Source organism: Vagococcus bubulae, assembly GCF_003950315.1.
In the GTDB taxonomy this organism is placed as follows: Bacteria; Bacillota; Bacilli; order Lactobacillales; family Vagococcaceae; genus Vagococcus; species Vagococcus bubulae.
Window position 1 is genome coordinate 57672 of record NZ_NGJT01000005.1, and the last position, 57671, is coordinate 115342.

A 57671-nucleotide genomic window follows, 5' to 3' on the forward strand; every position below is an offset into this window, starting at 1 on the left:
TATCATCAACGTCTCAGGACGTGGTGACAAAGATGTCGAACAAGTAGCAGAGTATTTAAATATAACCATTTAAATCTTTTAGGTTAAACTATCAATTAAAAAAAACAAAAATCCTGTAAAATCCGTTTACTAGACAACGAATTTTACAGGATTTTTCATTTTAGAACACGCTTAATCCATTTTAAATGGTTAGTTGTATAAGGTGGATAAATAAACGGAGTCTCTATTTTAGGTGAGGATAATACGGCTCGTTTATGTGAAAAAGTATCAAAGCTATATTTCCCATGATAGTTTCCTATACCAGATTCTCCTACCCCACCAAAAGGCAAATGACCAGAGACAAGATGGAAAATGGTGTTATTAATACTAACACCACCTGATGAAGTATGTGATACTATTTTTTCTTGTTCCTTCTTATCTTGACTAAACAAATAGAGTGCTAGTGGTTTAGGTCGGTCATTTATATGATGAATCACTTCATCTAACGATCGATAAGAAATAATAGGTAAAAGTGGCCCAAAAATTTCATCGGTCATTAATGGGGATTCCCATGTAGAATCATATAATGTCGGTTCAATATAACAAGAAGCAGCATCATACATCCCACCACTAATTAACTCCGTTTTTGATTCTTCCATTAAATGAATCAATCGTTTGGTATGTCGTTCATTAACAATTCGTGAAAAACTATTACTCTGTTTAATATTCGTGCCATAAAATTGTGTCACGGTTTTTTGACACTCATGAGTAAATTGATTTTTAACAGAATCATGCACCACCACATAATCAGGGGCGACACACGTTTGTCCTGCATTCATCATTTTTCCATAGATAATTCGTCTTGCCGCTAACGAAACATCGGCTTTTTCTGTGACAATGGTTGGACTTTTTCCTCCAAGTTCTAACGTTATAGGAGTTAAATGATTTGATGCAGCTTTCATCACACTTTTTCCAACTGTGGTACTACCTGTAAAAAAGATGTAGTCAAATGGTTGGGCTAATAGCTCAATAGTGGTTTCTTTTTCACCTAAAAAAATATCCACATAAGACGAAGGAAACACTTGATGTATCATCTTTTCTATCACCATTGAAAAATTTGGAACCAGTTCTGATGGTTTTAAAATAGCCGTATTTCCCGCAGCTATCGCTCCTACCAATGGTTCGATTAATAATTGAAACGGATAATTGAATGGCCCAATAATCAATACAACACCATAAGGCTCACTAATAACTCGGCTTTTAGAAGGAAGTAAGAATAAAGGCGTTGGCTTTTTTTCCTCTTTCATCCATTTTTTTAATGACTTTTGAGTTGTACGAATACTATTTAAAACAAATCCTATTTCTGTCGCATAAGTTTCTAATGGATGTTTCCCTAAATCTTGTTGTAGCGCTTCAATCATTTCTGTTTCATAAGATAATATAGCCAATCTTAATTTTTCTAATTGTTCTAGTCGAAAACTTAATTCTTTGGTTTGCTGTGAGTAAAAAAAAGTACGTTGGTTTTGCAAGACTGTTTGAACCGTTTTAGTCATCATTCTCATTCTCCTTATTTTAGGATGATTACTTACAGTGTAGCAAATAAAAAAGAAAAAAACCGATATCAGCTTTTTTCTTTAATGTTATTTATATCCAACCATTTCTCTTTAAGCTATTAGCAATACCATCATCGTCTGCACTATCAGTGATTTCTGAAGCTATTTTTTTCAAATTATCTGTAGCATTATCCATAGCTATCCCATAATCCACTGCTTCAAACATAACAATATCATTGTCACCATCACCAAACGCAATTGTTTGTTCTTTTGTCATACCTAATTTTTCTAATACAAACTCAATAGCATTTTTCTTATCAACACCTTTTACTGCAATTTCTCCACTTTGTGGACCAAATAATTCGACAGTTGAATGATACATGTAACATTCGTCTCCAAATTTTTCAGCAATATCAGAAAAAGGAACGGTATTGTTGATAAATGATATTTTATTGACTGTTGTATAGTCAACCTCATCATGTTTATGTGATTCCAATACTTCTTCAAACCAAGCCATTTTATTGATTAAATCATCAAATGGCTCACCCGTATTTTCAGAGATTGTTTTCATCTCTTCTCTGATTTTTCGAACACAATTGTCACTACCAAATAATCCATCATTTGTTTCTAAATAATACCCAATGTCATTTTCTTTAAAATAAGTCAAGATATGGTGAACCACTGTCTCATCCATTGTTTGATGTTTAACAACTTCATCATCTATTACGATGTAGCCCCCACCTGCACCAATGATACCATCAAAGCCTACTTCCAAAATGCTGTCTAGAATTTCTGGTTTTGATCGTCCTGTACAAATGTAAGTCAAATTCCCTTTATCTCTAAAAGCTTGAATACTTTCTTTACTTGAAGCTAACACCTGACCACTACTATCACAAAGTGTGCCGTCTATATCAAAAAAAGCAATTTTCTTCATATTTATCTCCCCTTATTTATTTATTTTTTTGAAAAAATCAAGTCTAGATAAATTATCTAGACTTGTTTCATTTATTATACCATTTTATAGGTTTTCGCCATTAGATTCAATCACTTCTTTATACCAATAGAATGAATCTTTACGATATCTTTCTAAACTACCATTTCCTTCGTCGTCTTGATCAACATAGATAAAGCCATAACGTTTACTCATTTGAGATGTTCCACAACTGATTAAGTCAATACATCCCCATGTTGTATACCCCATTAAATCAACGCCATCTTTGATTGCCTCTTTCATTTGTTCCACATGTTGACGAATGTAATCAATACGATAATCATCATGAATTTTACCATCTTCTGTTAGTTCATCTTTTGCTCCCAATCCATTTTCACAAACAAATAATGGTTTTTCATATCGGTCATATAATTTCATTAAAGAAATACGTAACCCGATTGGATCAATTGGCCAATCCCATTGTGATAATTCTAAATACTCATTTTTAATTGGGCTATCAAATGATCCTGCCAACTTAGCTGCATCTTCTCTGGCTTCTGTTACGTGAGACATATAGTAACTAATGGCAACATAATCAACTGTTCCTTCTCTTAAAATCTCCTCATCGCCTTCTTCCATTACAACATGAATGTCGTTGTCAGCGAAGTATCTTGCCATGTAGCTTGGGTATTCCCCTCTAGCTTGAACGTCAGGATAAAACATATTTAATTGATTTGATTTTAATGCTTGTAATTGATCTTCAGGTTTTGTTGTTAACGCATAAGATTCAATTTGATTAATCATACACCCAATCTTAGCATCTGGAATAATTTCTTTACATGCTTTAACGGCTAAAGCACTTGCTAAAAATTGATGATGTGATGCTTGATAAGTCGCTTGTAATTTTTGTCCAGGAGCGATTAAATCTTCTAGTACACCTGCTCCTGTGTATAGACTATTTAAATTCATATTCATTTCGTTAAATGTAATCCAATATTTTACTTTTGATTTGTAACGAGTTAAGATAACACGAGCAAATTTTTCAAATAATGGAATCAATTCACGGCTAACCCATCCATTATATTTTTCTGTTAAAGTAATTGGCATTTCATAATGTGACATCGTAACCAGTGGCTCAATTCCGTATTTCGCACATTCATCAAACACTTTATCATAGAATGCTAATCCTTCTTCATTTGGTTCAGCTTCTAAACCAGTTGGGAAAATTCGTGCCCATGAAATAGATACGCGGAATGTTTTGAATCCCATTTCTGCCATTAGCGCGATATCTTCTTTGTAACGGTGATAAAAATCAATTCCCCAACGTTTTGGGAATAAATATTTTTCTGGATGTTCTTTATATTCTGCTAATTCCTTAGATGTCACGTCAAATGTAAAGTTATCTACTTTACCAGTTGCATAAGGATCTTTGTATGCTGCATAATCTGAAGTTGATAATCCTTTTCCTCCTTCGTCATATGCTCCTTCAATTTGGTTAGCAGCTGTTGCGCCACCCCATAAAAATCCTTGTGGAAATCCTGATTGTAATTGTTTCATGTTAAATTCCTCCTATTATTCTATCTATATATTATTTATTTAGCTAACAACAATTAATACTTCTTCTTCACCAGCAGTCACATTCTCTCCTTCACCAACTGCTTGGACAACATCTAAAAAGTTTGGTGTGTTTGTCACAATGACTGGTGTGTATAAACTTAAACCTGCTTCAGTAATTTCTTGACGATTAAATGATAATAATTTATCACCACGCGCTACGACATCGCCTTCTTTAACAAAGTATTCAAATCCTTTTCCATTTAACTCCACTGTATCTAATCCAACATGTATTAATAACTCCACCCCATCATTTGAAACAAGGCCGATTGCATGTTTAGTTGGTGTTGTCATGGTAACTGTTCCATCAAAAGGTGCATAAACAAAATCACCTGCTGGGATAACACCTAACCCTTTTCCAACAATTCCTGAAGCAAACGTTTCATCTGGACATGTTGCTAATTCTTTTATTTCACCAGTAAGTGGTGCGATGACTTTATGAGATTTATTTTCTACAATAGATGACTGATCTTCTGTAGTTGTTGACTCTTTATTTTCTACAGCGAATTCTTCTCCGGTATCAAAAGGCATAACAAGCGTCACGATTAGACCTACAACAAAACTTGCCAACACTCCAATAACCGCCCATAAGAAATTGTTAGTTCCTTTTTCGATATAAGTCGGTAAAGCTAATAGTCCAGGAACAGCAAAACTAAATGTTTTTACCACAAATGTTCCATAAATTGCTCCACCAACAGCCCCACCAACCATACTAGCGTAAAACGGTTTTTTTAATTTCATCGTTACACCATAAATAGCTGGTTCAGTTATTCCAAATAAGGCTGGGATAAAAGCTGATACGGCAATTTGTTTCATTTTTGTATCTTTTGTTTTAATTAACACGCCTAATGTTGCCCCAGCTTGAGCCAAGTTAGCAACTAAGTTAAGTGGTAACAACATAATGTCATAACCTAATTTGCCAAGACTTGCAAATGTTCCTGGGAAAAAAGCATAATGCATCCCAGTCACAACAATTAATGGCATCAGACCACCCATTAATGCTCCAGCAACCGGTCCAGCAATTCCAAATAGTTTAGTAAAGAACATTTCAAGGTATGTTCCTATAAATGTACCAAGTGGTGCTATAAAGGCTAAAACAAGTGGTGCTGTGATTAACAAGGTTAACAATGGAACAAAGATAATGGTTAAAGACTTAGGCACAATTTTTTTCGCGTATTTTTCAACATAACTCATCAACCATACACCCAAAATAATTGGTAACACAGACGAAGCATAATTATTCATTGGGATATTTAAAAATCCTAAAAATGTCACACTACTTACTTCTCCGGCATCAGCTAAAGTCATAATCTGTGGATACATTAAAATACCGGCTAACGCTCCTGCCAAAGATGGGTTCGTCTTAAATTTATTTGCTGCAGAGAACGCAACTAAGAATGGTAAAAAGTGGAACGTTGCATTCGATATGGCATCTAATATCATATACGTTGAGCCTTCTGCGTTTAGCATATTAGCCCAAACTAAGATAGCCATAATTCCTTTTAATAACCCACTACCTGTAATCGCTGCTAAAATTGGTGTGAAAATACCTGATATCACATCAAATATTTTATCTAACACATTTCCAGAAGATGATGGTTGGGCAGCTTCTTCACTGATACTTCCGTGAGTGATTTGATCCACTTCTTGGAATACATTTGCCACTTCACTACCAATAATGACTTGGAACTGTCCACTTTGAAATTGCGCTCCCATCACACCATCTAATTGTTTGATTGCTTCAATATTAATTTTTTTACTATCTGCTACGTTAAATCTTAGTCTAGTAATACAATGCCAATTTTGGGTAATATTTTCTTTGCCACCCATTTCTCTAACAATATTTTCTGCTAACTCACGATTATTCATCGTTTTCTCCTCCTAGGATAACTCGTTAAGTTTTATTTTTTTTCAAACAAAAAACCTAAACAAACAAACGCAACACAACACTTGTGTTTACGAAATGCTTGTTTAGGTTTATGCCAATAACTGTTGCACGCCTAATCCAATGCTTGAGTATCAGAAACTACTCGTTCAATATGTATAATTAAATAAACTAACTCATCATTACTCACTTCTAACCCATAATCCGATTGCAACATTTCTTTGATAACTAAACTACATGCGTAACTCTTAGGGTATTGTTCTTTTATAATGTCAAATAATTTCTCATTTTCATTACTTTGTTGCGTTTGATTATGTAACTGTCGATTCATAAAATAACGTATATGGGTAACAAATCGTGAATAATTTAAACTGTCTTTTTTTAGCGAGACATTAAATAATGTCTGGATACTCTTTACTATACTTTTTAAAATTTTGGTAATAAAAATGGTTTCATCCATTGTTTCCACACCGTCTTGAGCATTCACAAAGTGAAGGGCCATAAACGCTGCTTCAGATGGTGGTAATAGTACGTCTAACTCTAATTGAATTTTCTCTAACGCACTTTTTCCTAATTCATATTCTTTCGCGTACAAGAAAGGGATTTCCCATTGCATCGTATTTTCTGGTAAATCAATTCCTTGTTTTTGTCTATCAATCGCACATTGGATATGATCAGCCAAAGCGATTAATAAACTCGCATTTAATTTTTTATTCAGCTCTTTTTCAGCATATGACACAATCTTTTCTGTCACATCTAATACATCTGGTTGAATATTTTCTATTATGGCAACCATGTTTTGATTATCTTTGCTTAAAAAGGTTTTTGTAATGAGTGATTCATCAACTAAATCATTCTTTTTCTTTTTAAAGCCAATACCTTTACCAAATAATACAAACTCTTCATCGTTGTCATTAACTGCTAACACTAAGTTATTATTTAAGGATTTTACTATCGATAGAATTGACATCACCTCATTTTAGGAACAAAAAAACACCAAATCAAAGTAGTCCTATCTACAATGAATTTGGTGGTGCCTGATCGTATCAGTTACACTCCATCTGTTCTGTAAATTAAATATACCACCTTTAGAAAACGGTGTCAACCACAAAAATAAAATAATCTAGAAAAATATTCTAGATTATTTACTGTAAGATAGTTAGTTATTCAACTGTGGGTATAATAACATCAAGACATCCATTGTCAATCGTTGTCCTACACCAGCATAAGGATAAATATGCATATGCATTGCTGGGTTGAAATTAGCCTCAATGATACCATATGTTTGAGCATCTTGTTTATTACCATGAATCGTACTATCTGGAATAATTAAATCTATCCCACAAATTTTAGCTCCTAACGCTTCCACAGCAGATTCGGCTATGTGTTTATAACTATCATTCATCTCTTCTGTCACATCTAGTGAGTCGCCACCTGTACTAACATTTGAATTTTCACGAAGAGACACACGTTGATCTTTTTCAGGAATACTCATTGGTGTTAGACCTTGTTCTTTTAACATCAATTGTTCAATATCACCTAGCTGTATTTTTTCTAACGGTGCTCGGTGATGTGTACCACGTAAGCTATCTTTATTTTTTTCTGCTACTAGCTCAGCTACCGTCTGTCTACCATCCCCTAATACATTGGCCGGTGTTCGTAACATAACGGCTCTTGTCTTTCCATCTAGTACAAAAAAACGATACTCTGTTCCGGGAAGAAATTCTTCCACTAAAATACTATCATCTTCACTAAAGGCAATCCGAACCGCTTCATCATAATCCTCTTTTGTTGCACCTTCTTTAAAAATAGAAATACCCAATCCATAATTAGTTGATTTAGGTTTTACAACAATGGGACTATCTTTAAAAATAGGATAAGAGATTAAGGCTTCATCCACTGTTGAAAATTCTTTTCCTCCAGGTACATGGTAGCCAGCTTTAGCTAGAACTTTTTTTGTGACTGTTTTATTTTCCATCATAAGTGGTACAACATATGAATCTCGACTCGTCATATTAGCATTTTTAACATATTCAACTTGACCATCAAATGATAAACGTAAAAATTGATCCACCCGATCCATCACTTCCACTTTGACCCCTTTTTGTATCGCATCAAACATAAAAATTTGAGTTGATAACTCCATATCTCGATAACCTGCTAATTGATACGGTTTTTCAAAAGCTTGGTCATAATAAAGATTCGCAAAATGACGTCCAAATTCTTCGTTAGTCCAACTTTTTTCTGTCATTACTTCTAACATTTGCCCTGCTAATGTTTTATTAGGATAAGCTAATACTGTTTTTGCTTCATTCAATAAATCAGAACAATCAAAAGGTGTGGTTAATTGAGTGTTTAGTTGCATCAGTTTTTCTAATAACCACTCACCTTCTTCTTGAAACATGGTTTTTTCTAGTGGATGCTCTAAAGATACTTTATTGTTGTATTCTGTCCCTAAATCGAGCATCTGTTTGGCATCAGTTGATTCTTCATCTAAAAATAATAATGTCAGCAAGAATAAATGTAAAAATCGTAAGGTACTTTCTGAAACACCAGTACGTTCAAATGGATTCAAATCAATATTACGAATTTCAATGTAACTAACACCATGTGTCAATAATTCTTCTACATTATCACTACCACGTAAACGAACAGAAGAATAAAATTCTTTTGTTTCAATCAACTCACCATTATCGACCAACTCTTCCAAATCTGAAACATATTGATCGATGGTTTGATAAGACACTTCAATCTCCGGTCGGTTTGTATAGCCATACTCACTATTTCGAATACTTCTTACAGGTTGTTCTGGTTCTTTATCTGTAAAATATCTCTTATCAGCATAAGGGCTTGCGCCAAATAAATAGGTGATTAACCAACGATAACGTAAATATTGACGTGAAACTTTTAGATAAACATCTGTTCTAAATAACGTAAAATCACTATACTCTGTTTGGATTTGAAATAAATTTAATAATAAATCATGAGAAAATTCAAAATTATAATGGATACCACTCACCATTTGTTTTCTTTTGCCATAAACTTTTGCTAGATAACGACGATAGTTAATATCCCCTTGATTTTCTAATTTTGCAATTTTAATATCACGATCATCTTCAGGTAAATCTGGCGGCATACTAATAGGCCACAATCTTTCGCCATTTTCCATTGAACGCACTACCACATCATGCAACGCTTCTAACTGCTCGATAGCTCCTTTATCCGTATCAAAAACTTGTGTTATCAGTTCTGTTTGGGTCTCACTAAAATCTGTTTGAATATATGGATGAAAACTACGACTACCTAAAGAAGTTGGATGGTCTGTTGTTGCTAATTGACCGTCAGATGTGACACGTTGACTTTCTTTTTCTAATCCTATTTTAAATCCAGAAAGAACGGATTGGATTCTTTCATCTGTTAAATGTATTTGTAAACTTTTCATTGTCTTTGACCTTTTCCCTTTGTCTTTTCTAGTGAATATTATATCATTCCATGTTTTCAAACCATAATTTTTTGTTTATCCTACCAAAAAAAGTCAGCCATTTATGTTTAACATAAACGACTGACTTTTAAATGATTAATTAAGCTTTTGCTTTCGCTTGTTTTCTTTTAAGTAATGTTCCAAGAACAATCGCACTAATAAATGCTCCTAAAATAATGAATAATAGGTACATCAGTGGATTACTTACCAACGCAATAACAAAGATACCACCATGAGGCGCCATTAATTTAATCCCTAACGCTCCCACTAAACCACCAGTTACAGCCGCTCCCACAATAAAACTTGGAATCATACGTAATGGATCTGATGCGGCAAAAGGAATCGCTCCTTCAGTAATAAATGAGAATCCCATAATTAAGTTTGGTATAGCTGATTCTTGTTCTTTTTTAGTAAATTGATTTTTAAACAACATAATTGCAATAAAGATTGCTAATGGTGGAACCATACCACCCGCCATAACTGATGCCATCACCACACTACCACCACTTTCAACAGTTGCTGCAAGTGTTCCTGTACCAAATAAGTAAGCTGCTTTATTGATTGGACCACCCATATCAATAACCATCATACTTGCAAGTAACGCACCTAATAATGCTGCATTTCCACCTGAAAGATTAGCTAAGAAATTATTCAATCCATTGTTAATAGCAGACATTGGAATATTAATAAATAACATTAAAAATCCGGTAATCAATAAGCCAAATACTGGATAAAATAGAATAGATTTAATCCCATCTAATGCTTTTGGTAATCCTTTAAAAATAAATTTCAAGAATACAATCACATAACCGGCAAGGAAACCACCAACTAAAGCGCCCAAGAAACCTGAAGGAATAGTGTCAGTTAATTGACCAAATGCCACCCCACTTGCTGACATAGCACCTGCAGCAAAACCAACAACCAAACCTGGTCGATCAGCAATACTTGACGCAATAAATCCAGCTAAAACTGGTAACATGAAACCAAATGCAGTGTCCCCAATTGTTTTAAAGTAAGCCGCAATTGGATGATACGTTCCTAATTGACTTAATTGATCTTGTGGCACACCCATCATTTGGTCGATTAGGAAGGCTAAAGCAATCGCAATCCCACCACCGATAACAAATGGTAACATGTGACTAACACCGTTCATTAAATCTTTGTAGATTTTAGCTCCAACTGAACCTGACGTTGTTTCTTCGCTAGATTCTTCATTTCCACTTGATGAGTGGTGATAAACAGAGGCACTACCGTCAGTTGCTAAACGAAGTAATTCTTCTGTTTTCTTGATTCCATCACTTACTGGACGGTTAACTAATTTTTTACCTTCAAAACGAGCCATTTCAACATTTTTGTCAGCTGCGACAATAACACCTGTTGCTCTTGCGATTTCTTCATCAGTTAATTTGTGTTTAACCCCTTCAGAACCGTTTGTCTCAACTTTAATGTTAATACCCATTTCTTTTGCTTTGTTTTTCAATGCATCTTCTGCCATATAAGTATGAGCAATACCTGTTGGACAAGCAGTAACAGCCACAACAAATGGAGCATCTTCCACTTCTTCAACAACTTCTTTTTCTTCTTCGTCTAATTTTTTCTCTGCTTTATCAACAATTGATAATACTTCATCAGGTGTATTGGCTTCTTTCAAATCAGCAATCATTCCTGGATTTAGTAATAAACGAGAAAGACTAGCTAATGCTTGTAAATGGGTATCATTTGCGCCTTCTGGAGCCGCAATCATAAAGAATAAATAAGTTGGTTGCCCATCTAATGCTTCATAATCTAAGCCTGCTTTGCTTCTAGCGAATAAAACAGTTGGTTTAACTACCGCTTTATTTTTAGCATGAGGCATAGCGATTCCGTCACCTAAGCCAGTTGTTGTTTGTGCTTCTCTAGCTAATATCCCTTCTTCAAACACTTCTTTGTCATCAATACGGCCTGTTTCATACAATTTGTTTACCATCTCTGTGATGGCGCCTTTTTTATCAGTGGCTTTTAAGTCCAAGATCATACAATCTTTAACTAACAAGTCATTAATTTTCATTTTATTTCCCCCTAGTATTCTTTTAAAACGTCAATTTCAACACGTGATAACTGGTGTTTAATTTCTTCAGCTGTCGCTAAATCGGCACTAAATGCTGTCGCGCTTCCACACGCAATCCCTGTTTTAAATGCCTCTACAGCATCACTACCTTGACTTAGCTGACTAACAAACCCTGCAACAACAGAATCTCCTGATCCTACTGAATTAACTAATGTTCCTGTTAATCCTTTGGCACGATAAATACCTGTTTCATTAAATAAGACAGCTCCATTGGCACCCATTGAGATAATCACATTTCTAGCACCTTGTTGAACTAATTTTTCCCCGTAAGGCAACATGTCTTCAAATGTTTTAAACTCAACATTGTATAAATCGGCTAATTCATGTTCGTTTGGCTTAATTAATGATGGTTTGTACTGTAATACATCAAACAGACTAGCATCACTAATATCTACTACAAATGGAACATTTTGTTCATGTGCCATTTTTGATAATGTGACATAAATATCTTTTGGCACGCCCATTGGTAAGCTGCCTGATAAAATCAACCAATCTTTTGGTGTTAAACTGCTGATTTGGACATTCAAATCATCTAAATCTTCTTGTTTAATAGAAGGTCCTAAACCATTAATCTCAGTCTCTTCTTCACCTTTTAATTTGATGTTAATTCGTGTGTCACCTGATACATGGATAAAGTTATTTTGCAGACCATGATTGATTAACTGCTCTTCAATAAATTTACCTGTAAACCCACCAATAAAACCAAGATTTTGAGATTGGACACCTAGTTGTGCCAATACTCTTGAGACATTAATTCCTTTACCACCTGGAAATTTGTACTCTTTCGTCGTTTTATTCAACTTACCTTCTTCAAATCCTGGCACGCTAATCACATAGTCAATAGCTGGATTTAATGTTAATGCATAAATCATTTTATTACCTCCTTTATTGTTGCAACCCCTTGATACTGTGAGCGTTGTTTCTCTGTTAACTGATTTGTCAAAATAACCCCTGTGTCGATTGACTCGATTTGAGAAAAATTTAACTTATCAAACTTTGTATCATCTACTAAAAAATAAACTTGCTGTGCTTGATGAATCGCTGTTCGTTTCATCATGGCTTCTTCTGGGTCTGCCGTAGTTAACCCATAAATCGGATGAACACCATTCGCCCCCATGAAAGCCTTATCAAAAAAATACCGTTGCAATTGCTCGCCACCTAACTGACTGACTGATGCTGTTGTATTTTTTCTAATACTACCTCCAATAATGATCGTATCCATTCCTAAATCCGTCGATACACAAGCATGGTGAACTGAATTTGTCACAATCGAAACGCCTTTATCTTTAATAAGTGGTAGTAACTCTAATGTCGTGGTCCCAGCATCAATGTAAACAACATCTCCTTCTTTTACTAAAGAAGCTGCGAACTGAACGATTTCTTGTTTCTTATGAACGCTTTTGGATGATTTTTCCTTCATAGTTAATTCAGGTTCTAATCTAAAAACTTGCTTAGCCCCTCCATGAATACGAACCAACCAACCTTCTGCTTCCAATTCTTGTAAATCTCGTCGAATTGTTGATTCAGATACACCTAGTTCTTCGATTAACTCTCGAACTTTTATGACTTTTTTTGATTTTAATTCATCTAAAATTTTTGATTGTCTTTCTTCAGTTAACATAGTTCTCACTCCATACATGCATTATACAATCAAAAACATTCAAAATCAATCAAAAACATTCAAAGTAGAACAAAAAAAGAAGAGGTTTCCCTCTTCCTTCCTAATTTACATATTATCTGGTGACTGAATACCTAATAAACGTAATCCTTCTTTAATGACAACAGATACTGAATAAACAAGAGCTAATCTAGCCTCTTTTTCATTATTATCTTCTAAAATTTTAGTTTTAGAATAGTATTTATTAAATTTTTGAGCTAAATCAATTAAATACTTCGCAACAACAGATGGCTCATATTTTTTATAAGCTTCTTGAACTTTGGCTGGGAAACTATATAATGCTTTCACTACTTCCCAAGATTCATCATCTGATAAAGAATAATCTTCATGGGCTGTTGGTGCAGTCCAGTTTGCTTTTCTTAAAATACTTTCACATCTTGAACGAGTGTATTGGACATAAGGACCAGTTTCTCCTTCAAATTGAATAATATGATCTAAGTTAAAATCAAAATTATTCAAACGATCGTTTTTAAGGTCGTGGAATACAACTGCTCCTACACCTACTTGATGCGCCACTTCTTCTTTATTTTCTAACGTTGGATTTTTTTCATTGATAATATTTTGTGTCGCATTAATTGCTTCATTCAACACTTCTTCTAAAAGAATAACATTTCCTTTACGTGTCGATAATTTTTTACCATTAGATGTGATTAAGCCAAACGGAATATGTTTAATATCATCTGACCAATCATAATTCATTTCTTTTAACACAGCTTTTAATTGTTTGAAATGAATCGATTGTTCATTTCCCACCACGTAAATTGATTCATCAAAATCATAGTTTTCTTTACGATACATTGCAGCAGCCAAATCACGTGTAATATAAAGTGTTGCTCCATCTGATTTTCTAATCAATGCAGGATTTAAATCATATTTTTCAAGATTGACAATATCAGCACCATCATCTGAAACTAATAAGTTTTTCTCAAGTAAGATATCAATCACTGGTTGCATTTTGTCATTATAGAATGCTTCACCATTATATGAGTCAAACTCAATCCCTAACATATCATATACTTTTTGGAATTCTTTTAACGACTCTTCGCGGAACCATGTCCACAATTCAATCGCCTCAGCATCGCCATCTTCTAATTTTTTAAACCATGCACGAGCTTGATCATCAAGTTCTGGGTGTTTTTCTGCTTCTTCATGGAAATGGACATATAGAGAAAGTAACTCACTGATTGGGTTTTCTTTAACTTTTGCTTCGTCTCCCCATTTTTTGTATGCCACAATTAATTTACCAAACTGTGTTCCCCAGTCACCCACATGATTAATTTTTACTGGTGTGTATCCTACTTTAGCCGCCAATTCAGCCAATGAATTTCCAATAACTGTTGAGCGCAAATGACCCATTGACATAGGTTTTGCTATATTTGGTGAAGACATATCAATGACAACATTTTTATCTTGCCCAAGTGTTGAATCACCATAATGATTTTTTTCAGATACCACTTCATTTAATACTGTGTTACTCACTTCTGATTTTTTAAGGAAGAAGTTGATGTATCCCCCCATTGGTGTAATTTGTTCGTAATTTTTCGTCTCAATTTCTTTAGATAGTTCTTCTGCAATCACATTTGGTGCTTTTCTTTGGATTTTAGATAAAGAAAATACTGGAAAAGAGTAATCTCCATGACTACTTACTTTTGGTTTTTCAATCAAATTTAAAATATCCTCATAACTTAATTGCTCACCTAGTACGGCTGTTAAATCTTTAGCAATCATTTCTTTAAAATTCATAAAGTGAATCCTCCTCATATTAATAAAAAAACGTCATCCTATTAAGTTAGTGTCTTAACAGGAGACGACATAAATAGTCATAAACTAGTTTATTTATTCAATAGTTACTATATTGATATCGCTCTTACGCGAACAAGCATCATTCCTACTCGGTATATTATAGCAATACTTCACTTAAAAATCTAACTAAAAATACAGATTTATTCCTGTTTTTCTTTAAACACTCATCTCTGATTTATCATAAATTGATCAAAGTACTCATACACTTCCGTTGCTTCATCTTTTGATTGAGATAAAATTAAAATCGTATCATCACCAGCAATGCATCCAACCATTTCTTTAAACGTTTGACGAACATTGTCAATCAATACGCCCATTAATTGTCCGTTCCCTGGAAGGACGTTTAATACATTAGTAAATTCGATTTGAGTAAGCGATACCCCGACCTCTGAAACTAATTTTTTTAAACGCTCCTCATCAGTTAATTGTGTGGCGTCTTTCAACTCATCACTACTAGTGGTTAATATTTTATAGTAAGAAATACCATCTTGACCATGACTTTTTATAATATTTAATTCACGCATATCCCTAGAAATAGTTGATTGTGTTGTGTGAACGTTGGCGTCTTCTAAGTGACGAATTAAATCGGCTTGATTTTCAATTATATTGTCAGAAATCACTCTTTTTAAAATATCTTGGCGCTCTTTCTTATTCACGTGCCTCTCCTCTATCTTTCATAATAAATAGGTATTCATTATCTTACTAAATACAACGCTATTTCTCAAGACTTTCTTTTAACTTATCTGTATTTAAAAAATCATATTGAGAGAAAAATGGCGATAATTTTTCTAATACTAGTTGATTTTTCCCAACTTCATCATTTTCAACTTGAAGGACCAGTAATGGCTCATGTAAACTCATGCGTAGTAAAAACCAACCTGAACCAAATTCTTCACTAACATTAACACGAATTCCTTCTTCATTATCCATATCAATACTAAAACCTTGCGTTTCTGCTACCAAATCATGCATCGCAGCAATAACCGATTCTCCTGATATTCGGTAATCTTCACCGCTAATTTTAAATCGAATTTCAGTTGTTTCTTCAGGTTGTTTTAAGTTGGCAATCAGGTCACTCAATTCTTGATTATTTTCTTTTAATTTTGGCAATAACATCAGAATTTTAGCCACCACATAAGCACCATCATCTAAGAAATAATTTTCTTTAAACGCAGCATGACCACTTGTTTCAATAGATAGTGGTACATCGATTCCCTGGTTGTTTAATTCAATGCCTTTATTAATAACATTACGATACCCACATAAGTAACGCACTTGTTTTCCATCTAAACTTTCAATAAAATCTTTCAAATGACTAGATGTTGGGGAATTCGTTACAATCGTTGCCCCAGGAGATTCTTCTAACACAATGTGGGATAACACGGCAATCAAATTATTACGATTAATCACTTCGCCTGTTTTATCCACTACAGCTGCTCTATCAACATCTGTATCAAAAATCACACCTAAATCGGCTTGTTGATTTAAAACGGCTTGTTTAATACTTTCCATAGCTTCTTTGTTATCAGGATTTGGAATGTGATTAGGAAAATGTCCATCAGGATTTAAAAATTGGCTACCTGTTGTGTCTGCTCCTAACGTTTCTAACACTTTTTCAGCAAAGAATCCTCCCGCACCATTTCCAGCATCTAATACAATGTGAAACCCTTTAAGTGGTTGTTTATTTCCAGTTTCTTTTTGTATTTTCTCCACTAAATCATTTGCATAGTCCGAAATAACTTCTTGTTTTTCAAGCGTTCCTTTTATCTCAGTATCTTCTATATATACAGGAGCATGTTCTAAAATGAACTCGATATCTTCATGCTCTGCTCCACCATCTTTGGTAAATAATTTAATTCCATTATAATAAAAAGGCAAGTGGCTTGCTGTGATCATGATACCAGCGTCTGCATTGAATGCGTCAAATTGCGTAGCCATAAACATAGCTGGAGTTGTTGATAATCCTGTATCTATCACATGAACATCTTCTGTTAATAACGACTGAATCAGTCCCTCTTTTATCGAGTCTCCAGATAAACGGCTATCTTGCCCAATAGCAATTCTTATAGGTGAATGTGTCACTTTTTTTTCTTTTCTTAACCAAGCAACTACCCCTTTAGCAATTTGTTTCGCTTGCTTTGCTTCTAAATTAGCTTCAAACCCCTCAGCAGAAATTGCTATACCTCGAATATCAGAACCATTTTGTAATCGTTTTAACTCTGTCATATAAACATCCTCCTAGTTAGGTACTTATTTCACCTTAACACTATATCTATGATTTCTATAGTCATGTGTCATACAAACATTATATCAAAAAACACCTGACTTTTCCTTTTTACTTTATTTTCATAAACGCTTAAAAAGACGATAAATTCTGTTTTAACAAAACCTATCGTCTTTATTATTATTTATCGATAAAAATTCTATCATAAATTTGATTAAATTGAGTCACATCAACAGAACCAGTCGTGTCTTCCATCGCATTCAACATTCCTAAAGTCATCGCATACTTTAAAGTGTCTTCTATGGGTAACTCTTTAGCCAGTCCAATCGCAAGCCCTGCCACACTTGAATCGCCACTACCTACTGGATTTTTGACAGAAATTGTTGGAATCTTCACTCGGTAAAACGAGTCTTCATATTTCACAAACGCCCCATCTTTCCCTAGCGATACCATGATTAACGCAACACCATCAAATAAGGGATGCGTTAACATATCTGGTAAATTGGTGTAATCTTCTGTTACTTTTTCTCCAATTAAAGCCTGTAATTCGTCACTATTGGGTTTGATGGCATAAGGTTTATGTTCCCCTGTTAAAGCACATTTCAAACTATCTCCTGATGTGTCTAAGATTACTTTTGTTTGACTGTCAGATAACAACGTCAACAACTGAGAATAGTAATCTACTGGCACACCTTTTGGTAAGCTCCCTGATAACGTCACGACTTGACTTGTCTTAGCTAAGTTTAAAAAAATGGTTTCAAACGCGACAAGTTCTTCTTCAGAAATAACCGGACCAGACTCCAACACTTCTGTTTGTTTTCCGTCATCATGTAAGATAGCAATACAATTTCTTGTGTCACCCTCTATGTCAGAAAAGTGATGGTTGATTCCTTCTTTCGATAAGTTTTCTCGAATAAATGCTCCTAGCATCCCACCTAAAAGACCGGTACTTACTACTTTCTCATTCATCTGATGAATCACACGCGTCACATTTAATCCCTTACCACCGGCTGTTTTTCTCACCTGATCACAACGATTCACATCATTTATTACGAGCGTATCTAATGGGTAAGAAATATCGACAGATGGATTCATCGTTACTGATACAATCATCTGGTCACCTACTATGATAATTTAGTGTGCCAAGATGAGGCAGTCGCATGCAATGCCTCATTTAGCTCGTCCATATTTTGTTTTCCTTGTGTGTTTAACCACTTAATGGCGGCATCTTTTCCTTCTTTGACAAAGACTTCGACACTATCTTTCCAAGTGGCACGTCCACAAAGCACCCCATTAAATGTTGAGCCAGCTTCTTTTGCAAAGTATAGCGTCTCTTGGAATAACTTGGCACTAACACCTGCACTTAAAAAGATAAATGGTAGATGTGTGCTCTCACTTTGTTCTTTGAAATAACTTAGTGCTTCCTCTTTTGTATACACGACATCAGAGGCCTCTTTTGCGAATCCTTCAACATAATTCATGTTCACTGGTACTTCCACTTTCAAGACATCCACTTGATAACGATCTTTTGAGAATTCCTTCATCATTTCATTGACTTTATGTGGTTTAACTTTTGCGTAATCTTTTCCTTTTGCATCATCTATTAGGGCGTCATAAGTTAATAGTTCAAGATAAAACGGCATATCTTCCGCTACACACTCTGACCCAATGCGCTCTACAAAAGCTTGTTTTCTTTCATTAATCTCATCTGACTCGTCCACATCATAATAAAGTAAAAATTTCACCGCATCAGCACCTACTTCTTTTAATCGCAAAGCTGACCATTCCGGTAATAAATCAGGAAAGCGACCAGGTTCAGTGGCGTCATATCCTGTTTTTTCATAAGCGAATAGAAGACCTGATTCTTCTACTTTTACTTTAGAAGCAGGTAAGCCGTATTCTGGGTCTAATAAAATAGAAGAAGAATAGGGAGTTAAATACTCTGAAATAAGTTCTTTAAATTCGACAATTGCAGATTCAACATCGCCATTAAACCCTTGTTCTGACAACATTCGTTTTAATGCCCCACGTTGATCAATCGCAAGTGCAGCGATCACACCCTCTTTTGTCGACAAATGATTCATTCGTGCTAATTTTTTTTCACTAATTTTTTTCATCATAAACCCTCTTTTCTATTTTATTTAAATGGATGAATGGTCACGCCTTGAACGACGCGATTTACTGTACCACTTGGTGAAGGGGTATCCGGCTTATTTTCTACTTTAACAGAAGTTAAAAGTGCGATTACTTGAGCAATCATCACTAATGGTAATGCTAAAAATCCGTCCGACAATTGATAATCGTTTGTTAGAAAGATATTTTTTCCACTGTAATTTGTTTTATTTTGTGACAAAGCAATGGTTTCAACTGCGATGCCATTACCCTTAATTTCTTCTAAAATATCTAAATCATATTGTTTTGTGTAATCGTCATTACTAATAAAGCCAAATACCAAAGTCTTGTCATCAACAAAGGATTTAGGACCATGTCTAAACCCTAAAGATGAATCAAATACTGTTGCAATTTTTCCAGCTGTTAATTCTAATAATTTTAACTGCGCTTCTCTAGTCAATCCTGATAAACTTCCAGACCCTAGATAAACCACACGATTAAACTCATTTGCAACAATGTCTGCCAAAACATCTTCCATATCTAGAACTTGTTGACCCATTTCAGACATAGCTGAAACAATGGCATCATGTTCTTTATGAACACAATCAAATGCTAATAAAGCGGTTAGCGTCATACATGAAAAGCTTCCTGTCATGGCAAACCCTTGATCGTTTGAACGTGACGGCATTAGAATAACAAAAGAATTAGCGTCTTCTTTTGCATTTACTGCTAGTTTTCCTTCTGGAGCACAGCTAATAATCAAATGTTTAACATTTTTAACGACTTGATTAGCTAGTTCGATGGTCGCTATACTCTCTGGGCTATTTCCACTTCTAGCAAATGATACAAGTAACGTTGGTTCATCTTCTTTTAAATAATTTAAAGGAGACGATACAATATCCGTTGTAGGAATAGATTCAAATATAAATTGAGAAGTATCACCATAACGTCTTAAATGTGGTTGTGCAACATCTCCAACATATGCAGATGTTCCGGCTCCAGTAAAGATGACACGTATTTTGTCTGTTGTTTCTTTTTTGAACGCTTCCAAAAATTGATTTAGTTTTTCTTTATGGGCATTAAATATATCTAATGCCTCATTCCACAACTCTGGCTGCTGTTTTATTTCATTCGTTGTAATCACAGCACCTAAGTCTTCTAATTGTTTATCTGTCCAATCTAACATAATTATGCACTCCCTCTAGTTAATTTCTATTATGTAATACTTTATACCTAAATTGATCTGCTCGAGCCACACTAAGCGTATACTCTATAATTTCATTTTCTTGATTGACTGTTTTCCTAACCAAATTAAGTGCAGCAGAACCTAATGGAACTTCAATACATTCTGCGTCTTTATCACTTACAATGCTGGCATAAAACTCTTCTTCAGCGTATTTAATTCGTTGATGATATGTATCAAAAAAAACATCATACATTGGTTTATTTTCTAGCATTTGACTTGTCAATCCTTCAAAACGCTTATAAGGTAAGTACGTTCTTTCTAACATCATTGGTTCATTATCTGCTAATCTCAAACGCTTTATTTTTATTAATGAACTCCCCTTCAGTACACCCAATTGATCACTTAAATACTTATTGCTTTCTACAACAGAAAAGTCAATTATTTTCGTTGTGGGTTCTTTTCCTAATGATTTCATTTGTTCTGTAAAACTATATGCACCTGTTAAGTTTAAAATACTATTTGAAACACTTGATACAAAAGTTCCTTTACCGTGTTTTTTATAGATAAAACCTAAGTTTTCTAACTCTTGTAAAGCTAGCCTTACTGTCGTGCGACTAACTCCATATATTTCTGCCAATTCTCTTTCTGATGGTAATAAGTCATGTGCTTTATGCTCTTTTTCAATTGACTCTTTAATATCATCTACTAACTTCCCATAGAGTGATTGTTTTTTTGATTCCATATTCCCTCCTAATACCACTTTAATACCAACTGGTAGTAACCACTTGCATTATCTATGATATCTATTTTTTTGTCAACCCTTTACAATAATACTCCCTTCCGTTCGTAAAACGCTTTATTTTTGGTCAGTTTTATTGTACAATGACTTTAACTTAACATGTTAATATATGGAGGTAATAAAATGGCGAATAAACAGGCACTCATATCTTTAAGTAAACATGTCACATTAGATTGGCTTACATCAGAAATTGATTGGTGTATCAGTAAAATTAGAAAAAATATGACTCGCTACGGGGAACACTTTCCATCTGCATGTGCAACCAATGGTGTATACAGAATAAAAGACAATGACGATTGGACAAATGGTTTTTGGACAGGAATGTTGTGGATGGCTTACGAATGGACACACGAAGACTCTTTTCTAACATTGGCTAAGAAAAACATTGATAGTTTTCAAAAAAGACTGGACGATCATTTTATTTTAGACCATCATGACATTGGCTTTTTATATAGTCTATCTGTTGGAGCTGGGTATAACATAACAAAAAATGAGCACTATAAAAAAGAATTAATACAAGCAGCTGATGTGTTAGCTGCACGCTTCCAAGAAAAAGGTGGCTTTATTCAAGCTTGGGGAAAATATGGTGACCCTAATGAATATAGATTAATTATTGATTCATTACTTAATTTACCTTTATTAATTGAAGCATCTCATCTCACCAACAACCCTAAATATAAAAATATTGCTCAAACTCACTATAAAACGCTCCTAAATACAGTCGTACGTGATAACTATTCAACCTATCATACTTTTTATTTTGATACCGAAACAGGATTGCCTACCTATGGGGCCACTAGACAAGGAAATGCAGATGATTCTATTTGGGCTCGTGGACAAAGTTGGGCCATTTTAGGGATTCCTTTATTCGAACGATTAAATCCATCTCCTACTTACCCAACAATCTACCAACATATTGTTGATGTCTTTATTGATGGGCTACCTAAAGACTTAGTACCTTACTGGGATTATGATTTTAATGATAATAATCCATCTGATAAAGATAGTTCTTCTTTAGCAATAGCTGCATCTGGCTTACTAGAAGCAGATAAACAAGCTGTTTATCCAAACGCAAAAGATTTAGCAAAAGGAATGATTTACCGTTTGGGACAAGATTACACATCAAAAGATGACCCTGAAAACGAAGGATTGTTGCTTCATGGTGTTTACTCTCATAAAGAGGGAAAAGGGGTTGATGAACCCAATCTATGGGGTGATTATTTTTATTTAGAAACTCTAATGAGCTTAGCAAACCCTAATTGGGAAAAATATTGGTAAAGGAGAAATTGGTATGCAAACTTTCAGCATAGAAAAAGAATTTTTACTAGATGGTGAACCCATGAAAATCATTAGCGGGGCCATTCATTATTTTCGTATGACTCCTAATCAATGGGAAGACAGTTTATTTAACCTAAAAGCATTAGGTGCTAATACTGTTGAAACATATATCCCTTGGAATATACACGAACCAACTGAAGGAACATTTGACTTTAGTGGCATGAAAGATATAGAATCTTTTGTAAAATTAGCACAAAAAATGGGACTATATGTCATTTTGCGACCTTCTGTTTACATTTGTGCAGAATGGGAGTTCGGCGGCTTACCAGCATGGTTACTAAAAGATGGCATGATTCGTTTACGCTCAACTGATACCATCTTCATGGAAAAAGTAGCGAACTATTACCATGAGTTATTACCAAAGTTACGTCCTTTACAAATTACCCAAGGTGGCCCTGTTATCATGATGCAGATTGAAAATGAATACGGCTCTTATGGAATGGAAAAAGACTATTTAATTGCGACTAAAAAGATAGTCGAAAGTTATGGTATTGATGTCCCTCTCTTTACTTCTGATGGATCTTGGAAAGAAGTATTAGATGCTGGCTCATTAATTGATGAAGATGTTTTTGTCGCCGGTAATTTTGGCAGTCAGTCCATTCAAAATGCTGCAGTTTTAAAAGAATTCATGGCTGAACACAACAAGTCTTGGCCCATCATGTCCATGGAATATTGGGATGGTTGGTTCAATCGTTGGGGTGAAGATATTATTAAGCGCGATCCAAAAGATTTAGCGAATGAAGTGAAAGACATGCTACAGCTAGGGTCTATTAACCTTTATATGTTTCATGGTGGGACAAATTTCGGATTTTATAATGGGTGTTCTGCTCGTGGTAATACAGATTTGCCACAAGTAACAAGCTATGATTATGATGCTCTTCTTAATGAAAGTGGACAACCTACTGAGAAATATTATTTGGTACAGCAGGCGATTAAAGAAGTATGTCCTGATGTTTGGCAAGCAAAACCACGAGTGAAACAACTCGTAAATCTAGGGTCATTTCCCATTCAAAAAAGTGTGTCATTTTTCCATACAAAAGATGATATGATGACTCCTGTTTACTCTTCCTACCCTTTAACAATGGAAACAATTAGTAATGGATATGGCTATCTACTATATGATTTTGAATTAAAAAATTATCATCATGACAATAAATTAAAAGTTGTAGAAGCTAGTGACCGGTTGAAGATTTATACTGATGGTTCACACTTAGCTACTCAGTATCAAGAGACAAATGGAAATGAGCTGATATTAAATGGTGATAACAACAAAGAGACCATTAAAATGAGTATTTTAATCGAAAATATGGGACGGGTTAATTATGGGTATAAATTAAATAATCCAACACAAATGAAAGGTATTCGTGGTGGCGTGATGTATGATATCCACTTCCATCAAGGATTTAAACACTACCCTCTTACCATGTCTTCAGAACAATTAAACGCTATCGATTTCAATAAACAAAGTAATCCTAATCATCCCTCTTTTTACCAAACAACTTTCCACTTGGATGATATTGGGGACACTTATATTGATTGCTCAAATTATGGAAAAGGCGTCATCATCGTCAACGGAGTAAATTTAGGGCGTTATTGGAATCGCGGCCCTTATCTTTCCTTATACTGTCCAAAAGAATTTCTACATGTTGGTGAAAATGACATCATTATTTTTGAAACAGAAGGAAAAAATATCACCAATGTCTCCTTCTCAGACTCCCCTCTCTATCTATAAAAAAAGAAGTCGAAGCAATTATTCTGCCTCGACTTCTATTTTTGTTTTAAATGCCTTCCAATGCTTATAACTTACAATATATTCAGCCACACTATTATCCGTTAAATAAGTACACTTTTCTTGAAGCACAGCCGGTTCTCTAAAGCTCAGTCTTAGTTCATTTGTAATAAACGAATCGTCTGGAAAAACAATTTCATTCGTTTCAACAGATGCTTGTGTAAATAAATCAACGCCAAAATCATTTCTAACTCGGTCATAAATACTAATGTAATCGTCTAAATTTTGGCTAATAGGTTCTTTCATTAGTTTTTTAGGTAGATGAGTCATCGTCAAAATAAATGGTACGCCTTCCGATGAACGAACACGCACTATTTTATAGTAACTATCTGTTTTAGCTAACTTTAATTTCTTTAAAATTTCTGAATGATTTTCTTGAGTAACAGATAATACTCGAGTTTCTTCTGTATCTATTGAATGATTTTCGATATCTGAAAATCGGACTGTTTGAGAAATTTTTGCTTTTGAAACAAACGTTCCTTTCCCTTGAATCCGGTAAAGATAACCCATTGCGGTTAATTCATTTAATGCTTTAACTGCTGTAATCGAGCTAACAGAATATCGTTTTTTTATATCTGCTTCTGAATAAAATTTATCCCCTGGTACAAACACATGATTTCTTATTTCTTCCAATAAATCTTTTTTGATTTGTTGATATTTAGGAATCATCTTTTCACTCCTTTCAAAAATACGCCCTAACATATTAAGTTGTTATTATAAATATACCTTATTTTTTTAATAAAATAAAGAAAGAAAGTGTTTACAAATAGTATATTAAATGATATATTAATATTGTAAAAACCTAACATGTTAAGTTATCAACTTTAGTAAAATAGGAGGGGTTCAATTGAGAGACATCATTTTAATTAGTCATGGCGACATGGCTCAAGGTGTTAAACATAGTTTAGAAATGATTACAGGAAAACAACCATCTGTACATATTGTTTCATTAAAAGACGATGGAGATGACAAGCAATTTAAACAAGATCTCATTAGTACAATGTCAACCATATCTGGAAAAGCACTCATCATCGCTGACTTACTAGGAGGAACGCCATGTAATGTCGCATTAAAAGAATATGTTGACAATGAAAATGTCGAGATTATTGCCGGAATGTCACTTCCTTTGGTGGTAGAAGCCACTCTTAATGAGCAAGCAAGTACTAAAGAGCTTATTGGAAGCGCTAGACAAAGTGTTATAAATGTCAAAAACCAATTAGAAAAAAGCACACAAATTAAGGAACAAGAAGAAATTAATTTAGATCAATATGCTGAATTCAGAGGGAAAGAAAACATTGTGAATATCCGAATTGATGAACGGCTCATTCATGGACAAGTAGCTGGTATTTGGTCTACAAGTTTAAATACCCAACGCATCATTGTCATTAATGATGAAGCGGCACAAGATCCATTACAAAAATCTTCTTTACGAATGGCTGCTCCCACATCTATGAGGTTATCAGTATTGACAATTAAAGAGGCTGTTAAAAATATTAATTCGGGTAAGTATGGAAAACAACGTTTGTTCATTTTGTTCAAAAATCCTACTGATGTTTTACGTTTTATTGAAGAAGGCGGACATATTAACCGGATAAATGTTGGAAACATGAGTCACAAAGAAGGCGCTCGAGAAGTTACTAAAAGCATCAAAGTGACAAAAGATGAAGAAGTTGTCTTTAAAAAAATTGCAGAGCATGGAGTTGATATTACAGCTCAACTTGTACCAAATGATCCAATCATCAATTTTATGGAAAAACTCACTCGTTAAAAAATAAAGATTTAAAAGGAGGATAATCATGCATAGTTTAGGAACATTTCAAATTATATTAATTACGATTTATGCTTTTATTGCTATTAACGACTCTCTTATTTCAAATACATTAACACAACCAGCGATTGCTGGGATGATTTCTGGTCTTATTATGGGAGATTTAACAACTGGTTTAATGGTTGGTGGAACGCTTCAATTAATGCGTTTAGGGATTGCAGCGTTTGGTGGGGCATCTGTTCCCGACTACTTTACAGGGGCTGTACTGGGTACTGCATTCGCCATTATTTCAGGTAAAGGTGCCGAATACGGGATTGGGTTAGCCGTTCCAGTATCCTTACTGATGTTACAACTAGACGTTATTGCTCGCTTTTGTAATGTGTTTTTACTACACAAAGTGGATACAGCAATTGAAAATCTACAAGTAAAGAAAATTTCTCGCTTAGTGTTATCTGGATCATTTCTTTGGGGATTCTCTCGTGCGATTCCAATTTTATTAATGCTTTTAATTGGAGATAATGCTGTTATCGCGATTACAAACGCGATTCCTGAATGGTTAATGAATGGTCTTAAAACTGCCGGTGGAGTATTACCTGTTGTCGGAGTTGGAATTCTTTTACGTTACTTACCAACAAAACAATACATTCCGTTCTTATTACTAGGTTTCTTCTTTGCTGCTTATTTACAAGTACCTATGTTAGGGGTCACAATCATTGGACTAGTTGCTGCTATCTTAGTATTTAAACGTGACTCTGCAAAAGCTGCTAACGGAAATGCCACTGTAACAAGTCACTCTACTAGTTTAGAAGGAGGTTTTGATGGAGATGAGTAATAGTAAAAAATTAACTAAAAAAGATTTAACTACCATGAGTTGGCGTTATATTTTAGGAAGTCAGTTAAACTGGAACTATGAACGTATGATGAGTTCTGGATACTTATATGGTATCATGCCTGCTCTTCAAAAATTTTATGGCGACAATGATGAACAATTTAAAGATATGATGAGAACACATAATCAATTTTTCAATACTAACGCTATCTTTGGGAACTTAATCATGGGGATTGATGTAGCGATTGAAGAACAAGATGGATATGCTGCAAAAGACACCATCGTCGGCTTAAAAACAGCTTTAATGGGATCGTTAGCTGGTGTTGGAGATTCACTATTTCACGTTATCTGGGGTACAGTATTTGGTTCTATTGCTGGTACATTGGCACAAAATGGTTCAGTTGTAGGATGTCTTATCTGGATCGTTGCAAACATTGCGTTATTATTTGGTCGTGCTGCTTTACTTCCGATGGGTTACAAACAAGGGGTTAAGTTAGTTACGACATTAAAAGATAAACTAGCTGCTTTTACAAATGCTGCGACGATTTTAGGGGTCACAGTAATCGGTGCCTTGATTCCTTCAGTTATCAAAGCAAGTGTTCCAATGGTTTATAAGAAAAACGGTGTTGAATTAGTTATTCAAGACACACTTGATTCTATCTTACCTGCGCTAGTTCCTGTATTATTAGTCATGTTAACTTACTGGATGTTAGGTCAAAAGAAATTAAACTCTACACGTGTTATTTGGATTATTCTAATCCTTTCAATTGTATTAAGCGCTTTTGGTATTTTAGCCTAATATCATGTCACCTATTACGCCATTTAATGGTTCTGTTAAACAGAATCATTAGATGGGTTTTTTTGTCTATCTAGTCACTCTTTTATCAAATGATTTCTCACATCAAAACGATGAGGTTCTGCTATAATAATGAAAAGGAGTGTTTATATGACGTATCTTAAAAACATATTTATTCAAAAAAAAATTGATGATTCTTTTCTTCGTCCTCTCGGTGCAGGTTTTGCAATGTTTATTACACTTCTATTTGCCGTTATTCTAGACGATACAAAAATCGCAACCATTGGGATTATGGGCGCTTTTTCATACCTTTATTTTCAATATACTTCCGTATATCAAAATATACGATTCATATTTTTTCATGGTATTAGTTTATATATTTCATTTACTATAGGCATTTACGCCGGGTTTCATCCTGAAACTATTCCATTTTTAATCAGTATCCTATCCTTTTTTTACTTTTTAGTTACTAAATTATTTAATGTACCAAAACCTGATTATTTTTTCATTTTAATGTTGTTTGCAACAGGAACCAATCTAAGTGATATTCAGCATATTTTCACAACAAGTAATTATCTATTATTTGGTATTTTTGGAGCTCTCATCTCTGGTGGGGTAATTTCTTTCTTGTTAAAGCTTCCTCTAAAAAATTCCACTAAAAATTAGCCTAGCTTAACATTAAAAGATAACTATTATGTAATGATTTATAGAGATCCTGATATTATTTTAAAAGCCATACACTTTTCTTCCATTATTTTTTGTTCAGTTCAGCATATGTGTCAACTTTATTCAATGAACAAAATGGTTACTGGATTCTCATCATATCTGTCGCCATATTAGGTGGAGAAAAAATTGATGAAATTAGAATAAGGTCTCATCAACGAATGATTGGCAGTATCATTGGACTAGCATTGGGAATTATTTTAATTAACTTAAACCTTTTTGAACTGCTAATTTATTTAATTATCGTCCTTTTAAATATCTGTGTGGTGTTCTTTGTTCCTAGAAATTACACGATTGCTAATTTTTTTACTAACCCACAAATTTTATTACTTAGTTCCTTGAATACTACTTCTGTTAATCTTTCTCTTATCCCATATCGACTATTTAACACTATTGTTGGCATCAGTATTGTTTTAGTCCTCATGCTATTATTTGAGTATGGACTCTCTGTATCAAAGAGACAATATTAATTTTTTTAACTTCATCACAATAATAACCTATTAAATCCTAAATAGAATAAGGATTTAATAGGTTATTATTAGTTATACATTTTGATTTAGCCATGCTTTAAGAAGCAGAGTCTTAAGTTGTTAGCTTAAACGTTTATTGCATTTTGATGCTGCTTGAACAGCATTAATAACAGCAGAACGGAATCCTTGATCTTCCAGCACTTTAACAGCTTCGATGGTGGTACCTCCAGGAGACGTAACCATATCTTTTAATTCACCTGGATGTTTCTTAGTTTCTAATACCATTTTTGCTGAGCCCAAAACGGTTTGTGCGGCAAATTCATAAGCTTGTTGACGTGGCATCCCCTCTAATACAGCACCATCTGCTAAAGCTTCAATAAACATGTAAACATATGCTGGTGCTGATCCACTTACACCAACCACTGCATCAATTAAATTCTCACTTACTAATTGAGCTTTTCCAAAACTATTGAATATTTCTAACACTTCTTTTTCTTCTGATTCTGAAACATTAGCATTACAAGCTAGTGCAGACATGCCTTCCCCTACTAATGCGGGTGTATTAGGCATGACTCTAACAACTTTATGCTGAGATGTTAATGCTTGTTCAATCGTTGAAATATTAACACCTGCCGCAACAGATATTAACACCTGACTTGTTGTTAAATTTTGTGATAATTCTTTTAATAAATTAGGCAACACATAAGGTTTTACTGCAAATATAATCGTATCACTTTTTTCCGCTAGGTTCTCTGGTCCATCTGCTGGTGTAACCCCTAATTCCTTCACTAATTTTTCTACGATAGGTTGATAGACATCATAAATCAAAATATCTTTTGCTTCATATAATTTTGATTGAATTAACCCCTGAATCATCGCACGTCCCATATTTCCTGTTCCATAAAATCCAATAGTTTTTGTCATTATTCTATTCCTTTCTTATGTTAAAAAATCAACATATACGCATAATTAGCCACTAAACCGGCTACTAACCCTCCGATAAAATGAGAAAACATCGCGTAAGTTAAAATTGAACGAGTTTTCATCGCATCTGCCATTGATGCATGGCTTGATAAAAAGCCTGCCCAACAATAGGCAATCGCAAAGTAAACGGCCATATCATGACCATTTAATAAACCTTGATCAGCTAAAGATTTCGCTCCTGCAATCGAAGCACCACATGCACCTAAAGAAGTCAGTGGTAACCCTAAAACTTCTGGATTAGCAAAACCAAATAATGGAGTTAAGATAAATGATATCTTCTCACATAAATATGGTAGCAACCCTGTCCCTTCATAAGCTACACCTTGATAAATAGCCTGTCCATCCACGATACTTGGACCATTTGTCAACATCATAACCAATGTTGTAAAGATAAGTATACCTGGTATAATGCCTAAGCCCAAATCCACTCCTGCTTTACCACCATCAAAGGTTGCATTTAACCCTCTCTGGAAAGGACTACCATCACGTACTTTTCGGTATCCTGCAGGTGTTTGTTCTGTTTTTGCGTCTAAGTATTCATCTGAAACCCCTTCTTCAGTACCATAGATTTTTTTCGTTTTGCGCATTAACAATCTATTACTCACAACCCCACCAATAATGGCACAAATGAGACCTACTATCACACTATTAGCATACTTTCCTGATTGAATTCCTAAAATACCACCAGTTATGATAATCCCCATTCCAAAAGTTGTTCCAAAATTTATCATAGTTGCCCACTGATACTTTTTGAAATATTTAGCATATCCTGGATCTTTCGCAATTAAAACAATGGCTGGGTTATCAGAAAAAAAACACGTAACTGCACCCAATGCAGAGGCTCCTGGTAAACCAAATAAAGGTTTCATGATAGGTGAAATTAATTTATTTAATAATGCCGTTACACCAAATTCAGAAAAAACAGAAGAAACAGCTCCAGCCAAAACCGCTACACCCATAATATAAAAACATGTATTAAGTAATAAATCATGAGCTGTTTTCATAATAACACTAAACATGACGCCTACGCCCATAACACTACCAAAGTATACTGCTATCAACACAACAAACGCAATACAGATAAAGGTTCCCTTCGTTATTTCCTTACGTAATAACGGATTGTTTTCTTCCGTTAACGATACAACATCTTCTTGTTTCCCATCCATAACATTCTCCTTATAAAACATATTTTATAAAATTAGTCACACCATAACCTTATATGATGTGACTAAATTATTTTTAAGCAAATTCTTGTTCTGTTCGATTAATAATTTCATCTTGCAATGCACGATCTAAATTATTAAAGTAATCTGAATAGCCAGCTACACGAACAATCAAGTTTTCATATTCTTTAGGATTTTCTTGAGCTTTTATAAGTGTTGCACGGTCAATCACATTAAATTGCATATGATGCCCATCCATTGCAAAGTATGAACGAATTAAACTAGCCATATGACTAATTCCCTCTTCACCTGCTACCACTGCTGGAGTGAACTTCTGATTTAACAAAGCTCCACCAGTTTTTAGTTGGTCTAGTTTTGAAGCAGATTTTATTACAGCTGTTGGACCATTTCTGTCTGCTCCTTTTTCTGGAGAAATACCATCTGGTAAAGGTATATGAGCGTGACGACCATTAGGACTTGCCTCCATCACTTGTCCAAAGTATACGTGACAGGTAGTAGGTAAAAATTCTACAACGGTTGTTGCTCCTTTAGGTGTCTTTCTACCTGCAATCGTTTCTTGTAGAGATTCTGCGACGTCTACCATTAAGCTATCTGCATAGTCATCATCATTTCCATATTTAGGGGTCTTATTATGAACAAGGTCAAATATGTCATCATATCCTTTAAAATCAGCTTTACAAGCAGCTAATAATTCACTGATAGAGACAACTTTATCCTCATAAACGTTTTTCTTAATTGACGCTAAAGAATCTGTTATCGTTGCAATACCAACACATTGTACATAACTTGTATTATAACGTGCTCCACCTGCATTGTAGTCCACTCCTGAACTAATACAATCATCTGTTATAACAGATAACAATGGAACAGGCATAGATTCCATATACATCCGTTCAATAATATTATTTCCAGCAATTTTAACATCAACAACATACTTCAATTGTTTAAAGAATGCCTCATACCATTCTTCATATGAAGAAAATTTGCATGGATCACCTAAGTCTAGCCCAACTTGCTGGTTGCTATAGGTATCAAACCCTCTATTTTGAACTAATTCCAACACTTTAGGAACATTTAGATAACCAGTTAAGACATATGCTTCTTTACCAGCCACTCCTGTTTCGACACACCCACTGGCAATGCCACTTTCTCTGATATCATCAATTTCTTTACCAAGGAAAAGTAATTCTTGAACAATCGCTTCTGAATTATAAAATGCTGGTTGGCCCCAACCTTTTCGAGAGACTTTTATCGCTTCTCTTAAAAAGTGTTCTGGGCTTTTTTTAGAGATTTGAACGTTTGAACTAGGTTGTAACAGCTTCATTTCATCCATTACTTCTAAGATTAAATAACTCACATCACTCACTCCAGATGTTCCATCTGGTCTAAGTGCTCCAGTATTAATATTACAAAAATCTGTATAGGTAGCACTTTCTTTAAGTGTTATACCAACTTTAGGGGGAGCTGGTTGGTTATTAAATTGAATCCATAAGTTTTCTAAAATTTCTCGTGCTTCTTCTCGAGTTAAGTCACCTGAAGCGATTTCTTGATTATAGAAAGGTTCTAAATGTTGATCTAATTTACCTGGAGAATAGGCATCCCAATTATTCATTTCTACTGTTACACCAATATGAGTAAACCAATACATTTGAACTGCTTGGCGGAAAGTTTTAGGCGCATGTTTAGGGACAACATCGCAAACCTCAGCTAATTCTAGTAATTCTTGTTTCCATTGTTCATCTGTTTCAACTGCTGCTAATTCACGTGCTTTTTGAGCATAACGTTCACCAAAAATAATCATAGCCTCACAAACTAACTTCATACCTTCAAGTTCTTCTTTTTTATTTAATGCTTCCAAATCGTTATTATAATCTAAATTATCAATACTTCTTTGAATATCGTCGATGAAGTCAATATAACCTTTTTGGTATATCTTTCCATCTGCAACAGTATGACCTGGTCCTCTTTGCATTAAAAATTCTGTATACAAGCCGGCATTAAATAATTTATGCCACTCTTCTGGAAGTAAGCTCTCCATCCTTGTCATCAAAGCTCTATCTTTCCAATAAGGTATAATGACGTCTTCTTGAATTTTTCTATCCTCTTCAGAAACACGGAAAAATACTTTTTCACGGTTATTCATGTTATCCATATCTTCTAATGAGTGACAACATAGTTCTGGGAAAGTAGGAGCTGCCCAAGGCTTATGACCTTTTTCCCCAACGATTAAAGAACCTTTCTCAATATAGAGCGTTCTATTTTCCATAATGTATTTAAACGCTTTTCCACGTAGTACTGGAGCTGAAACTTTTCCTTCATATTTTTTATAAGCTTCTGTTAATAAAACCGCTCTTTCCATAGATACACAAGGTTCACACTGATTATCACTAATATCCCTTAATTTCTTAATGCGTTCGGTAGAACCTCTTCTATCTTTTTCCAATGTTAAGTGTGTCATCATATTTCCTCCTCATTTTTAATATATTAACCGCCAATTTTGACGTTGTATCCTTCTTGTTGTAAATAGTATTTAATATTCAAAACGTGTTGTTCATCAGGTACCTCGAAATTCTGAGTACATTTTCTTCCTAATCGATTATACTTATCTCTTCCAAAATCATGATAAGGTAGTAAATCAATTTCTGATATTTTAATATTATTTTCTTTTAACCATTCCACTGTTTTTTCCATGGTATCCATCGAATCATTGATGCCTTTTAATAAAATTAATCGTAAATAGATAGCCCCACCATTATCCGAAATAAATTTTAAATTATCTTTTACTAATGAATTATCTTTCCCTACATATTTGAAATGGTCTTGTGAATTTATGAACTTTAAATCATATAAAAAACCATCAGCATAAGGTAATATCTTCTGATAATTTTCTACCGGAGCAACCCCACACGTATCAATCATTAACGATATACCTAAACGTTTTATTCTGCTAGCTAACTCTACAATGTAATCTATGGGTTGTGTCATGACTTCACCACCAGAAAACGTTACACCTCCTCCAGATTGGTCATAAAAAATCTGGTCAGATTGAACTTTTTTCACAATTTGTTCTATAGTATAATGCTGACCAACAATTTCTTCCTCCCCTTCACTCGTTAACATCACCTCTTGATTGTACTTCTGACTCTCGGGATTATGACACCACAAGCAACGAATAGGACATCCTTTAAAAAAAATAGTTGTTCTTATACCTGGTCCATCGTGTACTGAAAACTTTTGGATATTGAAAATATATGGCGCTTTCAAATCATTCACCTCGATTTCTCTCTACACCCATATTGTATTCACTTAAGTGAAAAAAATCAATATTTTTTTATGAATATGAATTAAATAACATAGACATTCATCATAACTCTTTGTAAAGAAAGCGTTACCCGATTTGTTTTTTTTTAATATTACTTTATACTTAATAAATACAAATAGACACTTTGGAGGTACTTATGGAATTAGGAGAAAAAGTTAAATACTTACGGAATAAAAAAAAAATGACTATTAAAAATATGTCTGAGCTAACAGGGCTGTCCACTGGATTTATTTCACAATTTGAACGTGGAATTACTACAATTGATGTTAAGCATTTAAATAAAATTGCCGAAATATTGGAAACAGATATCACGACTTTTTTTACAACAGAACATCCACTGCAACCATCAGTAGAACAAGATATTATTGTCCGTGGTTACCTTCGTCCTTATATTCAGCATGTTAACAGGGTGGTCCATTTCAATCTAGGAAGATTTAATGATGACTTAACCATGTCCCCAGAATATATTGAGATAATGCCCAATGAAACCAAAGAAGTCCCTGCCCCCTACACACATGATGGGGAAGAATTTTTATATGTTTTAGAAGGTGTCTTAACTCTCTCTTGGGGAGATCAAGATATCAAACTTTACGCAGGAGACTCTGCCCATTTTAATTCAGATTACCCTCATAATTGGGATAATATGTCAGATGTTGTCACGAAAGTTATTATTGTTCATGCTCCTAAATCAACTAATTAATTTTAACTTGAAAATATTCACGTACATGAATATAATGAGAGTATCAATTTGAAATGAGGTTAGTCTATTATGAGCAAAAAAATTAACAATGCTACAATTGTCCAAAATGCCAACGTCTATTTCGACGGAAAAGTAAATAGCCGTACTGTTGAAACAGCTGATGGTGAAATCGTGACGTTAGGTTTCATGCAACCTGGTTCTTATGAATTTAACACCTCTTCTACAGAATTAATGACGGTACTTAATGGAAGTATGGTGATAAAAAGAGAAAACGATGATGATTGGAAAGAATTTACAGCCGGTACGTCTTTTACTGTGGCTAAAGACAGTAGTTTCCAAGTCAAAGTAGATACTTTTGCAGATTATAGTTGTTCTTATTCTTAATCAAAAACTGAATAGTTGTGCATACAAAAAATACTTCTCAACAAACGAGAAGTATTTTTTGTTACTATATGATTAAAACAAACGTGTGTATCCTAATTCTTGTTCACTTTTCACTTTAACCACACCCAACTGACCATATACTTCATGGTTATCTATTAAATATAATTTATGCCCTGAGTAGGTATCTTCAATCATGGAATAAATAAGCCACTCTTGACTTCCTTCTGTTACCTTTAAAGCAAAACATTGATTATCTTCCACCAATCCATTATCTGTTTTACTAACATGAACCTTTTCTAAAGACACATGTTTATGTGGTGTCACTAATAATGCTTGAGATGGCTGTGTACTTGTTGTAATAATCTTTTCATTCACTACTAGTTCATTATATTTTGGAGAATACACGCTTGGTTCTATCGTAAGATTACTTTTACCAAAAGAAAGATAGTAGTCATCGTCTCTTATTGTCAGTACCAGTTTAGTTGATACTTTTTTAATACCCACATTGGGATTGAGATGAAATTGGCGTGTCAGGTGAGAAAATACGCTTGATGGTGTTTCTATCACCTGATCTAATATAACGAAACTATCTAATTCTTTCAAATACAATACCGTTCTGACAACTTTAAATGTACCATATAGTTGATTGTCTAAATACATACTTCTAACTGACCAAAAATATGAATCTTCATAAGAGCGATTAGCTAAACTTGTCGGAACCTCACTATATCCCCATGAGTTTATTGCGTTACCAAATGGTTGATCATTTATGACAACCGTATTATGTTGCATACTTTCTTTTAGTGTTTCTCTTAATTTTGACTCCGTATATGTCAGTCGACCACTGTCAACAAAAAGATTATCTCCTCGTAGTGACAAATCAACGTGCCCTAAACTCAAATGACCATGTCCACTACCTAAGTTCCCATTATATAAATGACAATAGGAGGCAGATGAACTCCAGTCGCTTCGAAAATAATAATTCCCAGTGTAATCATCACTCATACTGGTCACGCTATTTTTACTAATATTATTTTTTATTTCTTTTTTCCAGGTTGTAATAGTTAATTTTTTTTGACTAAAATATAACATCATATAATCAACCGATACAGACTCTCCAAATAGGACAGGCAATGGTTGTTTATAAATGAGTGATATCGTTTGTATCACATCTTTAACTCTCATTTCATCAGTATCACCTTGTAAAATAGTGGTGCCATTGGGTGTCACAAAATGTGGCATAAAGCGATACATAGAAAAAATTTTTTCTTCTAGTAGTTTTTGTACGGGGTCATCTCTTAACACTTGGCTTTGATGAATAAACACTAAACTTCGTAACACTTCCATAAAATATAATGGTGATTGTTCCCAATGATTACCTGATGGCTGTATTTGTAATCTCAGCTGCTTTTTTAATCGACTAAGCATTCTGTCATGTATTTCTTGAACACAACTTTCTGAGTATCCTTGGGTCATGATAAAAAATCCAGTTGTAATTAAAATCCCCCAATTACTCAGGTCATATTTATCAATATAATTATCATCTAGATAAGTGATTTGCTGATGAATACTTTGCTGTACTGTTTCTTTTTCTAACTCACTTAACAGTGATTCCTTTTTTAAATAGGACAACATAACTTGCCAATAAGTTAAACGAATCCCAGTATCAATCGTGCGCCAATTTATTGTCGTCCCATTTTTAGAAATCCAGTCAAAAATAAATTCTTTTCCCTTTTCCAAATATTTTTTGTCACTCGTTATGTCAAAACTCACACATAAATCAAGTAAATATTCTTGACGATTTAACATGTAGTTCCACTCTTCATCATCAAAAGGTATGTATTCCCAGTCAATCCCTGCGTCAAATGCGACTACCTCTTTACATGGTTCCATGTCATATGGATGGATAAATTGAAAGTGATTTTTTAAGAGTAACTGACTATTTTCAAACAGAAGCACACTGTTTGGTTCTTGATTGTCAAAAAATGATTGAGCCATATAATATTCCTCCTCTAATAAAAAAGAAGCTACGTTTATCTCATGCTTAGCATAGAGTGATCGTAACTTCTTTACTACTTATTTTTCTTCGTTGTATCGGCCAATAAGTGAATGTTTATCCACTCGAATAATGGTATCTGTTGCTACTTTAAGATGAACAATATGCTCATCTATTCGATTAATTTTCCCAATAATGCCACTATTCATCATCACTTGGTCACCAACCGACAATTCATTTAAAAAAGATTGCATATCGACTAATTGCTTTTGTTGATATCTTTTCTTTGCAAGGGGTAAAACAACAACATAAAGTATGACAAGCAGTATGAGTAAGATAATCCCGACTGTTTTCATGTTTTAGATACCTTCTTCTTCAGTAACAGACACATCTTCCACTTTTTCTTCAGAAATATCAGGCATTACCATCAACATTTCTTTGCTTTCAGCCATACTATTTGATAACTCAGCAGACACATTGTCTGTCGTTAATACACCCATGCTGTTTTTCATGTATAAATCTAAAATCAGATTTAATGACACACTAGATAAGATAAATTGATTTTTTTTGCCTAGTTCTAATAATAAGCGTGTCGCGATTTGATGAGGTGCTCCCCCTGTCATATCAGCAAAAATCATGACATTGTCATTTTCTGTTAAAAAGGCTGTTAATTGTTGTTCGTACTCTCCATGTGTTAAATTGTGATCTAAATCAAAATAGTGTAACTGTTCATTGCTTCCTGATAAAAGTTTTAAGGCTGAACAAACACCTGATGGGAAGTTCCCATGACCGACTATGCATACTTTAAACATTTTTATTCCACCCTACTATTTTAAGATTCCTAGCATTGATAACGCGATACCTAACACAATAAGCAATGCAATCAAACGGTATGTTGACCATTTGTATTTTCTGATTAATACATATACCCCTGCTGTAACTAAGACTGGTAAAAGGTTTGGTGCGATTTTATCAAATACTGTTTGAAGTGCCACCACTTGATCTTTACCTTCAACTTTTGTCACGTATTCCAATGCCAAATTAGCTTTAACAAATGATACGGATAGTCCTGAAATAACGGTCACGCCAATTGTTGTCGCAATTTTGGCGATACTTGCCATTTTTTCACTTAAAGTATCAATAACGTTAGTACCTAATTTATAGCCTAAGTAACCCATTAACATACGTAAACCAAATGTGATACCAAACATACACACGATAAAGAAGATAGGTCCTGCAATCAATCCATCTAATGCCATACCTGCTGCAATGGTCGAGAATAATGGGGCTAAACCAAATTGAGATAATGAATCACCAATCCCTGATAAAGGTCCCATCAACGCAAATTTAATCGCACGCGTGTCTTCTTCGTTTTGTCCACTATCATACATCGCTAACTGCATACTTGTAATAAATGGAACTAACTGAGGATTTGTATTGTAAAACTCTAAGTTAGAGATTGTCACATCTTTTAATTTTTCTTCGTCATCTTTGTAAATTTTTCTAAGAGAAGGGAAAAGAATATTTGCATACCCTGTTCCTTGATAATTTCCATAGTTAAATCCATTTTGTAACACGTATGAACGTAAACTCGCTTTAAAATAGTCTTTTTTAGTTAATACTGGTTGTTGGTTAGATGCCATCTTCGATTACCTCCTCTTGTTCTTCTGCTTGACCATTGCCTTTATTATAGAAGTTGTTTAATGCTAAGATTGCTCCGGCAAATGCTAACCCAATAACTGGCATTGCTAAGTAAGAAATACACACATAGCCTAATAAAATAGCTGGAATGAATTCTTTTTTCACCATAACGTTTAAAATCATGGCAAACCCAATAGCTGGTAGTAAACCTCCTGCAACAGATAACCCTGAAATAAGCGCTTGAGGAATAATATTAACAAACGCGCGTAATACTTCAATACTCATTGTCGCAACTAATCCAATAATAAAACCAAATACCCCAAATCCGATAAATGTTAAGTTTGATGTTAATTTAAATGATTTGTAATTTCCTTCTTGGATAGATTTTGTTGCCCAAGAAAGTGATCCAGCATTTAATGAATAAATAAATGTAATCACAAATTGAATCATTACAGCAAACGGGAATGATAAAGACAATGCTGTTGGCACGTCCATCCCTGTGTCTTTTAAAGCAATTGCCATAATGGTTCCAACTACCCCTGGTCCAATTGGATTAGGCGGAACAGTTCCTCCTGCTCCAACACCAAATCCCATAAAGGCTAATTCAGCTGTAGCTCCCATTAATAACCCTGTTTGAACATCACCTAAAATAAGTCCGACACCAAATGATAAAAAGATTGCGCGGTTAGTATAGATACCAATTAACTGACCGATTAAACAAAATGAAACAAATAACCCAACTAATAATGCCTGTACGAATGTTGCATCCATTTATTTTACCTCCAACGGTTAATTTTCTTCGACGTATTTGTTTAAATCTAAACCACCACCAGCGTCGCCGCCCATTGGTGTTGTTTGTGTATTGAACTGTACCCCATATTCATTGTGTAACGTTTTTAATGCTGCTAAATCCTCTTCACCAAGTGAAATGTAATTGGTTAATTGTTTTTTACCTTCTGCAAAGTGAATGTTCCCAACGTTTAATTCTTTTATTGGCACGCCTCCTTCAACTAAACGTAAAACATCTTTAGGATTTTTAGCTACTAGGAAAATCGATTGTTTAGGTGATGCTTTATGGATTTTGTCACATGTTTCTTCAATGCTGAAAAAACGCATCCCAATTGATTTTGAAATTAGTGATTTCATTAATGTTTGTTGAATACTGCTTGTTGATACCTCATCATTGGCTACAATTACTAAATTTGCTCCAAGTGAATTAATCCATAATTGCCCTTGTCCGTGAATCAAGCGTTCGTCGATTCGGACCATTTTAATATTTGGTTCTGTCATTGTTTTTTCCTCCTACCAATATAATGTCCAGTCTTTATAAAAACGAAGAAGTGCTTCCATGTAGAAATAATCTCCCCAGATATTTGCTTCATCAACACCTTTTCCTGAGTGCCATGAGTAAACACCATGAGTTAATAAGCCATTTTCTTTCTCTAAATTAGTGTATGTGTAGTTCTTAATCAAACTGCCTAGCATAGCATGAGACGCGTAACGATACGTCATTGCCAATTCATCTGATTCTGGTAAATATTTCAACATCTCATTCATTCCACATACTGCAATCGCGCCAGATGATGAATCTCTTGATTGCCCACTACCATCAGTAAAGATTAAATCCCAATAAGGTACCAAATCCTCTGGCAAACGATTTAATAAATAGTTTGTAACAGCTTTAAAATCTTCTACAATGTAATCATTGTGTGTTTGATAATATTGAAGTGCCATACCATAAACAATCCACGCTTGTCCTCGTGCCCAACTGGAATCATCTGAATAACCTTGACGAGTCACGCCTTTTAATGGTTCACCAGTTTTAGGGTCGAAATAAAATGTATGGAAACTTGAGGCGTTTTCTCGAATCGCTGTTTTTAAAGTTGTTTGGTAATGTTTATCTGCAATCTCTGAATACGTCATATCACCTGTTTCTTCTGATGCCCAGTAAAGAAGAGGAATATTTAACATACAGTCAACGATTAAACGGTAGTTATCTTCTGCTCCCAGCTCACCCCAAGCTTGAATGAATTCACCTTTTTCTTGGTATCTTGAAATGAGTTGGTCGGCTGCTAAAATGCCAGCTTTTTTAGCTTCTTCATTCCCTGTTAATTTGTATGCGCTCACACAAGAAGGGATATAAAGAAATCCTAAATCGTGATGGTCGACTTCTATTTTTTCTTCAATACGATGTAAAAAATCTGTGACATGTTTGTCAGCTAATTGACGGTATTTTTCATCACCAGTGTATTCATAAGCTAACCATAACATTCCAGTCCAAAAGCCATTTGTCCATTCAATATTTTTCATTTTCTCGTAAAAGCCATTTTTAGTAGCAGGACTTGGATACGTTTCACCAAATTTTTTAATATTCTCATCTACTAAAGCCACTGCACGATCCAATGCATCGGTGATATCTTTTTTAGATAGTAATCCTGATCCATAATAACGTTGTGCATTTAATAAATCTTCTTTTATCATCGTCACTTCGCTCCTTTATTATTCTCACTTTATATTAAGCAAGTAACGTGCCAACTTTCAAAATAACTATTTAACAAGCTTTTTATCACGATAAATTGGATGTATAAACAAAAAAATTGGATGTACTTTATTAAAAAGTAAATCCAATTAGATTTGCTTGAAATAATTGATGTAAGTAAGATATTTCACCTAAATCAACTGATACATGATACACAGACTCAAATTTTTCCAAGCCTTGTTTTATCACATCAATAAAATAAGGATGCTCTTTCGTAAAGTCTGCTTCATCTAACAAGGTATTCTGTACATATTCTCTTGTAATCACTCGCTCAATCATACAACTAATGTGTATATACAAAGCCGTTTTTAAATTATTTGGTATTTTTATATCAAAAGCTTGCTCCCAATAGTCAATCATTTCTGATATTAATTCTATCGTCTTTTCAGGATTTAAAATACTTAACATAGTGACTAAATTTTCAAGAGATAAAGTTTTCATCACACCGTTATTTAAATGTTGAATATCATGTGGGCTTAAATAACTTTCAAAAATAGTGGATAAATACTTATATCCTTCTTCAGACACGATATCATCAATCCCAATGTATTTAACGTTTTCTACCTGTGGATTTGCTGTCCCTAAAATACCAATAATTTCATATCGATTAAACATAGTTGTATTAGTCTTCATTTTTTTAAGATGGGCATAATCTGATAATACCAGCTGAATCGGTGTATTCTTAGGTAAATTTTCTGCAATAACTTCTTGAAGTTTTTTTGCTGTCCCCATACCTGATTGACAAGAAATAATTAACGCTGGTACTTTTTTCTTATCCGGCTGAAACATAGAATAAGTCGAATAATGCTGACTAGATGACTCTTTTCCTATCATTTCAATGTGTTCATTGTTCACAATTCTAAATCCCACATCTAATGCTAGTTGTGTCGATACATTATTGATAATCACAATAGATCCATCTACACGATGTTCTAATGCTTCTTTTAAATCTTTTGTGTGACCAATATCAATCAGTATAATCGTGCCATTTGCTGTTTCATGAAGTGATAAATAGCGTTGTAGCTTCACAATAATCTCATTAAAACTGACATCTAATGACATATCAATGCCCTGATAAACTTTTTGTCCAATCATGGCATTGGTTGTTTCTGCTAAACTAGACGCTGTACTTTTACCATGACAAATGATGACACCGTTAATTTGTTCTTTATGCTTCAATCGTCTGTAATAGGTAAACACCATATTTAAAATCAAATAATCCCATTCATTCAACTCAATATGACCAATATTGGACATTTCTTTAAACAAATACACAAATAAATCAACCGTATTCGTGACGTACTCTAGTTTTTCTTTAAACAATTGATTGTACTGTGTTGCTTTTTCTAGCTCGTAATCACTTTCAGATTCTCTAGCTAATAAGAGTTCAATAAATAATAATAAGATGTCGCGAGTTTCTGGTAGTACTTCGATTTGATGGGTTTCATACATCACACGACAAACCTCATCAATCATAGAAACCAATTTAATTTTTAACGGCTTATCAATCAATGACCGATTATTAATTGATTTAAACTGTTCTTCTATTTTTTCAAATGACACATTAATCCAGTAATGAGAATTTAACTCTTCTCTCATATACTGTTTTCCGATACTATCTAATTCTTTATATAGCGTATCAAAAAATGTCGCCATAGAATGATAGCTTGGGTCAACAATTTGACCTGTTGGTGTGATTTTTATTTTTTCTTTTGGTGTAAAATCAATGTCTCGAAAAGCCTCTTTTTTCATTTTTTCTGGTAAATCACTAATTGACACAACCAAGTCTTCCCCTAACCCTTGGCGAACATAAGCATTCCCACAAATATATCGAATCAAGTTCTGCAACTCACCGACATTTCCCATAAACTGATACGATAATAAAAAATGAAATAACGCCTCTTCAATCAGAACATCTTTTTTTAATAACAAAGCTTCTTGCTTAAAAAAATGATAAAGAAATTGACGTTTTTCACGAATACCCCGACTTTCAAGTGATGGTACTTTAGCGACTATTGGGATACGTCTAGTAAAGGTATCAAGTAAATAATCATCTAACGATTCAGTTGTTGCAAACATCAGGCGAACATCTGCGTGTGACCATATTTCATTTTCCCCTACTGGTTTATACTTTCCTTCATCAATGAAATAAAATAACTTCTCTTGGTTTTCAGGTGTTAAACGATGAACTTCATCTATAAATAACACACCTTTGTCAGCTAATGCTAATAATCCCTTACTATCTACATCAGCCCCTGTAAAACTCCCTTTTTTATGACCAAATAGTTTTGATGATAACAATTCTGGATTATCTGCATACTCTGCACAGTTAAATGTAATTAAAGGAGCCGTTTCTTCTAATAAATGAGTCTGTATGGCATAATCATAAAAACGCTTAACTAAATATGTTTTACCCGAACCAGTTGGCCCAGTTAACAGAAAAGGCATTCCTTTAGGTGGGTAGCTTAACGCAATCTTCCCTTGCTTAATCACATGATTTAAACTACTTTGATTTCCTATTAACTGATTAAACACATCTGCTTTATCTGAAATCAATTCTTCAAATGACTCATAAATAGATTTTGATAAGTCTTGATTTAAAAAATCCGTTACCAGTTGTTTGGGTAGATAATAAACAGGTTTCGTATTAATTTTTATTAACTCACCTTCTTTAAATAAATTATTTAAATGGTGATTGACAATATTGGTTTTCTTCCCTGTTTGTTCTGATATATAGTGAGTTGTCGCAAAAATACATGAATCTTCATTTAATTCTTCAACTGATTCAAATCCTTGTTCTAAAAGCAGTAAATAATTTACCTTAGTCATCTATATCATCCTATACTTTGTCATTCTAGTGAAAAATATCCACAAGAACTATTGTCTTGCGGATATGTCTTGGATAAAAGAATTATATGCTATCTTTACCCCATTTGTAAATTATAAATCAAATTCTTGGCTATATTCTTTTCCAAACACCTCTATTTGAGTCAATGCTGGAAACGGTGAATCATCTTCATGTTTAATTAAATCTTTCAAAGTAACTCGTGTTACGACTGTTGATGGTATATCAAAAAATTGACGTTCTAGTGAGTTAGTTGTTTCAAAGACATATTCATCTCCTGTTGAAAGTTCTAACGTTACATGAGTCCAATAACTATCATGTGGGTAATCCCCTCTTAATACTAGAGCGATTTTATCAATTAAGACTTCCCGAGAAAAATCAATGGTTATCTGTGCATCCGCACGCTGATTAATCCCCCATGATTGATAAGGATATGAACCATGATTTTCATTTGCCACAATCCCATCAATTGCATTTCTTGCAAAAAAAGTCGAATCATTTCGCGTTTCCACATTAGCAAACGCATGAGGGTATCCTTTTGAATCGTCCTTTTGATCGTGTGAATTTTTCGCTAAATTTCGATAAGCATTGATTTCATCTTCCGTTGGTAACCACGCTTTAACAAAATGCCTCGTTCCTTTAAATATATTTGGCGAGTAGGCTAAACCTAATTTTTCATCTAAAATCACGTCATAGTGCCAAGTTGTCCCATCGATATAAATTAAACTTGGTTCAATCGCTGCATCCATCTGAACCCAAACTAGTTGATTCGGTGCTGATAAGGTTAATTCAAAATAATCGCCTAATTGATAGGGATAATTTTTAAACACCAAATAAGTTTCACCTTCTCTAGAGCGTTCTTGTTTTACAGTACCGTTATTTTTTAATGCTAACGTTAACATTTAATCATCCTTTCAATTAGCGGTTTATTTTACTTGAATCACTTTGAATAAAATTTTCTACTTCTTCCTCAGAAATATATAACGAATCTCCTGAGTAGGTATGTTTTAAAACAGACATCCCTGTCGCAAATTCAATACTGTGTTGATATTCATCTTTTGTCAGCAAACCATGCAACAACCCTGCTGAGAAAGCATCTCCGCCACCAATTCTGTCAACAATATAAGGGACATGCATATTACGAGATTGATATAAGGTATTATCTATCCATAAATTTCCTTGTAAGTAATTCTCATCTGTTGAAACCACTTCTCTAGTTGTTGAGTAAATGACCGAGATATTAGGGTAAATTTCTTGCATTTTTTGACTATAATATGTCAGCTCATCAACTGTTGATGCTGTTTCTTCAAGAGGTGTAATACCTAATAAATTAATCGCATCTAGTTTCCCTGCAGAAAAAATATCAACATAAGGAAGTAATTGCTTGTACACACTTGATGCCTTTTCTAAAGACCATAATTTAGCACGGTAGTTACTATCAAATGATACTCTTACGCCTGATTCTTTAGCTCGTTTCATTAAATCACATGTAATATCTACCAACTCGTCACTCAACGCTGGCGTAATCCCCGATACATGAAACAAGTCAACTCCTTCAAACAAAGTATCATCTTCCCACAATGTTTGCGTTAATTCTGCTAAACTCGAGTGTTTCCTATCATACACAACACTTGTGGCACGTGGACCTGCGCCAACTTCAACAAAATAAGACCCTAATCGTTCACCTGAATAATAAACATCTGACGTTCTGACACCATATTTTCTAAAATGTTGTAAAGCGCCTTGTCCTAGTGGATTATTGGGAACAACAGACAAAAGTGACACATCATGAGATAACCCACTTAACCCAATACTAACGTTCGCTTCACTTCCACCATAATGGAAAAAAAGGCGTGAACTATCTTCTAAGTGCTGACCTTTCTCAGTTGAATAACGAATTAATATTTCACCTAATGTGACAACTTTTCCCATATTAGTTTCCTCTTATTTCATTCAATTTTTTCACGTAAACTCGTGCATTTTCTGTCACGATATCATAATTATCTCCAGTTAAGCCTTTAGTCAAATTACTACCAATCCCTACAGCAAGTACACCATTATCAAACCATTCTTGCATGTTTTCTAAACTCACACCACCTGTTGGCATTAAATTCACGTGAGGTAATGGTCCTTTCACATCTTTAATAAAACGTGGACCGACAATATCTCCAGGAAATACTTTAATTATATCTACACCATGTGTTAATGCTGTGTTAATTTCTGTAATGGTCATGCAACCTGGTAAATAAGGCGTTTGATATAAATTACAAACTTTTGCTACTTGTTCATCAAATGATGGACTCACGACAAAATCTGCACCTGATAAAATCGCTAACCTTGCTGTTGTAGCATCTAAAACTGTTCCCGCACCAATCACAACTGAGTCATCCTCTTTATATTCACGTTTCAATTCTTCTATCACACCACTAGCATCAGGTGTGGTATAAGCTACTTCGATTGCTTTTATATCACCTTCAACTGTTGCTTTTGAGATGTTAATACCATCTTCTTTTGAATTACCTCGAATCACTGCCACTAAACCACATTGTTGTAATTTTGTTAACACTTGTACTTTTTTCATCCTAGTTCCTCTTTTCTTTGATTAACAAATCGATACCAAAAAACACCTAATAACATCATGAAAATGGCTAAAATAATGGCTGCCATTCCCCAAAAAATTGTAAAAGTTTGAGCAAGATACCCTGTAACAATTGGCATTGTAATGCCTCCTAAACCACCAATTACCAAAATCCATCCTAAAGACATGGGATGTTTTTTAATAGATGAACCAGCAATTGTCATGGCTGTTGGGTAAATACCTCCCATTGAAACCCCTAATCCTAATACAGAAATTAAAATCATGGTGACACTATTACTAGCCAGTAATAATCCATAAAAAATGGCACTACCAATACTGATAACAGTGATTAACGTTCCTCTTGATAATTGACTTCCTAAAAAGACACAACCCAGTCGTCCAATCAGTATTCCCACCCATAATAGTGAAGAAATCATTTGAGACTGTTGAATCGTCAATAAATCAGATTGAATAAAATAAGTCACTAGCCAACCTGTAATAGCTGATTCTGCACACAGATAGAAAAAAATAATGAGAATGGTATTCCAAAAAAGAGAATCTTTAAAAAAAGAATAATCCTTTTCTTTAGACGATTGATTTTTTTGTATCAGATCTGCTTCAATCGGCATATTAAAAAACATCACTTGTGAAATAAAAATTAACCCAATAATTCCAACTAACAACCATCGCCAACCATTTAATCCAAATAATTGACCAAATAAAATCACTAAAAAAGGAGATAGTAATGCCCCTACGGCAAATAAACTATGCAAAAAATTTAGTGCAGATGGATTACTATCTGTGATGTCATTGACTGTTTTATTATTGAAATTAGAAATACTTCCTCGACTAATACCAGTGAAGAAAAAGGCGAGCAGTAATACCCAAGGCGTCCCAACACCTATCATTAATAAAAAACCAATAATCACAAAACTACTTAAAAATAAAATGGATTTTTTCCGACCATAATAAAGCGGTAAAATCCCTGCGACAAATCCCGCAATCAAATTCCCTGCTTGATGACTTGATAGCAACATGCCACTCATTGTTTCATTAAGTGAATACGCATCACTTAGAAGGGGTAATATGGAGCCAAATACCATCGAATATAGTCCATTAACAAAAAAAATAAAGAAACAACACCATAGTATATATTTATCTACTTCATTTAATTTTTTATAAAACGTCATTTTTTCTACTCTCTACCATCTTTCTATTTAAAATAAAAAAGTAGCACGAGAATCGTGCTACTCGCGTGATTAAGGTTGTTTTCCTATATACGCTAAAATTCCACCATCCACATATAAAATGTGGCCATTTACAAAGTCAGAAGCTTCAGATGCTAAGAAAACTGCAGAACCTTGTAAATCTTCAACTGTTCCCCAACGAGCTGCTGGTGTTTTGGCAATAATAAAGTCATTAAATGGATGACCCTCTTCACGTAATGGTGCTGTTTGAGGAGTGGCAATATAACCAGGTCCTATCCCATTACATTGAATATTGTGTTCTCCAAATTCTGAACAGATGTTTTTTGTTAGCATTTTTAGTCCGCCTTTAGCTGCTGCATAAGCACTCACTGTCTCGCGTCCTAATTCACTCATCATTGAACAAATGTTAATAATTTTACCGTGACCTTTTTCAATCATACCTGGCAACACAGCTTTAGACATAATAAATGGACCATTTAAATCAATATCAATAACTTGTCTAAAGTCTTCAACTGACATATCTAACATTGGAATACGTTTGATGATTCCAGCATTGTTTACTAGAATATCGATTGTTCCAACTTCTTCTTCAATTTGTTTAACAGCTGCATTTACGGCTTGTTCATCCGTCACATCAAACACATATCCTTTAGCGTCAATTCCTGCTGCTTTATAATTTTCTGCTCCTTGAGCCACTGATTCTTCATTAATGCTATTGTAGACAATCGTTGCGCCTGCTTCATGCAACGCTTGAGCAATACCAAAGCCAATACCATAAATCCCACCAGTTATTAATGCCACTTTGCCATCTAATCTAAATGAATCCATTGAAAATTTTGTCATTTTCTTACACCCCTATTATTTTAAGTCATCCATAGCGACCATATCCATGTCACCGTATGTGATGTTTTCGCCACACATTGCCCAGATAAATGTATAATCTGCTGTTCCCACACCTGTATGAATTGACCAACTTGGTGAGATGGTTGCTTGTTCATTTCCCATAACTAAATGTTTTGTTTCATCAGGTTTACCCATAAAATGGAAAACTTTTGTATCTGGATCCATATCAAAGTATAGGTAAGTTTCCATACGACGCTCATGTGTGTGACATGGCATTGTATTCCATGAAGAACCTTCTGCTAAAATAGTATATCCCATTTGTAATTGACAGCTTTCACATACATTTGGATGAATATATTGATAAATTTTGCGTTTGTTCAATGTTTTTGATTCGCCTGTTTCCATTGGTGTAATATCATCAATACTAATTTTCACATTTGGGTAAATTTTATGTGCTGGTACTGACACACAATAAAATTTTGCCGGATTGCTGGCATCATCTGATTTGAATTGAACTTGTTTTGTCTCTTTACCTATATAGTAACCATCTTGTTTCTTCATAGGTTCTTCTGTTCCATTGATAATAATAGAACCAGGTCCACCAATATTAATGACACCTAACTCACGACGTTCTAAGAAGTAATCAACACCTAATTCCGTTGATAATTTAATTTCTAATGCTTCATTGGTTGGTGTTACCCCACCAAAAATCATACGATCATTATGAGTATAAGTTAATAACACTTCTCCTGGGACAAATAACTTTTCAACTAAAAATTCATCTCTTAATTGTTCTGTTGAAAAATGACGAATCATTTCTGGACTGCTTCCGTATCTTGTTTCCATCTTCATGCTAAATTACCCCTTTTCTTATTTGGAAATAATATTTCTTATTAAGAAATTTATAAGTTCATTATAGCGACTCAGCTAAAAAAATGCAACCATTTTCATTGAAATAAAAAAAGAAAACGCATAATTGAGAATTAACCCAATTATGCGTTTATTTGGTCATATTATTATAAGAAAAATTGTATCTGTGATTGAAAATTAATCCATAAGATAATCGCTAATCCAATTTCTAAAATAAAGAAGAAGAGAAACAAACCATCCATCACCAATGTACTTCGCTGCCAATAGCGTCTTTCTTTTTTTAAATCTTTGAAAAGAAAATATAACCCGATAGCTAAATTTACTAAGCCAATAATCGCCAGTATATAAACCCATATTCTTGCGTCCATGTGCGACCTCCCTTATACAAAATAAATATCTTTGTCTTCCTCATCTCTTTGTTTACTGATACCAAAAATAAATAACATCATAACAATTAATAAAACACCATTAAAAATTAACCAATAATTAATGAGTTCCCCTGTTTGAGGCAAACGACCAGTTGTTTGAGGCGTTTTATTGTTCACCCCATCCGAAGAGTCTCCGCCATTTGGTGGAACGACACTTGGTTTATCTGGCTTTAATTCAGTATCTTTAACAAAACCGATACGAATATCTGTTTTAGCTGTGTCTACTGCAAAAACAGAATGATCAAAAATAACCAGTGAGAGTATTAAAGTAAAAATAGTTATTATTACATGCCTTTTCTTCATTTTCATCATCACCTACTTACTCATCTTGTTTTTTACGTTTCTTTTTCTTTTTGACTACATTCACTTGTTTTGGTGGCTTTTGCCAACGAGAATTAGTTAATCTTAATACCAATAATATAGCATTTAAAAGTAAGACAATAATGATTAAAATAAGCATTTTCTTAGTGATAGTAAATTTATTAACTGCTTTTTTGTTCACTTTATTTGCTTCAGCTGCCTCAATGGTAAAATCTTCATCCCATTTCCATTTTCTATCACCTGACTGGGCTATAATATGCATGGTATAATCACCAGGCTTTATCGATTCCATCCCCCAAGGAATACCAAAAATATAACTTGAATTAGGAGCTAAAGAACGATCCGTCAATTCTTGCTCTTTCAATACTTCTTTTGACCCTTTTTTAGTCATCTTTGCTTCGATTTTTAACTTTGATAGAATTTTAGGTTCAGGATTTTGAAAGGTAATATTAATCATCTTCATCCCATTTTCTAGTCCAGGCTTTATTGTTTTTAGTTTTAAATCGGCCCCTTCATTATAAGTGGTTCTATCTTCTGATAAAATTAAGCCTATTTTATACCCATAACGATTGGAAATACCTGCTCTTTTCTTAGCATTTTTATCTTCTGCTTTCATAAACGTCAGAGCACCTAATTTAATTCCTGAAAATTCTTCTTTTGGTGGATGTATTTTTATTTTAACAATTTTTTCTTCAAAATTTTGTACCGTCACATGCTCTTCATTTTTAGGAATACTGACCATAGTTGTTAAAGGAACCTTTAGTGACTCATCAAGAACTGGTTTTTCTTGACCATAATCAATCACTCCAGAAGTACTTGTTACAGCATTTGTCACACCTAAATCAACTGTCACAGGGTCCTTAATTAAGCTTTTTACTTTAACACTAATTTCTTGTTCCTTATCAGGCTCTACTGCTAAATGAAAATAAGTTGCATCTTTATCAATTTGATTATCTGGTATTACTGGTTCTACAGTAAAACCAATTTGAGATTGATTGTTATCTGCTGCATGCACTTTTAATAGGCCAATTTGAACCCCTAGTGCTAAAATGCCGGTCAACACTATCAGTTGTCTTATCCATCGTTTCATTTCCATATGCGTCCTCCTGAGAATCGTTCTATCCTTTTAAAACATGAATACTCAATCACCTCTTAAAAGACGTGATTGAGCATCGTTAATCTTGTGGTGTTGTATCTAATGACCAAGTAATTGTGCCACTATAGTGTTCATTTGGCTTACCTGAATTTTGTGAAACAATCAATGACATGTCATTAATCCATGTATTGTACGATGTCGGAATTTGAGTCTTATCTGTCATACTATAAAGGACATGGCTTGAATTATCTGCTGGTAATACTACTTGTTTATCAGAATACGTTATCCCTTGAATTGGGACATTAGTATCTGATGCTGACGTGATACTGAACTGATAACGTGCTTGGTCTAAATCATCTAGCTTATCGCTTTCTAATTTACTCGCCTTTACACTTAAACTCCAAATATCCTTTTGTTCACGATCATCTCTTATTTCTACTTCTTGTTTGCCTGTTGATTGAGGTTTCAATATTTGTATAATATCTTTAATAGAATTTTTATTACCAAAATCATATAAATCAGGAACTTTTACTAAATGTAATGCACTCTGACGTCCCCAAATATATGTTCCAGCTTTTCCAGCTGTATTTTTTAAGAAGTCAGGTGTTTGCCCTAAATTTACATTTTTATTATCGATGTTTACCCAGTTACCATTGTAGCCATCTGTTGTTGAAACATCATTTAATTTTGTACTATTACTTACATCAGAAAATGTACTTGGTAAGGTGATTTCTTTAAGTTCATCACCAGAGAACATACCATTTTTATCTGACACATTTGTAAAATCAAAACTTCCTAAGTCTAATGAAGAAATACCGGACAAATCTCTAAACATTTCTAACATATTTGTCACATTTTGTGTATTGAATTTAGAAACATCAAGTGTTGATAAACCTGAAACTCCGTTAAACATTCTTCGCATCACTGTGACATTGGACGTATCAAAATTAGAAACATTCAATTTAGTTAATGATTTATTATTTTCAAACATACATGCCATATTGTTCACATTTGAGGTATTAAAATGACTCACATCAATTTCTTCTAAAGACTCATTATCAGCAAACATTCCCTCCATAGTCGTCACTCGTGAAGTATCAAATCCTGAAACATCTAAGTGTTTCAACTTTCTATTTTGGTAAAACATTCCAAACATATCTGTCACATTGGAGGTATCAAATCCTGAGACGTTCAATTCTTCAATATTAAATAAATTAACAAACATACAATACATTTTAGTAGCTTTTGATGTGTCTAGTTTAGAAACATCAAGCTGAGTTAATGAATTCATAAATCCAAACATATAAGTCATGTCTGTTGTATTAGATGTATTCAATTTATCTAAACCAGTAATTTTAGTCACATTTTTCAAACGTTGATTTTCGGTTTCACTAGGACTAGAAAATAAATATTGTGAATCACTTGGAGCATTAACAGGCTCTGTAAAGACAATCTCTTTAATATTAGATGCTTCAATTCGATACTCTGGTCTGTTCCATGGAGAATTTCCATATGTCCCTAAAATATTATCGCCATTTTTATAAAATGTTAATACTCCTGTACTTTCATTAAACTCATATGGAACGTCTCCCCATTTTAAGTATTGTCCCCAAGTATAGGTTCCAGCGTCTGTTATCCCATTATAATTTTGTAAAAATTCCTTAGTTTGACCAAATAGTTTACCTTCACTGTTTTGCCATTGACCATTGTAGCCATCTGTTGTTGAAACTTTATTTAATTTTGTTGTATTTTTAGGATCCGAGAATGTTGCGGGTAATGTAATTTCCTTCAATGCATCACCAGAAAACATACCATTTTTATCTGACACATTTGTAAAGTCAAAACTTCCTAAGTTTAATGCCGAAATACCTGTCATACCTGCGAACAAGTTTGACATGTTAGTGACTTTAGCTGTATTAAAGTGACTTAAGTTTAACGCCGAAACTTTTCGGACATTTCTAAACATTGATGCCATTGTGGTAACACTAGATGTATCAAATTTTGACGTATCTAAACTTTCCAAACTAGACATATTATTAAACATATTATCCATTGTTTTCACTTTTGCCGTATTAAATTTTTTATTGTCAATCGTCAAACGAGTCATTGCACTGTCGTTATTAAACATTTGACTCATATTATTAACATTTTTGGTGTCAAATGATGAAATATCCAATTTAATCAAACTTTTTAAATTAGCAAATGTACTAGACATGTCATTCACATTACTAGTGTCAAATGATGAAACATTTAATGACTCCAAACTAGACATACCATAAAACATAGAGCTCATATTGATAACATTGTTAGTCTTAAAGTGCGATAAATCTAATTCTTTTATGCCAGACATCCCATTAAACATTTGAAGCATATTAGTTGTTTTGGATGTATCTAAATTTTCAAGTCCAGAAATTTTCGTTAGATTAGTCAATTTTGTTGCATTGCTAGAAAATAGCAAAGCTGAATTCACTGGAGTACTTGTTGGCTCTGTAAAGACAATTTCTTTAATTTTCGAAGCATCAATCTTATTCGTATCATTCCGATTCCACGGAGAATTAGCATACCCTCCCGGATGTTCTTTACTATTTTCTAGAGTACCACCCTTAACAAAAGTTAGCACTCCAGTACTTTCATCAAACTGATAAGGAACAGTTCCCCATCTCAGCATGTCTTCTGATTTTTCTCCCCAAATATAAGTACCAGCTTTTCCAGCTGTATTTTTTAAAAAATCCTCAGTTTGACCTAGTTTTTTAGATTTATCATTAATATTAACCCAATTTCCATTATAACCATCTTTTGTAGATACATCATTTAATCCTGTACTATTACCTACATCAGAAAATGTTTTAGGTAACGTAATTTCCTTTATATTATCCTCTGCAAACATGTTTAATTTGCTTATTACCTTTGTAAAATCAAAATTCCCTAAATTTAGTGAAGAAATACCCGTCATGCCTCTAAACATTTCCTTCATGGATGTTACTTTACCTGTATTAAAACTTGAAACATCTATAGATTTTAAACTTTTAACACCTTGAAACATAGACGTCATATTAGTGACATTTTTTGTATCAAAATTTTTCACACTTAAATCGGTTAGGCTAGAAGCACCATTAAACATGCTGTTCATACTAGTAACATTAGACGTATTAAAACTAGATACATTCAATGCTTTTAGATTTTTCATTCCATTAAACATCTTAGACATATCTGTTGCGCTAGACATATCAAACTGACTCAGATTTAAATTGGTTAGACTGCTGACATCTTTAAACATTCCACCAAAATCCTGCACTGTTTTTGTTTTAAAATTGGAAATATCCAAATTATTTAAGGTTGACATTCCATTAAACATGTCCGACATTTTAGACACTTTACTCGTATCAAATAAAGCATAATTTAAATTAAGTGAGCTAATACTCTTGTTAATATAAAACATCCCATGCATCGTTGTAACATTTCTAGTATCAAATTTCGACAAATCTAACGTTTTAATACTAGATAGTCCAGAGAAAAATGAGTCCATGCTAGTAACCTTTGAAGTATTTAAATAATTTAAATGTTCAATAGACGTTACATTTGATAAATAATCTTTTCCAGTCCCTGAACTAGAGAATAAATCTTTCGAATTTTCTGGAGCATTTACTGGCTTTGTAAAGACTATTTTTTTTATTTTTGTTGCATTAATTACTTTATCATCTGGTCGATTCCACGGAGATTTATCTGCTTCACCGAGTGTTCCACTATCAGTGAAAGTTAACTCTCCTGTACTTTCATCAAACTGATAAGGAACAGTTCCCCATCTCAGCATGTCTTCTGATTTTTCTCCCCAAACATAAGTCCCAGCTTTTCCAGCTGTATTTTCTAAAAATTCCAAAGTTTGACCTAGTTTTTTAGATTTATCATTGATATTAACCCAGTTTCCATTATAACCATCTGTTGTTGATACTTTGTTTAAATTGGTACTATTTGTTTTATCAAAAAATGTCGCTGGTAATGTGATTTCTTTCAATAAATCATTTGAGAACATATCTTTTTTACTTGTCACTTTTGAAAAATCAAAATTCCCTAAGTTTAAAGACGAAATACCTGTCATGCCCTTAAACATTGATTTCATATTTGTCACATTACTTGTATTAAAATGTGATACATCCAATGACGTTAAACTAGATACCCCTAGAAAGAATCCTTCCATATTAGCAGATTTTGATGTGTTTAAGTAATCAAAATGTTCAATTTCAGCTAAATTCGATAGCTGACCACGTCCAACAGGATCTGATGCACGAGAGAATAAAAATTGTGAATTTTTAGGAGCCGTTACCTTTTCTGTAAAAACAATTTTTTTGATGTCTTTTGCGTCTATTTGGTGCTCGTCATCTCGGTTCCAGGGTGATTCATCTGATTCAGTGAAAGTTCCACCATCTATAAAAGTCAATACCCCATTTTTTTCATCAAATTGATATGGTACATCACCCCATGTAAGCTTCACTGTCGGTGGATTGTCTGGTAAATAAGTGGTATAAGTTCCAGGGTGACCTTCAGCAAGGTAATTTAAAAAAGTATTACCAAGTCCAGTTGTAGAACTACCTACCACAACTTTATCTTTGTTGTACCATTTTAGAAAGGCTGGGAAATCCCCATAACTCGATCCAACAAATAACGGTCTCAAATCAAATTGTTTTCCTACAGTAATCTTATTAAATTTAGCATCCAAAAACATCGAATTTTTTCCTTCAAGGTTAGACGTTATACGAAAGCTTGATACATTTAAAGCAATCTCATATTCATCTGTTTCAAAATTTCCAAATGCACTTTGAAACATGAGGGTTACGTTTGTAACATTTTTAGTATTCCAGGAAGATAAATCCAATCCTCTTAAATTTATTGCTCTTGAAAACATAGAGCTCATGTTTTTAACTTTACTAACATCAATGTTTTCAATGCCTTTGATAGATCGACAAGCACTTAAAGGATAATCCTGATTATTTCCAAGAGTGTTACCAGAAAATAAATAACTAGAATTTTCAGGTGCTTTAACTATTTCAGAAAATACTATTTTATTAATAGCTAAATTATTAACTTTACGAGTATTCCAAGGAGATGTACTAGCTTTTCCCAGATTTCCACCACTTGTAAAGGTTAATGTTCCTGTATTTTCATTAAATACCCAAGAAACTGTCCCCCATGTACCAGTATTTGTTTCAACATCTGCTATTTGGGTTACATCTGCACTTCTAGCTGCTATTTTATTGTCAGTTCTATTTCTCTGTTGAGCAGGATTTGGTTCATTTTCATTACTGCTATCACTATCTTTTTCTTGAGTCGATTCTTCTGATAACTCCATATTAGTTGTATCTGTTGTTGATTCACTTGTTGTTTCTGACGTTGATTGTGTATCATATGTTTCTTGGATACTTTTTAATGTCTGCTTTATCATATCGCTTTGTTCGATACTTTCCCTTGCGTATGTCTGAGATGATTGAGAAATATTTTTTAAAATTTCTTCAGATTCAGTTGTCGGTGTAACCGCATGAACCATCAATGGACTGACTAAAGCAGACAACAGATTTGCCGTTAATAATATAGACCATCTTTTCTTCATCCTATTCACTCCTAAGCATCTCTAATTTATATAAACAGCTCTAGTTTTATGTCCATTCTATTTAC

At 33.9% G+C, this 57671-nt stretch carries 49 protein-coding genes (1 of these 49 only partly in view); 10 read left to right on the plus strand and 39 right to left on the minus strand.

Features of this window, described 5'->3' with window-relative positions; translation table 11 throughout:
* On the plus strand, positions 1-73 hold the 3' end of the coding sequence (gene trpB / locus CBF36_RS04120) for a tryptophan synthase subunit beta (protein WP_125956877.1). It extends 1112 nt beyond the left edge of the window; only the last 73 of its 1185 coding nucleotides appear in the window; its start codon lies off the left edge, out of view; it ends in the stop codon at positions 71-73.
* Between the two features lie 82 nt (positions 74-155).
* On the opposite strand, the gene CBF36_RS04125 is transcribed toward trpB, so the two are convergent.
* The 16 genes from CBF36_RS04125 to CBF36_RS04200 form a co-directional block, all read right to left on the minus strand.
* A complete protein-coding gene (locus CBF36_RS04125) occupies positions 156-1535 on the minus strand; it encodes an aldehyde dehydrogenase (protein ID WP_243637971.1) in 1380 nt (459 codons plus the stop codon).
* A gap of 88 nt (positions 1536-1623) precedes the next feature.
* The gene (locus CBF36_RS04130; RefSeq protein WP_125956879.1) at positions 1624-2466 is read right to left on the minus strand and encodes an HAD family hydrolase; all 843 of its coding nucleotides are present in this window, start codon (positions 2464-2466) and stop codon (positions 1624-1626) included.
* A gap of 84 nt (positions 2467-2550) precedes the next feature.
* Positions 2551-4020 carry a glycoside hydrolase family 1 protein gene (locus CBF36_RS04135; RefSeq protein WP_125956881.1) on the minus strand — a complete coding sequence of 490 codons (1470 nt, stop codon included), beginning with the start codon at positions 4018-4020 and terminating at the stop codon, positions 2551-2553.
* Positions 4021-4059: 39 nt separating this feature from the next.
* Complete coding sequence (locus tag CBF36_RS04140) at positions 4060-5946, minus strand: beta-glucoside-specific PTS transporter subunit IIABC (RefSeq protein ID WP_125956882.1); 1887 nt, start codon at positions 5944-5946, stop codon at positions 4060-4062.
* A 131-nt stretch (positions 5947-6077) separates the two neighbouring features.
* Positions 6078-6932, minus strand: a complete 855-nt coding sequence (locus tag CBF36_RS04145; protein ID WP_243637972.1) for a PRD domain-containing protein — start codon at positions 6930-6932, stop codon at positions 6078-6080.
* Between the two features lie 189 nt (positions 6933-7121).
* The gene (gene gshAB, locus CBF36_RS04150; RefSeq protein WP_125956884.1) at positions 7122-9404 is read right to left on the minus strand and encodes a bifunctional glutamate--cysteine ligase GshA/glutathione synthetase GshB; all 2283 of its coding nucleotides are present in this window, start codon (positions 9402-9404) and stop codon (positions 7122-7124) included.
* 139 nt (positions 9405-9543) lie between these two features.
* A complete protein-coding gene (locus tag CBF36_RS04155; RefSeq protein WP_125956885.1) occupies positions 9544-11490 on the minus strand; it encodes a PTS fructose transporter subunit IIABC in 1947 nt (648 codons plus the stop codon).
* Between the two features lie 11 nt (positions 11491-11501).
* Positions 11502-12422 (minus strand): 1-phosphofructokinase, encoded by a 921-nt coding sequence (gene pfkB, locus CBF36_RS04160; protein WP_125956887.1) that lies wholly within the window; start codon positions 12420-12422, stop codon positions 11502-11504.
* The gene (locus CBF36_RS04165) at positions 12419-13171 is read right to left on the minus strand and encodes a DeoR/GlpR family DNA-binding transcription regulator (protein ID WP_125956889.1); all 753 of its coding nucleotides are present in this window, start codon (positions 13169-13171) and stop codon (positions 12419-12421) included. The genes pfkB and CBF36_RS04165 overlap by 4 nt, the downstream gene beginning before the upstream one ends.
* A gap of 105 nt (positions 13172-13276) precedes the next feature.
* On the minus strand, positions 13277-14971 hold the full coding sequence (argS, locus tag CBF36_RS04170; protein WP_125956890.1) for an arginine--tRNA ligase: 1695 nt from the start codon (positions 14969-14971) through the stop codon (positions 13277-13279).
* Positions 14972-15195: 224 nt separating this feature from the next.
* A complete protein-coding gene (locus CBF36_RS04175) occupies positions 15196-15687 on the minus strand; it encodes an arginine repressor (RefSeq protein ID WP_125956892.1) in 492 nt (163 codons plus the stop codon).
* 58 nt (positions 15688-15745) lie between these two features.
* Positions 15746-17257: a phosphohexomutase domain-containing protein gene (locus CBF36_RS04180; protein ID WP_125956894.1), complete on the minus strand. Its 1512-nt coding sequence runs from the start codon at positions 17255-17257 to the stop codon at positions 15746-15748.
* A 178-nt stretch (positions 17258-17435) separates the two neighbouring features.
* Positions 17436-18368 (minus strand): hexose kinase, encoded by a 933-nt coding sequence (locus tag CBF36_RS04185; protein WP_125956895.1) that lies wholly within the window; start codon positions 18366-18368, stop codon positions 17436-17438.
* Between the two features lie 11 nt (positions 18369-18379).
* Positions 18380-19372: a tagatose-bisphosphate aldolase gene (gene lacD / locus CBF36_RS04190; RefSeq protein WP_125956897.1), complete on the minus strand. Its 993-nt coding sequence runs from the start codon at positions 19370-19372 to the stop codon at positions 18380-18382.
* A gap of 20 nt (positions 19373-19392) precedes the next feature.
* Positions 19393-20553 (minus strand): SIS domain-containing protein, encoded by a 1161-nt coding sequence (locus CBF36_RS04195; protein WP_125956898.1) that lies wholly within the window; start codon positions 20551-20553, stop codon positions 19393-19395.
* Positions 20554-20572: 19 nt separating this feature from the next.
* Positions 20573-21295, minus strand: coding sequence for a GntR family transcriptional regulator (locus CBF36_RS04200; protein WP_125956900.1), 723 nt, complete (start codon positions 21293-21295; stop codon positions 20573-20575).
* A 180-nt stretch (positions 21296-21475) separates the two neighbouring features.
* Here CBF36_RS04200 and CBF36_RS04205 point away from each other — a divergent pair, with 180 nt between their 5' ends.
* Positions 21476-22630: a glycoside hydrolase family 88 protein gene (locus CBF36_RS04205; RefSeq protein ID WP_125956901.1), complete on the plus strand. Its 1155-nt coding sequence runs from the start codon at positions 21476-21478 to the stop codon at positions 22628-22630.
* A gap of 13 nt (positions 22631-22643) precedes the next feature.
* The gene (locus CBF36_RS04210; RefSeq protein ID WP_125956903.1) at positions 22644-24422 is read left to right on the plus strand and encodes a glycoside hydrolase family 35 protein; all 1779 of its coding nucleotides are present in this window, start codon (positions 22644-22646) and stop codon (positions 24420-24422) included.
* An 18-nt stretch (positions 24423-24440) separates the two neighbouring features.
* Here the strand turns inward: CBF36_RS04210 and CBF36_RS04215 are convergent, their stop codons facing one another.
* Complete coding sequence (locus CBF36_RS04215) at positions 24441-25148, minus strand: GntR family transcriptional regulator (RefSeq protein WP_125956905.1); 708 nt, start codon at positions 25146-25148, stop codon at positions 24441-24443.
* 178 nt (positions 25149-25326) lie between these two features.
* Here CBF36_RS04215 and CBF36_RS04220 point away from each other — a divergent pair, with 178 nt between their 5' ends.
* The 5 genes from CBF36_RS04220 (at position 25327) to CBF36_RS04240 (ending at position 29065) form a co-directional block, all read left to right on the plus strand.
* The gene (locus CBF36_RS04220) at positions 25327-26247 is read left to right on the plus strand and encodes a PTS sugar transporter subunit IIAB (RefSeq protein WP_125956907.1); all 921 of its coding nucleotides are present in this window, start codon (positions 25327-25329) and stop codon (positions 26245-26247) included.
* A gap of 28 nt (positions 26248-26275) precedes the next feature.
* Complete coding sequence (locus CBF36_RS04225; protein WP_125956908.1) at positions 26276-27079, plus strand: PTS mannose/fructose/sorbose/N-acetylgalactosamine transporter subunit IIC; 804 nt, start codon at positions 26276-26278, stop codon at positions 27077-27079.
* The gene (locus CBF36_RS04230) at positions 27066-27875 is read left to right on the plus strand and encodes a PTS system mannose/fructose/sorbose family transporter subunit IID (RefSeq protein WP_125956909.1); all 810 of its coding nucleotides are present in this window, start codon (positions 27066-27068) and stop codon (positions 27873-27875) included. The genes CBF36_RS04225 and CBF36_RS04230 overlap by 14 nt, the downstream gene beginning before the upstream one ends.
* Before the next feature lie 147 nt (positions 27876-28022).
* Entirely contained in the window at positions 28023-28538 is a 516-nt protein-coding gene (locus CBF36_RS04235; protein WP_125956910.1) for a hypothetical protein, read from the plus strand.
* 110 nt (positions 28539-28648) lie between these two features.
* A complete protein-coding gene (locus CBF36_RS04240; protein WP_165865375.1) occupies positions 28649-29065 on the plus strand; it encodes an FUSC family protein in 417 nt (138 codons plus the stop codon).
* A 120-nt stretch (positions 29066-29185) separates the two neighbouring features.
* Here the strand turns inward: CBF36_RS04240 and proC are convergent, their stop codons facing one another.
* The 4 genes from proC to CBF36_RS04260 form a co-directional block, all read right to left on the minus strand.
* A complete protein-coding gene (gene proC / locus CBF36_RS04245) occupies positions 29186-29989 on the minus strand; it encodes a pyrroline-5-carboxylate reductase (RefSeq protein WP_125956914.1) in 804 nt (267 codons plus the stop codon).
* A gap of 20 nt (positions 29990-30009) precedes the next feature.
* Positions 30010-31215, minus strand: a complete 1206-nt coding sequence (locus CBF36_RS04250) for a CD0519/CD1768 family membrane protein (RefSeq protein ID WP_125956916.1) — start codon at positions 31213-31215, stop codon at positions 30010-30012.
* 73 nt (positions 31216-31288) lie between these two features.
* Positions 31289-33691, minus strand: a complete 2403-nt coding sequence (gene hypD / locus CBF36_RS04255) for a trans-4-hydroxy-L-proline dehydratase (protein ID WP_125956917.1) — start codon at positions 33689-33691, stop codon at positions 31289-31291.
* A 26-nt stretch (positions 33692-33717) separates the two neighbouring features.
* Positions 33718-34506 (minus strand): radical SAM protein, encoded by a 789-nt coding sequence (locus tag CBF36_RS04260; RefSeq protein ID WP_243637973.1) that lies wholly within the window; start codon positions 34504-34506, stop codon positions 33718-33720.
* A 185-nt stretch (positions 34507-34691) separates the two neighbouring features.
* On the opposite strand from CBF36_RS04260, the gene CBF36_RS04265 reads away from it, so the two are divergent.
* Complete coding sequence (locus CBF36_RS04265) at positions 34692-35255, plus strand: helix-turn-helix domain-containing protein (protein WP_125956919.1); 564 nt, start codon at positions 34692-34694, stop codon at positions 35253-35255.
* Positions 35256-35324: 69 nt separating this feature from the next.
* Positions 35325-35639 carry a pyrimidine/purine nucleoside phosphorylase gene (gene ppnP / locus CBF36_RS04270; RefSeq protein ID WP_125956920.1) on the plus strand — a complete coding sequence of 105 codons (315 nt, stop codon included), beginning with the start codon at positions 35325-35327 and terminating at the stop codon, positions 35637-35639.
* A gap of 72 nt (positions 35640-35711) precedes the next feature.
* On the opposite strand, the gene CBF36_RS04275 is transcribed toward ppnP, so the two are convergent.
* From CBF36_RS04275 to CBF36_RS04360, 18 genes are all read right to left on the minus strand, one after another.
* A complete protein-coding gene (locus tag CBF36_RS04275) occupies positions 35712-37637 on the minus strand; it encodes a heparinase II/III domain-containing protein (protein ID WP_125956922.1) in 1926 nt (641 codons plus the stop codon).
* Positions 37638-37715: 78 nt separating this feature from the next.
* A complete protein-coding gene (gene yajC / locus CBF36_RS04280; RefSeq protein WP_125956924.1) occupies positions 37716-37991 on the minus strand; it encodes a preprotein translocase subunit YajC in 276 nt (91 codons plus the stop codon).
* A gap of 3 nt (positions 37992-37994) precedes the next feature.
* Entirely contained in the window at positions 37995-38447 is a 453-nt protein-coding gene (locus CBF36_RS04285) for a PTS sugar transporter subunit IIA (RefSeq protein ID WP_125956925.1), read from the minus strand.
* A 15-nt stretch (positions 38448-38462) separates the two neighbouring features.
* Positions 38463-39278: a PTS system mannose/fructose/sorbose family transporter subunit IID gene (locus CBF36_RS04290; RefSeq protein WP_079346280.1), complete on the minus strand. Its 816-nt coding sequence runs from the start codon at positions 39276-39278 to the stop codon at positions 38463-38465.
* Positions 39268-40047 (minus strand): PTS mannose/fructose/sorbose/N-acetylgalactosamine transporter subunit IIC, encoded by a 780-nt coding sequence (locus CBF36_RS04295; RefSeq protein ID WP_125956927.1) that lies wholly within the window; start codon positions 40045-40047, stop codon positions 39268-39270. The genes CBF36_RS04290 and CBF36_RS04295 overlap by 11 nt, the downstream gene beginning before the upstream one ends.
* 18 nt (positions 40048-40065) lie before the next feature.
* Positions 40066-40566: a PTS sugar transporter subunit IIB gene (locus tag CBF36_RS04300; RefSeq protein ID WP_125956929.1), complete on the minus strand. Its 501-nt coding sequence runs from the start codon at positions 40564-40566 to the stop codon at positions 40066-40068.
* A gap of 12 nt (positions 40567-40578) precedes the next feature.
* On the minus strand, positions 40579-41757 hold the full coding sequence (locus tag CBF36_RS04305; protein ID WP_125956931.1) for a glycoside hydrolase family 88 protein: 1179 nt from the start codon (positions 41755-41757) through the stop codon (positions 40579-40581).
* Positions 41758-41887: 130 nt separating this feature from the next.
* On the minus strand, positions 41888-44644 hold the full coding sequence (locus CBF36_RS04310; protein ID WP_125956933.1) for a sigma 54-interacting transcriptional regulator: 2757 nt from the start codon (positions 44642-44644) through the stop codon (positions 41888-41890).
* Positions 44645-44755: 111 nt separating this feature from the next.
* On the minus strand, positions 44756-45562 hold the full coding sequence (locus CBF36_RS04315) for a hypothetical protein (RefSeq protein ID WP_125956934.1): 807 nt from the start codon (positions 45560-45562) through the stop codon (positions 44756-44758).
* A gap of 16 nt (positions 45563-45578) precedes the next feature.
* Positions 45579-46592, minus strand: coding sequence for a sugar kinase (locus CBF36_RS04320; RefSeq protein WP_125956936.1), 1014 nt, complete (start codon positions 46590-46592; stop codon positions 45579-45581).
* Between the two features lies 1 nt (position 46593).
* The gene (locus tag CBF36_RS04325; protein ID WP_125956938.1) at positions 46594-47241 is read right to left on the minus strand and encodes a bifunctional 4-hydroxy-2-oxoglutarate aldolase/2-dehydro-3-deoxy-phosphogluconate aldolase; all 648 of its coding nucleotides are present in this window, start codon (positions 47239-47241) and stop codon (positions 46594-46596) included.
* On the minus strand, positions 47238-48428 hold the full coding sequence (locus CBF36_RS04330; RefSeq protein ID WP_125956939.1) for an MFS transporter: 1191 nt from the start codon (positions 48426-48428) through the stop codon (positions 47238-47240). Before CBF36_RS04330 ends, CBF36_RS04325 begins: the two co-directional genes overlap by 4 nt.
* Positions 48429-48497: 69 nt before the next feature.
* On the minus strand, positions 48498-49289 hold the full coding sequence (locus CBF36_RS04335; RefSeq protein WP_125956941.1) for a gluconate 5-dehydrogenase: 792 nt from the start codon (positions 49287-49289) through the stop codon (positions 48498-48500).
* Between the two features lie 15 nt (positions 49290-49304).
* Positions 49305-50135 (minus strand): 5-dehydro-4-deoxy-D-glucuronate isomerase, encoded by an 831-nt coding sequence (gene kduI, locus CBF36_RS04340; RefSeq protein ID WP_125956975.1) that lies wholly within the window; start codon positions 50133-50135, stop codon positions 49305-49307.
* A 170-nt stretch (positions 50136-50305) separates the two neighbouring features.
* On the minus strand, positions 50306-50527 hold the full coding sequence (locus CBF36_RS04345; protein WP_125956943.1) for a hypothetical protein: 222 nt from the start codon (positions 50525-50527) through the stop codon (positions 50306-50308).
* A 12-nt stretch (positions 50528-50539) separates the two neighbouring features.
* Entirely contained in the window at positions 50540-50890 is a 351-nt protein-coding gene (locus CBF36_RS04350; protein ID WP_165865377.1) for an LPXTG cell wall anchor domain-containing protein, read from the minus strand.
* 16 nt (positions 50891-50906) lie between these two features.
* Positions 50907-52004 carry a WxLIP family cell surface protein gene (locus CBF36_RS04355; RefSeq protein ID WP_125956947.1) on the minus strand — a complete coding sequence of 366 codons (1098 nt, stop codon included), beginning with the start codon at positions 52002-52004 and terminating at the stop codon, positions 50907-50909.
* A gap of 79 nt (positions 52005-52083) precedes the next feature.
* Complete coding sequence (locus CBF36_RS04360) at positions 52084-57606, minus strand: BspA family leucine-rich repeat surface protein (RefSeq protein ID WP_125956948.1); 5523 nt, start codon at positions 57604-57606, stop codon at positions 52084-52086.
* Positions 57607-57671 lie beyond the last annotated feature (65 nt).

Coding starts and splice junctions, on each gene's coding strand:
- kduI (WP_125956975.1), bottom strand. CDS start 50,135: ATGGAAACAAGATACGGAAGCAGTCCAGAAATGATTCGTCATTTTTCA.
- CBF36_RS04275 (WP_125956922.1), bottom strand. CDS start 37,637: ATGGCTCAATCATTTTTTGACAATCAAGAACCAAACAGTGTGCTTCTG.
- CBF36_RS04145 (WP_243637972.1), bottom strand. CDS start 6,932: ATGTCAATTCTATCGATAGTAAAATCCTTAAATAATAACTTAGTGTTA.
- CBF36_RS04195 (WP_125956898.1), bottom strand. CDS start 20,553: ATGTTAGATTGGACAGATAAACAATTAGAAGACTTAGGTGCTGTGATT.
- CBF36_RS04355 (WP_125956947.1), bottom strand. CDS start 52,004: ATGGAAATGAAACGATGGATAAGACAACTGATAGTGTTGACCGGCATT.
- CBF36_RS04140 (WP_125956882.1), bottom strand. CDS start 5,946: ATGAATAATCGTGAGTTAGCAGAAAATATTGTTAGAGAAATGGGTGGC.
- CBF36_RS04330 (WP_125956939.1), bottom strand. CDS start 48,428: ATGACGTTTTATAAAAAATTAAATGAAGTAGATAAATATATACTATGG.
- CBF36_RS04230 (WP_125956909.1), top strand. CDS start 27,066: ATGGAGATGAGTAATAGTAAAAAATTAACTAAAAAAGATTTAACTACC.
- CBF36_RS04265 (WP_125956919.1), top strand. CDS start 34,692: ATGGAATTAGGAGAAAAAGTTAAATACTTACGGAATAAAAAAAAAATG.
- CBF36_RS04200 (WP_125956900.1), bottom strand. CDS start 21,295: ATGGAATCAAAAAAACAATCACTCTATGGGAAGTTAGTAGATGATATT.
- CBF36_RS04215 (WP_125956905.1), bottom strand. CDS start 25,148: ATGATTCCTAAATATCAACAAATCAAAAAAGATTTATTGGAAGAAATA.
- CBF36_RS04235 (WP_125956910.1), top strand. CDS start 28,023: ATGACGTATCTTAAAAACATATTTATTCAAAAAAAAATTGATGATTCT.
- CBF36_RS04210 (WP_125956903.1), top strand. CDS start 22,644: ATGCAAACTTTCAGCATAGAAAAAGAATTTTTACTAGATGGTGAACCC.
- CBF36_RS04290 (WP_079346280.1), bottom strand. CDS start 39,278: ATGGCATCTAACCAACAACCAGTATTAACTAAAAAAGACTATTTTAAA.
- lacD (WP_125956897.1), bottom strand. CDS start 19,372: ATGAAAAAAATTAGTGAAAAAAAATTAGCACGAATGAATCATTTGTCG.
- CBF36_RS04300 (WP_125956929.1), bottom strand. CDS start 40,566: ATGACAGAACCAAATATTAAAATGGTCCGAATCGACGAACGCTTGATT.
- ppnP (WP_125956920.1), top strand. CDS start 35,325: ATGAGCAAAAAAATTAACAATGCTACAATTGTCCAAAATGCCAACGTC.
- CBF36_RS04305 (WP_125956931.1), bottom strand. CDS start 41,757: ATGATAAAAGAAGATTTATTAAATGCACAACGTTATTATGGATCAGGA.
- CBF36_RS04315 (WP_125956934.1), bottom strand. CDS start 45,562: ATGTTAACGTTAGCATTAAAAAATAACGGTACTGTAAAACAAGAACGC.
- CBF36_RS04320 (WP_125956936.1), bottom strand. CDS start 46,592: ATGGGAAAAGTTGTCACATTAGGTGAAATATTAATTCGTTATTCAACT.
- argS (WP_125956890.1), bottom strand. CDS start 14,971: ATGAATTTTAAAGAAATGATTGCTAAAGATTTAACAGCCGTACTAGGT.
- CBF36_RS04360 (WP_125956948.1), bottom strand. CDS start 57,606: ATGAAGAAAAGATGGTCTATATTATTAACGGCAAATCTGTTGTCTGCT.
- CBF36_RS04155 (WP_125956885.1), bottom strand. CDS start 11,490: ATGAAAATTAATGACTTGTTAGTTAAAGATTGTATGATCTTGGACTTA.
- CBF36_RS04325 (WP_125956938.1), bottom strand. CDS start 47,241: ATGAAAAAAGTACAAGTGTTAACAAAATTACAACAATGTGGTTTAGTG.
- CBF36_RS04310 (WP_125956933.1), bottom strand. CDS start 44,644: ATGACTAAGGTAAATTATTTACTGCTTTTAGAACAAGGATTTGAATCA.
- CBF36_RS04125 (WP_243637971.1), bottom strand. CDS start 1,535: ATGATGACTAAAACGGTTCAAACAGTCTTGCAAAACCAACGTACTTTT.
- pfkB (WP_125956887.1), bottom strand. CDS start 12,422: ATGATTTATGCATTAACATTAAATCCAGCTATTGACTATGTGATTAGC.
- CBF36_RS04205 (WP_125956901.1), top strand. CDS start 21,476: ATGGCGAATAAACAGGCACTCATATCTTTAAGTAAACATGTCACATTA.
- CBF36_RS04350 (WP_165865377.1), bottom strand. CDS start 50,890: ATGAAGAAAAGGCATGTAATAATAACTATTTTTACTTTAATACTCTCA.
- CBF36_RS04345 (WP_125956943.1), bottom strand. CDS start 50,527: ATGGACGCAAGAATATGGGTTTATATACTGGCGATTATTGGCTTAGTA.
- yajC (WP_125956924.1), bottom strand. CDS start 37,991: ATGAAAACAGTCGGGATTATCTTACTCATACTGCTTGTCATACTTTAT.
- CBF36_RS04225 (WP_125956908.1), top strand. CDS start 26,276: ATGCATAGTTTAGGAACATTTCAAATTATATTAATTACGATTTATGCT.
- CBF36_RS04250 (WP_125956916.1), bottom strand. CDS start 31,215: ATGGATGGGAAACAAGAAGATGTTGTATCGTTAACGGAAGAAAACAAT.
- CBF36_RS04295 (WP_125956927.1), bottom strand. CDS start 40,047: ATGGATGCAACATTCGTACAGGCATTATTAGTTGGGTTATTTGTTTCA.
- gshAB (WP_125956884.1), bottom strand. CDS start 9,404: ATGAAAAGTTTACAAATACATTTAACAGATGAAAGAATCCAATCCGTT.
- CBF36_RS04335 (WP_125956941.1), bottom strand. CDS start 49,289: ATGACAAAATTTTCAATGGATTCATTTAGATTAGATGGCAAAGTGGCA.
- CBF36_RS04285 (WP_125956925.1), bottom strand. CDS start 38,447: ATGTTTAAAGTATGCATAGTCGGTCATGGGAACTTCCCATCAGGTGTT.
- CBF36_RS04185 (WP_125956895.1), bottom strand. CDS start 18,368: ATGATTGTATCAGTAACGATGAATCCATCTGTCGATATTTCTTACCCA.
- CBF36_RS04180 (WP_125956894.1), bottom strand. CDS start 17,257: ATGACAGAGTTAAAACGATTACAAAATGGTTCTGATATTCGAGGTATA.
- proC (WP_125956914.1), bottom strand. CDS start 29,989: ATGACAAAAACTATTGGATTTTATGGAACAGGAAATATGGGACGTGCG.
- CBF36_RS04165 (WP_125956889.1), bottom strand. CDS start 13,171: ATGTTAACTGAAGAAAGACAATCAAAAATTTTAGATGAATTAAAATCA.
- CBF36_RS04135 (WP_125956881.1), bottom strand. CDS start 4,020: ATGAAACAATTACAATCAGGATTTCCACAAGGATTTTTATGGGGTGGC.
- hypD (WP_125956917.1), bottom strand. CDS start 33,691: ATGACACACTTAACATTGGAAAAAGATAGAAGAGGTTCTACCGAACGC.
- CBF36_RS04130 (WP_125956879.1), bottom strand. CDS start 2,466: ATGAAGAAAATTGCTTTTTTTGATATAGACGGCACACTTTGTGATAGT.